The 54809-nt window shown below is 71.7% G+C and carries 58 protein-coding genes, 2 pseudogenes and 1 riboswitch (1 of these 61 running past the window's edge); of the genes and pseudogenes, 34 read left to right on the top strand and 26 right to left on the bottom strand.

Going from position 1 to position 54809, the window contains the following annotated elements:
• Positions 1-90 precede the first annotated feature (90 nt).
• Positions 91-789: a CBS domain-containing protein gene (locus ABTW87_RS26535; protein ID WP_350653774.1), complete on the bottom strand. Its 699-nt coding sequence runs from the start codon at positions 787-789 to the stop codon at positions 91-93.
• A gap of 213 nt (positions 790-1002) precedes the next feature.
• Here ABTW87_RS26535 and ABTW87_RS26540 point away from each other — a divergent pair, with 213 nt between their 5' ends.
• Positions 1003-1578, top strand: coding sequence for a hypothetical protein (locus tag ABTW87_RS26540; RefSeq protein WP_350653776.1), 576 nt, complete (start codon positions 1003-1005; stop codon positions 1576-1578).
• A gap of 160 nt (positions 1579-1738) precedes the next feature.
• Positions 1739-2116 carry an FKBP-type peptidyl-prolyl cis-trans isomerase gene (locus ABTW87_RS26545; RefSeq protein ID WP_350653777.1) on the top strand — a complete coding sequence of 126 codons (378 nt, stop codon included), beginning with the start codon at positions 1739-1741 and terminating at the stop codon, positions 2114-2116.
• Between the two features lie 162 nt (positions 2117-2278).
• Here the strand turns inward: ABTW87_RS26545 and ABTW87_RS26550 are convergent, their stop codons facing one another.
• Entirely contained in the window at positions 2279-2641 is a 363-nt protein-coding gene (locus ABTW87_RS26550; protein WP_350653779.1) for an STAS domain-containing protein, read from the bottom strand.
• Between the two features lie 139 nt (positions 2642-2780).
• Here ABTW87_RS26550 and ABTW87_RS26555 point away from each other — a divergent pair, with 139 nt between their 5' ends.
• On the top strand, positions 2781-3800 hold the full coding sequence (locus tag ABTW87_RS26555) for an SMP-30/gluconolactonase/LRE family protein (protein WP_350653781.1): 1020 nt from the start codon (positions 2781-2783) through the stop codon (positions 3798-3800).
• Positions 3801-3899: 99 nt separating this feature from the next.
• Here ABTW87_RS26555 and ABTW87_RS26560 read toward each other — a convergent pair whose 3' ends face one another.
• A complete protein-coding gene (locus ABTW87_RS26560) occupies positions 3900-5165 on the bottom strand; it encodes a L,D-transpeptidase (protein ID WP_350653783.1) in 1266 nt (421 codons plus the stop codon).
• 489 nt (positions 5166-5654) lie between these two features.
• On the opposite strand from ABTW87_RS26560, the gene ABTW87_RS26565 reads away from it, so the two are divergent.
• Together ABTW87_RS26565 and ABTW87_RS26570 are read left to right on the top strand one after the other, a co-directional pair.
• On the top strand, positions 5655-6626 hold the full coding sequence (locus tag ABTW87_RS26565) for a sugar phosphate isomerase/epimerase family protein (protein ID WP_350653785.1): 972 nt from the start codon (positions 5655-5657) through the stop codon (positions 6624-6626).
• A gap of 25 nt (positions 6627-6651) precedes the next feature.
• Positions 6652-8748, top strand: a complete 2097-nt coding sequence (locus ABTW87_RS26570) for a PQQ-dependent sugar dehydrogenase (protein WP_350653787.1) — start codon at positions 6652-6654, stop codon at positions 8746-8748.
• Between the two features lie 52 nt (positions 8749-8800).
• Here the strand turns inward: ABTW87_RS26570 and ABTW87_RS26575 are convergent, their stop codons facing one another.
• The 4 genes from ABTW87_RS26575 to pdhA form a co-directional block, all read right to left on the bottom strand.
• Positions 8801-10489 carry a right-handed parallel beta-helix repeat-containing protein gene (locus tag ABTW87_RS26575; RefSeq protein ID WP_350653789.1) on the bottom strand — a complete coding sequence of 563 codons (1689 nt, stop codon included), beginning with the start codon at positions 10487-10489 and terminating at the stop codon, positions 8801-8803.
• Between the two features lie 111 nt (positions 10490-10600).
• The gene (locus tag ABTW87_RS26580) at positions 10601-11938 is read right to left on the bottom strand and encodes a dihydrolipoamide acetyltransferase family protein (protein WP_350653791.1); all 1338 of its coding nucleotides are present in this window, start codon (positions 11936-11938) and stop codon (positions 10601-10603) included.
• Complete coding sequence (locus ABTW87_RS26585; protein WP_350653793.1) at positions 11923-12927, bottom strand: alpha-ketoacid dehydrogenase subunit beta; 1005 nt, start codon at positions 12925-12927, stop codon at positions 11923-11925. Before ABTW87_RS26585 ends, ABTW87_RS26580 begins: the two co-directional genes overlap by 16 nt.
• Positions 12927-14084 carry a pyruvate dehydrogenase (acetyl-transferring) E1 component subunit alpha gene (gene pdhA, locus ABTW87_RS26590; protein ID WP_350653795.1) on the bottom strand — a complete coding sequence of 386 codons (1158 nt, stop codon included), beginning with the start codon at positions 14082-14084 and terminating at the stop codon, positions 12927-12929. The genes ABTW87_RS26585 and pdhA overlap by 1 nt, the downstream gene beginning before the upstream one ends.
• Positions 14085-14188: 104 nt before the next feature.
• Here pdhA and ABTW87_RS26595 point away from each other — a divergent pair, with 104 nt between their 5' ends.
• The 6 genes from ABTW87_RS26595 to ABTW87_RS26620 all read left to right on the top strand — a co-directional run bounded on the left by ABTW87_RS26595 (position 14189) and on the right by ABTW87_RS26620 (position 18377).
• On the top strand, positions 14189-14695 hold the full coding sequence (locus ABTW87_RS26595; RefSeq protein ID WP_502891649.1) for an Lrp/AsnC family transcriptional regulator: 507 nt from the start codon (positions 14189-14191) through the stop codon (positions 14693-14695).
• A gap of 149 nt (positions 14696-14844) precedes the next feature.
• Positions 14845-16431: a pectate lyase family protein gene (locus ABTW87_RS26600; RefSeq protein ID WP_350653797.1), complete on the top strand. Its 1587-nt coding sequence runs from the start codon at positions 14845-14847 to the stop codon at positions 16429-16431.
• Between the two features lie 180 nt (positions 16432-16611).
• Entirely contained in the window at positions 16612-17004 is a 393-nt protein-coding gene (locus ABTW87_RS26605) for an MmcQ/YjbR family DNA-binding protein (RefSeq protein WP_350653799.1), read from the top strand.
• 88 nt (positions 17005-17092) lie between these two features.
• Positions 17093-17554 (top strand): SRPBCC family protein, encoded by a 462-nt coding sequence (locus tag ABTW87_RS26610; RefSeq protein ID WP_350653801.1) that lies wholly within the window; start codon positions 17093-17095, stop codon positions 17552-17554.
• Positions 17551-17901 (top strand): ArsR/SmtB family transcription factor, encoded by a 351-nt coding sequence (locus ABTW87_RS26615; RefSeq protein WP_350653802.1) that lies wholly within the window; start codon positions 17551-17553, stop codon positions 17899-17901. The genes ABTW87_RS26610 and ABTW87_RS26615 overlap by 4 nt, the downstream gene beginning before the upstream one ends.
• Positions 17902-17933: 32 nt before the next feature.
• Complete coding sequence (locus tag ABTW87_RS26620; RefSeq protein ID WP_350653804.1) at positions 17934-18377, top strand: SRPBCC family protein; 444 nt, start codon at positions 17934-17936, stop codon at positions 18375-18377.
• 19 nt (positions 18378-18396) lie between these two features.
• Here the strand turns inward: ABTW87_RS26620 and ABTW87_RS26625 are convergent, their stop codons facing one another.
• Both ABTW87_RS26625 and ABTW87_RS26630 read right to left on the bottom strand, forming a co-directional pair.
• Positions 18397-19371, bottom strand: a complete 975-nt coding sequence (locus tag ABTW87_RS26625; RefSeq protein ID WP_350653806.1) for a DNA polymerase domain-containing protein — start codon at positions 19369-19371, stop codon at positions 18397-18399.
• Positions 19372-19465: 94 nt separating this feature from the next.
• The gene (locus ABTW87_RS26630) at positions 19466-19690 is read right to left on the bottom strand and encodes a hypothetical protein (RefSeq protein ID WP_350653808.1); all 225 of its coding nucleotides are present in this window, start codon (positions 19688-19690) and stop codon (positions 19466-19468) included.
• Positions 19691-19933: 243 nt separating this feature from the next.
• Between ABTW87_RS26630 and ABTW87_RS26635 the strand changes: the two are divergent.
• Positions 19934-20688, top strand: a pseudogene (locus ABTW87_RS26635) (IS256 family transposase); the annotation flags it as partial.
• A 51-nt stretch (positions 20689-20739) separates the two neighbouring features.
• Positions 20740-21351, top strand: a complete 612-nt coding sequence (locus ABTW87_RS30295; protein ID WP_502891651.1) for a TetR/AcrR family transcriptional regulator — start codon at positions 20740-20742, stop codon at positions 21349-21351.
• 53 nt (positions 21352-21404) lie between these two features.
• Here ABTW87_RS30295 and ABTW87_RS26640 read toward each other — a convergent pair whose 3' ends face one another.
• From ABTW87_RS26640 to ABTW87_RS26650, 3 genes are all read right to left on the bottom strand, one after another.
• Positions 21405-21977 carry a TetR/AcrR family transcriptional regulator gene (locus ABTW87_RS26640; RefSeq protein WP_350653810.1) on the bottom strand — a complete coding sequence of 191 codons (573 nt, stop codon included), beginning with the start codon at positions 21975-21977 and terminating at the stop codon, positions 21405-21407.
• A gap of 181 nt (positions 21978-22158) precedes the next feature.
• The gene (locus ABTW87_RS26645; protein ID WP_350653812.1) at positions 22159-23148 is read right to left on the bottom strand and encodes an LLM class oxidoreductase; all 990 of its coding nucleotides are present in this window, start codon (positions 23146-23148) and stop codon (positions 22159-22161) included.
• Positions 23149-23765: 617 nt separating this feature from the next.
• A complete protein-coding gene (locus ABTW87_RS26650) occupies positions 23766-24704 on the bottom strand; it encodes an NADP-dependent oxidoreductase (RefSeq protein ID WP_350653813.1) in 939 nt (312 codons plus the stop codon).
• 81 nt (positions 24705-24785) lie between these two features.
• Between ABTW87_RS26650 and ABTW87_RS26655 the strand changes: the two genes are divergently transcribed.
• A complete protein-coding gene (locus ABTW87_RS26655; protein WP_350653814.1) occupies positions 24786-25187 on the top strand; it encodes a winged helix-turn-helix transcriptional regulator in 402 nt (133 codons plus the stop codon).
• Positions 25188-25241: 54 nt separating this feature from the next.
• Here ABTW87_RS26655 and ABTW87_RS26660 read toward each other — a convergent pair whose 3' ends face one another.
• Complete coding sequence (locus tag ABTW87_RS26660; RefSeq protein WP_350653816.1) at positions 25242-25658, bottom strand: MerR family transcriptional regulator; 417 nt, start codon at positions 25656-25658, stop codon at positions 25242-25244.
• 24 nt (positions 25659-25682) lie between these two features.
• Here ABTW87_RS26660 and ABTW87_RS26665 point away from each other — a divergent pair, with 24 nt between their 5' ends.
• Both ABTW87_RS26665 and ABTW87_RS26670 read left to right on the top strand, forming a co-directional pair.
• A complete protein-coding gene (locus ABTW87_RS26665; protein ID WP_350653818.1) occupies positions 25683-26555 on the top strand; it encodes a VOC family protein in 873 nt (290 codons plus the stop codon).
• A gap of 97 nt (positions 26556-26652) precedes the next feature.
• Positions 26653-27573 carry a TIGR03619 family F420-dependent LLM class oxidoreductase gene (locus tag ABTW87_RS26670; protein WP_350653820.1) on the top strand — a complete coding sequence of 307 codons (921 nt, stop codon included), beginning with the start codon at positions 26653-26655 and terminating at the stop codon, positions 27571-27573.
• 57 nt (positions 27574-27630) lie between these two features.
• On the opposite strand, the gene ABTW87_RS26675 is transcribed toward ABTW87_RS26670, so the two are convergent.
• Positions 27631-28518 carry a LysR family transcriptional regulator gene (locus ABTW87_RS26675; RefSeq protein ID WP_350653822.1) on the bottom strand — a complete coding sequence of 296 codons (888 nt, stop codon included), beginning with the start codon at positions 28516-28518 and terminating at the stop codon, positions 27631-27633.
• An 89-nt stretch (positions 28519-28607) separates the two neighbouring features.
• Between ABTW87_RS26675 and ABTW87_RS26680 the strand changes: the two genes are divergently transcribed.
• Entirely contained in the window at positions 28608-29129 is a 522-nt protein-coding gene (locus ABTW87_RS26680; protein ID WP_350653824.1) for a nuclear transport factor 2 family protein, read from the top strand.
• 272 nt (positions 29130-29401) lie between these two features.
• Here ABTW87_RS26680 and ABTW87_RS26685 read toward each other — a convergent pair whose 3' ends face one another.
• Positions 29402-29716 carry an ArsR/SmtB family transcription factor gene (locus tag ABTW87_RS26685; protein WP_350653826.1) on the bottom strand — a complete coding sequence of 105 codons (315 nt, stop codon included), beginning with the start codon at positions 29714-29716 and terminating at the stop codon, positions 29402-29404.
• 139 nt (positions 29717-29855) lie between these two features.
• On the opposite strand from ABTW87_RS26685, the gene ABTW87_RS26690 reads away from it, so the two are divergent.
• The 3 genes and pseudogenes from ABTW87_RS26690 (at position 29856) to ABTW87_RS26700 (ending at position 32542) form a co-directional block, all read left to right on the top strand.
• Entirely contained in the window at positions 29856-30881 is a 1026-nt protein-coding gene (locus ABTW87_RS26690; protein WP_350653828.1) for a quinone oxidoreductase family protein, read from the top strand.
• Positions 30878-31384 carry a RidA family protein gene (locus tag ABTW87_RS26695; RefSeq protein ID WP_350653829.1) on the top strand — a complete coding sequence of 169 codons (507 nt, stop codon included), beginning with the start codon at positions 30878-30880 and terminating at the stop codon, positions 31382-31384. Before ABTW87_RS26690 ends, ABTW87_RS26695 begins: the two co-directional genes overlap by 4 nt.
• 379 nt (positions 31385-31763) lie before the next feature.
• Positions 31764-32542: pseudogene (locus ABTW87_RS26700) on the top strand (SDR family oxidoreductase).
• A 118-nt stretch (positions 32543-32660) separates the two neighbouring features.
• Here the strand turns inward: ABTW87_RS26700 and ABTW87_RS26705 are convergent.
• The gene (locus ABTW87_RS26705; RefSeq protein ID WP_350653830.1) at positions 32661-33326 is read right to left on the bottom strand and encodes a winged helix-turn-helix transcriptional regulator; all 666 of its coding nucleotides are present in this window, start codon (positions 33324-33326) and stop codon (positions 32661-32663) included.
• Between the two features lie 79 nt (positions 33327-33405).
• On the opposite strand from ABTW87_RS26705, the gene ABTW87_RS26710 reads away from it, so the two are divergent.
• The 3 genes from ABTW87_RS26710 (at position 33406) to ABTW87_RS26720 (ending at position 35402) form a co-directional block, all read left to right on the top strand.
• Positions 33406-33879, top strand: coding sequence for a DUF3237 domain-containing protein (locus ABTW87_RS26710; RefSeq protein WP_350653832.1), 474 nt, complete (start codon positions 33406-33408; stop codon positions 33877-33879).
• 246 nt (positions 33880-34125) lie between these two features.
• On the top strand, positions 34126-34686 hold the full coding sequence (locus ABTW87_RS26715) for a DinB family protein (RefSeq protein ID WP_350653833.1): 561 nt from the start codon (positions 34126-34128) through the stop codon (positions 34684-34686).
• The gene (locus ABTW87_RS26720; RefSeq protein ID WP_350653834.1) at positions 34683-35402 is read left to right on the top strand and encodes an alpha/beta fold hydrolase; all 720 of its coding nucleotides are present in this window, start codon (positions 34683-34685) and stop codon (positions 35400-35402) included. Before ABTW87_RS26715 ends, ABTW87_RS26720 begins: the two co-directional genes overlap by 4 nt.
• Before the next feature lie 136 nt (positions 35403-35538).
• On the opposite strand, the gene ABTW87_RS26725 is transcribed toward ABTW87_RS26720, so the two are convergent.
• Entirely contained in the window at positions 35539-35670 is a 132-nt protein-coding gene (locus ABTW87_RS26725) for a hypothetical protein (RefSeq protein WP_350653835.1), read from the bottom strand.
• A gap of 30 nt (positions 35671-35700) precedes the next feature.
• On the opposite strand from ABTW87_RS26725, the gene ABTW87_RS26730 reads away from it, so the two are divergent.
• The 7 genes from ABTW87_RS26730 to ABTW87_RS26760 all read left to right on the top strand — a co-directional run bounded on the left by ABTW87_RS26730 (position 35701) and on the right by ABTW87_RS26760 (position 41093).
• The gene (locus ABTW87_RS26730) at positions 35701-36618 is read left to right on the top strand and encodes a CPBP family intramembrane glutamic endopeptidase (RefSeq protein ID WP_350653836.1); all 918 of its coding nucleotides are present in this window, start codon (positions 35701-35703) and stop codon (positions 36616-36618) included.
• Entirely contained in the window at positions 36615-37229 is a 615-nt protein-coding gene (locus tag ABTW87_RS26735; protein WP_350653837.1) for an NAD(P)-dependent oxidoreductase, read from the top strand. The genes ABTW87_RS26730 and ABTW87_RS26735 overlap by 4 nt, the downstream gene beginning before the upstream one ends.
• Positions 37177-37575 (top strand): NAD-dependent epimerase/dehydratase family protein, encoded by a 399-nt coding sequence (locus tag ABTW87_RS26740; protein WP_350653838.1) that lies wholly within the window; start codon positions 37177-37179, stop codon positions 37573-37575. The genes ABTW87_RS26735 and ABTW87_RS26740 overlap by 53 nt, the downstream gene beginning before the upstream one ends.
• 182 nt (positions 37576-37757) lie before the next feature.
• Positions 37758-38420: an FMN-dependent NADH-azoreductase gene (locus tag ABTW87_RS26745; protein ID WP_350653868.1), complete on the top strand. Its 663-nt coding sequence runs from the start codon at positions 37758-37760 to the stop codon at positions 38418-38420.
• Positions 38417-38737, top strand: a complete 321-nt coding sequence (locus ABTW87_RS26750; RefSeq protein WP_350653839.1) for a DMT family transporter — start codon at positions 38417-38419, stop codon at positions 38735-38737. Before ABTW87_RS26745 ends, ABTW87_RS26750 begins: the two co-directional genes overlap by 4 nt.
• A gap of 254 nt (positions 38738-38991) precedes the next feature.
• Positions 38992-40476, top strand: coding sequence for a S8 family peptidase (locus tag ABTW87_RS26755; RefSeq protein WP_350653840.1), 1485 nt, complete (start codon positions 38992-38994; stop codon positions 40474-40476).
• Between the two features lie 116 nt (positions 40477-40592).
• Entirely contained in the window at positions 40593-41093 is a 501-nt protein-coding gene (locus ABTW87_RS26760; protein WP_350653841.1) for a hemerythrin domain-containing protein, read from the top strand.
• A gap of 52 nt (positions 41094-41145) precedes the next feature.
• Here ABTW87_RS26760 and ABTW87_RS26765 read toward each other — a convergent pair whose 3' ends face one another.
• Positions 41146-42177 (bottom strand): metallophosphoesterase family protein, encoded by a 1032-nt coding sequence (locus ABTW87_RS26765; RefSeq protein WP_502891650.1) that lies wholly within the window; start codon positions 42175-42177, stop codon positions 41146-41148.
• Positions 42174-42266: riboswitch (ZMP/ZTP riboswitch) on the top strand. Its footprint overlaps the gene before it by 4 nt.
• 18 nt (positions 42267-42284) lie before the next feature.
• On the opposite strand from ABTW87_RS26765, the gene ABTW87_RS26770 reads away from it, so the two are divergent.
• Both ABTW87_RS26770 and ABTW87_RS26775 read left to right on the top strand, forming a co-directional pair.
• The gene (locus ABTW87_RS26770; RefSeq protein WP_350653844.1) at positions 42285-43721 is read left to right on the top strand and encodes a glycine hydroxymethyltransferase; all 1437 of its coding nucleotides are present in this window, start codon (positions 42285-42287) and stop codon (positions 43719-43721) included.
• A gap of 151 nt (positions 43722-43872) precedes the next feature.
• Positions 43873-44601 (top strand): class I SAM-dependent methyltransferase, encoded by a 729-nt coding sequence (locus tag ABTW87_RS26775; protein ID WP_350653870.1) that lies wholly within the window; start codon positions 43873-43875, stop codon positions 44599-44601.
• Positions 44602-44610: 9 nt separating this feature from the next.
• Here the strand turns inward: ABTW87_RS26775 and ABTW87_RS26780 are convergent, their stop codons facing one another.
• On the bottom strand, positions 44611-45333 hold the full coding sequence (locus tag ABTW87_RS26780; protein ID WP_350653846.1) for a MerR family DNA-binding transcriptional regulator: 723 nt from the start codon (positions 45331-45333) through the stop codon (positions 44611-44613).
• 181 nt (positions 45334-45514) lie between these two features.
• Here ABTW87_RS26780 and ABTW87_RS26785 point away from each other — a divergent pair, with 181 nt between their 5' ends.
• Positions 45515-47788 carry an ATP-binding cassette domain-containing protein gene (locus ABTW87_RS26785; protein WP_350653847.1) on the top strand — a complete coding sequence of 758 codons (2274 nt, stop codon included), beginning with the start codon at positions 45515-45517 and terminating at the stop codon, positions 47786-47788.
• 90 nt (positions 47789-47878) lie between these two features.
• Here the strand turns inward: ABTW87_RS26785 and ABTW87_RS26790 are convergent, their stop codons facing one another.
• From ABTW87_RS26790 to ABTW87_RS26800, 3 genes are all read right to left on the bottom strand, one after another.
• Positions 47879-48298 (bottom strand): protein-tyrosine phosphatase family protein, encoded by a 420-nt coding sequence (locus ABTW87_RS26790; RefSeq protein WP_350653848.1) that lies wholly within the window; start codon positions 48296-48298, stop codon positions 47879-47881.
• Positions 48299-48478: 180 nt separating this feature from the next.
• Positions 48479-49072 carry a hypothetical protein gene (locus ABTW87_RS26795; protein WP_350653850.1) on the bottom strand — a complete coding sequence of 198 codons (594 nt, stop codon included), beginning with the start codon at positions 49070-49072 and terminating at the stop codon, positions 48479-48481.
• Between the two features lie 549 nt (positions 49073-49621).
• Positions 49622-50422 (bottom strand): DedA family protein, encoded by an 801-nt coding sequence (locus ABTW87_RS26800; protein WP_350653851.1) that lies wholly within the window; start codon positions 50420-50422, stop codon positions 49622-49624.
• Between the two features lie 97 nt (positions 50423-50519).
• Here ABTW87_RS26800 and ABTW87_RS26805 point away from each other — a divergent pair, with 97 nt between their 5' ends.
• On the top strand, positions 50520-51212 hold the full coding sequence (locus ABTW87_RS26805; protein ID WP_350653853.1) for a carbon-nitrogen hydrolase family protein: 693 nt from the start codon (positions 50520-50522) through the stop codon (positions 51210-51212).
• A 21-nt stretch (positions 51213-51233) separates the two neighbouring features.
• On the opposite strand, the gene ABTW87_RS26810 is transcribed toward ABTW87_RS26805, so the two are convergent.
• From ABTW87_RS26810 to ABTW87_RS26825, 4 genes are all read right to left on the bottom strand, one after another.
• Complete coding sequence (locus ABTW87_RS26810; protein WP_350653854.1) at positions 51234-52652, bottom strand: serine/threonine-protein kinase; 1419 nt, start codon at positions 52650-52652, stop codon at positions 51234-51236.
• A gap of 124 nt (positions 52653-52776) precedes the next feature.
• Positions 52777-52980, bottom strand: coding sequence for a hypothetical protein (locus ABTW87_RS26815; RefSeq protein ID WP_350653855.1), 204 nt, complete (start codon positions 52978-52980; stop codon positions 52777-52779).
• Positions 52981-52982: 2 nt separating this feature from the next.
• Positions 52983-54029 carry a LacI family DNA-binding transcriptional regulator gene (locus ABTW87_RS26820; protein ID WP_350653856.1) on the bottom strand — a complete coding sequence of 349 codons (1047 nt, stop codon included), beginning with the start codon at positions 54027-54029 and terminating at the stop codon, positions 52983-52985.
• A 100-nt stretch (positions 54030-54129) separates the two neighbouring features.
• Positions 54130-54809: the 3' portion of a Sco1979 family transcriptional regulator gene (locus ABTW87_RS26825; RefSeq protein ID WP_350653858.1), read on the bottom strand. The gene runs 208 nt beyond the window's last position; 680 of the gene's 888 nt are visible here — the last part of the coding sequence; its start codon lies beyond the right edge, outside the window; its stop codon occupies positions 54130-54132.

A 54809-nucleotide genomic window follows, 5' to 3' on the forward strand; every position in this document is an offset into this window, starting at 1 on the left:
CCCTAGGATTCTCAAGATCCAGGCGACGAGAGTGCTCACCGGCCGGCGGCTACCGGAGCCGAGTGTCCTACAACAACTCGGTACGACCCATTAGGCGACCGGGGTGACCTGCCCGGCGCCCAGCTCGACCAGGCCGGTGTCGTCGACGTCGTACGCGATCGTGCTCACCACCCGCACGACGCCGGTGACCTGACCGGCGAGCCGGGCCGCCAGGTCGGCGGCGCTGCGCCGGTCCACGCGTCCGTCCATCGTCACCTCGCCGTCGCGAACCTGGACGGTCACCAGGCCGTCCCGTACGGCGAGCACCCGGCGCAGCACCTCCTGCACCACGTCCTCGCGGATCTCGGCGTCGGTGCGAAGGTGCACCCGGAGCAGGTCGCCGCGCGTGACGATGCCGATCAGGCGGCCGAGGTCGTCGAGCACCGGCAGCCGCTTCACCGACTCCTGGTCCATCAGCCGGGCCGCGGCGGGGATGGTCGCCGTCGGCCAGGTCGTGACCGCCGGGGCGGTCATCAGGTCCCGCGCCACCAGCGCGTCCGCCTTCTCCCGCGCGGAACGGTGCCGCCGCCCCTCGAAGATCCGCCGCTGGTCCGGGTGACCGGCCCGCTCGATCTTGTGCAACAGGTCCGCCTCGGAGACGACGCCGAGCACCCGACGGAACCCGTCGATCACCGGTACGGCGCTGATGCCACGCCGGACGAGCACGTCGACGATCTCCCGGTACGGGGTCTCCTCGCCCACCGTCGCGACGTCCCGGGTCATCACGTCGCCTACCTGCCAAGTCCTCATCACGACCTCCTCGCCGTTTCCACCTCGGACGGTATGGCGGCGACGGGTGGCGCGGTCAGGGTCGCGGGACCGCATCCGCACGGCCGAGCGGACCGACCGGAAGGGGTCCAAGGTCCCGGTCCGGGAGGGCCCGGTCGCCTCTGACGGGCCGACGGCGCCCCGGCGTCCAATGGAGGTGCCACCGGGAAGCGCGGTGCGAGCAGAGGAAGGGACGTGGAGACGATGACCGCGACGACCAAGCGGAACACCGCCAAGACCATCAACCCGGCGGACGCGAACCGGCCGCAGGCCGAGACCCGCCGGGAACGGGCAGCCCGCTACGTGCTGGCCGGCACCCGCCTGGCGCTCGGCTGGGTCTTCCTGTGGGCCTTCCTCGACAAGCTGTTCGGGCTGGGCCTGGCGACCGAGGCCAAGAACGCCTGGATCAACGGTGGCAGCCCGACCAAGGGCTTCCTGGCCTTCGGCGCGGCCGGACCGTTCAAGGGCTTCTACAACGGCATCGCCGGCGCGGTCTGGGCCGACTGGCTGTTCATGATCGGCCTGGCGGCCATCGGCACCGCCCTCCTGCTCGGCATCGGCGTGCGCGTCGCCGCCGTCACCGGCGGGCTGCTCCTGGTCCTCATGTGGACGGCCGTCCTGCCTCCCGAGAACAACCCGTTCATGGACGACCACCTCGTCTACGCCGCGGTGCTGGCGGTCATCGCCCTGCTGAACGCCGGCGACACATGGGGCCTCGGCAGGACCTGGGCCAGGGTCCCCCTCGTCCAGCGCTTCCCCTGGCTGCGCTGACCGATCCCGCAACACCCCCGACGGCGGGCGCCACCACCGGTGGCGCCCGCTTCGTCCGCGCCACGCCCGGCCCGGGTCTCCCTGCGCGCATCGGCCGATCACGATCCGGCAGGATCACGGTACGAAGCACGTCACGACGGTCACGGCAGGAGACTCCCGGATGAACCAGGCAGGCAAGCCCGAGGTGGGCCCGATCGAGGGCGCGCCGCCGGCCGACCTCGTCGTCGAGGACATCAGCGTCGGCGACGGACCCGAGGCACGGGCCGGACAGGTGGCCCGCGTGCACTACGTGGGCGTCGCGCACTCCACCGGGCGCGAGTTCGACGCGTCCTGGAACCGGGGCGAGCCCTTCGAGTTCCCGCTCGGCGGCGGCCGGGTCATCGCCGGCTGGGACCAGGGCGTGGTCGGCATGAAGGTCGGTGGCCGGCGTCGCCTGACCATCCCGCCGCACCTCGGCTACGGCGAGCGGGGCGCCGGCGGCGTGATCAAGCCGGGCGAGACCCTGGTCTTCGTCGTCGACCTGCTCGCCGTCCGCTGACGGTGTAAGGAAGGGCCCCCTGTTAACGCCTGCGGTAGAGGAAGGGCCCCCCGTTAACGCCTGCGGTAGAGGAAGGGTCCCCTGTTAACACCGCGGGCCGCAGCCACGTCGACCGGCCGCGGAAGCGAGGCTTCCGCGGCCGGTCGACGAAGAAGTGATCGGTCAGGCTGCGACGAGGGCGGGGCCGGCGGCCGGGTCGGGCACGTCGTCGACGACCCGGACCACCCGACACAGGCCGGTCACCCGCAGGACCCGGGCCACCACCGGATCGGGGCCCACCAGCACCAGCTCGCCGCCACCGGCGCGGAACCGAAGGTGCGCGGCGGCCAGCGCGCGGACCCCGGCGGCGGAGAGGACGCGGACGCCGGACAGGTCGAGCCGGAGCACCGACCGGGCCGGCGCGGCCCACAGGGCCGACCGCAGCGCGCCGACGGTGGCGATGTCGACCTCGCCGGTCGCTCGCACGTCCACCACCCGGTCGCCCACGCGGACCTCGACGTGGAACCGCTCGTCCCGCTGTCCCATGGCCACGAATCTAGCCGGCACCACCGACAGTTCCCTCGTGCCGCGGTACGGGATCCGGGTACGACCAGGGTCGCACCCGGAGGCGTCGGGGATCCCCCTTCCGGGCGACACCCCCGCATCGGCGGGTGAGAATGGGCGGATGAGCGTACCCCGCCCCCGCGCACCGTGGCTCATCCGTCCCGTCCGCGAGCCGGCCACGGTGCCACCGCCGCTCGACGGGCCGTGGGCGCCCACCGACCGCCGGCTCGACGCCGTCGACCTGCTGCCACTGCCCGCCGGCCGGTCCGGACCGGAGGACGTGGTGATCGATCCGGCGGGCCGGGTGGTCAGCGGATCGGAGGACGGCGCCATCTGGTGGTGGCCGGTCGACGCGCCCGCGGGAACCCGGCCGGAGCTGCTGGCCGAGACCGGCGGCCGCCCGCTGGGGGTGGAGATCGACCCGCGTGACGGCAGCCTGGTGGTCTGCGACGCGTACCGGGGGCTGCTGCGGGTGACCGGGGACGGGACGGTCCGGGAGCTGGGCGGTGCCGGGCCCCGGCCGCACCTGGCCGACAACGCGACGATCGCCCGGGACGGCACGGTGTACTTCACCGATTCGTCCAGCCGGTTCCCGGTGTCGCACTGGAAACGCGACCTGCTGGAGCACCGTCCGAACGGACGGGTGCTCGCGTACGACCCGGGCAGTGGGCGCACCGAGGTGGTCTGCGCGGGGCTGTACTTCCCGAACGGTGTGGCGCTCACCCCGGACGAGTCCGCGCTGATGCTGGTCGAGACGGCGACGCACCGGCTGGTCCGGGTCGGCCTGCCGGACGGCGCGGTCACCGTCCTGGCGGACCTGCCCGCGTACCCGGACAACGTGGCCGCGGTGGGTGACGGGACGTACTGGATCGCGTTGCCCAGCCCGCGTGTGCCGGTCGCCGAGCGGCTGCTGCCGCACCCCAGGCTGCGGCAGCTCGTCGCCGTGCTGCCGGCGGCGGTGCAACCGAAGCCGCTGCGCTACGGCCTGGTGGCGCTCGTGGACGGTGAGGGCCGGGTGTTGCGGACGCTGCACGGTCCGGACGGGAGGTACGACATGGTCACCGGGGTCCGCCAGCACGGCGAGCACCTGTGGCTGGGCAGCCTGACCGGCGCCGGGGTGGCCCGGGTGCCGCTGCGTTGATCAGCTCGGCCCCGGTGCCGAGCCCGGACGGAGGCCGGAGCGCGACGCGCGGGAGGGCCCGGATCAACCTCGGATCCGGGCCCCCGCGTACCTGACCGGTCAGCCGCCGCGGACGGACGGCGCCGGCACGGGTGAGCCGCCGGCCACGGCGCCCGGGTGCGGCGCCTGGGTTGGGCTCGGACCGAGGCCGGCCGGCACGGGCAGGGCGCTGCCCTTGACGTACCGGTCCCAGCTGACGTTCCACGCGGTCCAGCCGTTGCCCTCGTTCAGCTCCACCTCGGTGCCCTTGACCGTCACCAGGTCACCGACCTGGGTGACGTTCATCAGCCAGTCCGCCGCCATCGCGGAGACGTTGGTGCAGCCGTGGGAGACGTTCCGGTTCCCCTGGTCCCCCTCCGACCATGGCGCGCCGTGGATGAACTCCCCGCCCCAGGTGAGGCGCTGCGCGTCCTCGACGTCGACGACGTACGGGTCGGCCGAACCCCGGGTGTCGAACGTCGTGAACTGGTGCTTCTCCATGATCACCATCTTGCCGCTGGAGGTCGGCGTGCTCGGCTTGCCGAGGCTCACCGGGATCCTGCGGAGGAGCTTGCCGTCGCGGTGGACGGACATCTGCTTGGTGGCGTTGTCGATCTCCAGGGACACCTGCCGGCCGATCTTGGACGTCGCCCGCCGGTCACTGTCGCCCACGTACTCCTTGCCGATCGGCAGGCCCTTCAGCCCGGCCCGGACGCTGATCGTGGTGCCTGGCCGCCAGAATTCGGGCGCCCGGTAGTAGACCTGGCTGCCGTCGGACACCCACGACCACACCCCCGGCTGCGGCGGGTTCGTCTTCACGAACAATCGCCGCTGCACCGCCGCCCTGGCTTCTTTCGGAATGGGCGGGTCGAACGCGACGGTTACCGGCATCGCGGTTCCGTACGTCCGTTTGTCGGCGAAATACAACGTGCTGGTGATCTGCGGTCGGGTGGATTCGGGCATCGTCGTGAACGTCGTCTTCCGGGTGGTCGTGGCACCCGAGTCGCCGGTTGCGGTCACCTCGGCGGTGTACGTCCGTTTCGGCTTCAGTGGAGTCGCCGGCACCCACCCGGAGCCGTCCTCCCGCGGTTCCGCCTCGACCTTCGTGCCCTTGTCGTCGGTGATCCGGACCGAGGTCACCTTGCCGCCCTTGACGGCGGTGCCCACCTCGGCGCTGATCGGGACGTCCCGGGTCCGGTCGGACGGTGTGACGGTCAGTTCCGGCGGGGCGGCCCGCCCCTCGGCCCGCCGTTCGCCCGGTTTGCCGTCGGCGGTGCATCCGACGAGCGCCAACGGTGCGGCCGCGACGGTCACCGCGAGCAGCGTCATTCGCCGCCTGAAATCCATGAGCGTCCCCCCGTTTATTGCTTTCCCTCCGCCACATTCTCTCGGCCGCACGCCGTCGGGAACGCATTTTCGGAGAATCGCCCGGCGCAATTATCGCCCGCGTTTTCCGGTCCGGCGCGCCCTGCGCCGGCCGTTACCGACCGTGCCTGATCGCCGTCGACCGTCCGCCTTCGGCCCGCCCGGCCCGTTCGCCCGAGCCTCGTTCGGCCGCCGCCCGGAACATCTTTTGCTTCGGTCATCGAAAGTTTCGATCCCGATAACAGACCTTTGCGTCGGACCAGCCGTAAGGGTACGGTGGCCAACTAGATACAAAGTTGTCCATCGGTCGATATCGGACCTGCCAGCGGTGACGGGCGCCCCGGTGCGCGCCCGCGCCGGCGTCGTGACCGCCATCGCCGGGCGACCGCCCGGCCGGTCCGTCGTGCCCGCGCGGGGCCGGTGCGGCCGCCGACGGCCGGACTTCTCGGTCCGGCAGGGAGGACCACCACCGTGGACCAGCACCACCACCAGCCCGGGCGGGACCCGCTGACCCGTCGGGGCGTCCTGCGCGCGGCCACCGCGTCCGCCGCCGCGCTCGGGACCGCCGGAATGATCGCCTCGCCGGCCGCCGCGGCGGCGGCCCCCGGCCCACACGGGGCCACCGACGCCCCCGGGCACGCCCGACCGGGTCGCCGGCGCGTGCCGCTCGACCGGATCAGCATCCAGCTCTACACCCTCCGCGACCAGCTCGCCGTCGACCTGCCCGGCACCCTCGCGGAACTCCGGCGGATCGGCTACCGCCGGGTCGAGCACGCCGGCTTCGTCGGCCGCACCGCGGCGCAGTTCCGCGCGGCCCTGGACGACGCCGGCCTGCGCGCGACGTCCGGGCACGCCGGCATCCCGCAGCCGTTCGACGCGGACGCCTGGGAGCGTACGCTCGCCGACGCGGTCACGGTCGGCTGCCGGTACCTCGTCCACCCCTGGTTCGGGCTGGACGAGCAGGGCCAGCCGATCCGGGACCCCGAGCGGTACCGGGCGCTCGCCCGGGACCTCGACCGGGCCGGCCGCCTGGCCGGCCGGGCCGGTATCGACTTCGGCTACCACAACCACCAGCTGGAGTTCGTCCCGCTGACCGACGGCCGGACCGGGTTCGACATCCTCGCCACCGGCACCGACCCGCGCAACGTCCACTTCGAACTCGACCTGTTCTGGACCTGGCGCGGCGCCCACGACCCGGTCGACGTGATCCGCGCGCACCGCCGCCGGATCCGGCAGGTCCACGTCAAGGACATGGACGTCAACGCCAGCTTCGCCGACCTCGGCGACGGGTTGATCGACTTCGGTCGTGTCTTCGCGCAGGCACCCGGCATCGAGGAGTACATCGTCGAGCGCGACGACGCCGGCACCCCGCCGCGGTCTCCCGCGGACGCGCTCACCACCGCCCGCGTCGGCTACGACCACCTCGCCTCGCTGCGCTACTGACCACCACCTCTCGGGGGACGAGCACATGACGAGAAGGACCGCGTACCTGTCCGCCCTGCTGCTGGTCGGCGCCGGCCTCACCGCGCCGGCCAGCCCGGCCACCGCCGCGCCCGCCACCGCGCCGCCGCCGGACAGCAGCTTCCAGAAGGTCACCCTCAACGACTTCCCCGGCGAGCCGATGAGCCTCGCCGTCCTGCCCGACCTACGGGTGCTGCACACCGCCCGCACCGGTGAGGTCCGCATCCACGACCCGCGTACGGGTTTGAACACCCTCGCCGCCGACGTGCCGGTCTACGAGCACGACGAGGAGGGGTTGCAGGGCATCGCGATCGATCCGGGCTTCAGCCGCAACCGGTGGGTCTACCTGTACTACTCACCGCGCCTGGACACCCCGACCGACGACCCGGCCACGCCGGACGTCAACGAGGGCGACGCCCCGCTGGTCGGCACCGAAGCCGACTGGGCGCCGTTCCGGGGCGTCCTGCGGCTGTCCCGGTTCAAGCTGACCGGCGCGACCCTGGACCTGCGGACCGAGCAGCGCATCATCGACGTCCCGACCGACCGGGGCATCTGCTGCCACGTCGGCGGGCAGATCGACTTCGACAGCAGGGGCAACCTCTACCTGTCCACCGGCGACGACACCAACCCCTTCTTCTCCGACGGCTACACGCCCATCGACGAGCGGGCCGACCGGCACCCGGCGTTCGACGCGCAGCGCACCTCGGCGAACACCAACGACCTGCGCGGCAAGCTGCTGCGCATCCGGGTCGGCCCGAACGGCGGCTACCGCGTCCCGCCGGGCAACCTGTTCCGGCCGGGCACCCCGAAGACCCGACCCGAGATCTACGCGATGGGGCTGCGCAACCCCTTCCGGTTCGCCGTCGACCGGCGCACCGACGACGTCTACCTGGCCGACTACTCGCCGGACGCCTCGTCGGCCGACCCCGACCGCGGCCCGGCCGGGCACGGCCGCTGGATGCGAGTCGACCGGCCGGCGAACTACGGCTGGCCGTACTGCGTCACGCCGGACCTGGCGTACCGGGACCACGACTTCGCCACCGGGCGGTCCGGTCCCGAGTTCGACTGCCGGCGGCCGGTGAACGACTCGCCGCGCAACACCGGTCTGCGCAACCTCCCGCCGGTCGCCGCGCCGCAGGTCTGGTACCCGTCCGCCGCCTCCGGCGAGTTCCCCGAGCTGGGCACCGGCGGCATCGGTCCGATGGCCGGTCCGGCGTACGACCACGACCGGCGCAGCGCCTCCCGGACGAAGTGGCCGGCGTACTACGACGGGGTGCCGCTGTTCTACGAGTGGACCCGGGACTACATCAAGGAGTTCCGCCTCGACCGCCGCGGCGACGTACGCGACATCCGGCCGGTCGTTCCGTCCCTGGTCGTGGACAACCCGATGGACCTGGAGTTCGGGCCCGACGGCGCGCTCTACGTGCTGGAGTACGGCGACGGCTACTTCGCCGAGAACCCCGACGCCCAGCTGGCCCGGATCGACTTCGTCCGGGGCAACCGGACCCCGGTTCCGAAGATCAGCGCGACGCCCACCGCCGGGCAGGCGCCGCTGACCGTGCAGTTCTCCAGCGCGGGGACGGTGGATCCGGACGGCGACCGGCTGCGGTACGCGTGGGACTTCGACGCCGACGGGACGGTCGACTCGACGGAGGCGAACCCGGGCCACACCTACACCGCGAACGGCTCGTACCAGCCCACCGTGAAGGTCACCGACCGCACCGGGCGGTCCGCCGCGGCGACCCTGCCGCTGCTGATCGGCCCCCGCCCGCCGATCGTCGAGTTCGCCAGCCCGGTGGCGGGCCAGCCGTTCGAGTTCGGCCAGACCGTCGCCTTCGAGGTGAAGGTCACCGACGACCTGCCGGTGGACTGTTCCCGGGTCACGGTCACCTACATCCTCGGGCACGACCAGCACGGTCACCCGCTGTCGTCGGCCTCCGGGTGCACCGGCACGATCACCACGTTCGTCGACGGCGGGCACAGCGGGGCGGACAACCTGACCGCGGTGTTCGTCGCGGAGTACACCGACGCGCCGACCGAGCCGGGCGTACCGCCGCAGACCGGGACCGCGACGGTGGTCCTGGCACCGACGCCGGCGAGCTGACCCGGACCGGCGGCGGCCCGCGCGGACCGGGGGCCGCCGCCGGTGTCCGGGGTCAGTCCCAGTCGGAACCGTCGTCGTTGCCCGTCCAGCGGCCGCCGATCGGCGGCGTGTCCAGCCGCATCCCGCCGAGCTCGTTCCCGACGAGGTCGTTGTCCTGCACCCGGCACCCGGCGGCGCTGCCGGCCTCGGTGATCCAGATTCCGTACGTCTGGGTCTGCGGGTCCTGGCTGTCCCAGATCCGGTTGCCCCGGATGGTCAGCGAGTCCACCGCCGCGTTGATGGTCAGCCCGGCCCGCACGGGCGGCGCGTCCGGCAGCTCGTAAGCGCTTCCCGGCGGCGGGGTGTCGGCGCTCCAACTGGTCTCCGAGCCGGGGCGGATGGGCGCCAGCCGCAGCTCCGCCCCGTTGTTCTCCACGACCACCGCGTACCGGCGGCCGACCCGCAGCACCTTGCCCCGGTGCGCGTCGTCCCGCCAGGCCGCCTGCCGGTCGATCATGCTGCGCTCGCTGTAGCGGACGAAGTCCCCGCCCCCGGTGGCGGCCGGTGCGCACTGCCGGCCGTTGTTGCGGATCCGGTTGTTGAGCACGACCGCCTCGCGCATCGGCCGGTCGATGCGGATGCCGTCGGCGCTGTTGCCGTAGAAGTCGTTGCTCTCGATGATGATCTCCTCGGCGACGCCCGCCTCGGATGTGCTCTCGCCGAGGGACCGGTGGTGGTAGCCGTAGCGGCCGTTGCCGCTGACCCGGTTGCCGCGGATCGTGTACGGGCCGGGGGTGTTGCCGATGCTGATCCCGTCGCGCAGGTTGCCGTCGATGACGCAGTCGGTGACCAGGCCGCCCTTGCCGGCCGTGTTGGTGGTGCCCTTGGCCGAGACGTGGAAGCCCGCGTCCAGGTTGCCGGTCATCGTGCACGCCGTGACGATCAAACCGTTCATTCCCCAGTCGGAGATCCCGAAGCGGTTGCCCTGGGCGTGACAGCCGATGATCCGTACGCCGAGGGGGCGCGGCTGGTCCGGGTCCTGCAGCTCCACGAAGATGCCGTTGGTGGCGTTGCCGACCGCGCTGCTGTTGGTGATGTTGAAGCGTTCGACGGAGTCCCGCCAGCCACCGACCCCGACACCGATGCCGGCCCCGCCCATCTGGGTGCCGTCGTCCTCCCGGCCACAGCCGGCCACCAGCACCGTGTCGATCAGACAGTCCTGGAGGAAGTCGCAGCCCAGACCGGTGGCCGCGGTGTGGTGGATGTAGAGGTCGCGGAAGATGCCCCGGGTGATGAACTGCAGGCCGATTCCCTTGGCGAGCGGGTTGTAGTCGGCCATCGCCACCCCGGAGCCGTCGATCTCGAAGCCGGAGAACTCGACGTGCGCCAGGTGGTGCGTCGGGCTGGCGCCGTGCAGCTGCGCCGTGAAGTACGCCAGCGGCACCGGCTCGGCCCGGTTTCCGTCGTTGCTGAGGACGAACCGGGTCGCGCCCGCGCCGGCGCCGACAAGCGAGACTCCGGAGCGCCAGACGGTCCCGGCGTCCCGGATGGAGTACACCCCGGGCGGGCAGTAGATGAGCCGGGCCCGGCCGTCGGCGGCGTACGCGGCGCCGAGCCGGTCCACGAGCGCCGCGAGGGCGGGCTGGTCGTTGGTTTTCCCGTCGCCGGTCAGGCCGTGTTCCCGAGCGTCGCAGAACAGGGGTGAGCCGGCCACCGCGTGCCGGCGCACCCCGATCGAGGTGAGCACGTCCGGATACCCCACCCGAGCCTCCTCCGCGGTGCCGGTCCCGGTGCGGCGTTCCCGGCCGTCGGCGCGCGAAACACCGGCGCCCCTGGCGGCCGAGCGGCCGCCAGGGGCGCACCCCGCGTCCGTTCAGAGGTTGGCGATCAGCACCGCCGGGCGCTCGACGCAGTCCGCGACGTGCCGCAGGAAACCGCCGGCCACCCCGCCGTCACAGACCCGGTGGTCGAAGGTGAGGCTGAGCTGCGTCACCTTCCGCACCGCGAGCTGCCCGTCGACGACCCACGGCTTGTCCACGATCCGCCCGACCCCGAGCAGCGCCGCCTCCGGGTGGTTGATGATCGGGGTGGAGCCGTCCACGCCGAAGACGCCGTAGTTGTTGAGCGTGAACGTGCCGCCGGTGAGCCGGGCCGGTGGCAGGGTGCCGGCCCGCGCCGCCGCGGTGGTCTCGGCCAGCGCGGCGGCCAGTTCGGCGGTGGTGAGCCGCTGCGCGTCCCGCAGCACCGGCACCACGAGGCCCCGCTCGGTCTGGGCGGCGATGCCCAGGTGCACCCCGGCCGACTGGACGATCCGCTGCGCCTCGCTGTCCACCCGGGCGTTGAGCTGCGGGAACCGTCGCAGCCCGGACAGGCAGACGCGGGCCAGCAGGGCCAGGATGCTCACCGGAGCGTCCGGCGTGGCGGCGTTGATCGCCGCGCGGGTCTCCAGCAGGGCGGTCGCGTCGACGTCCACCCAGATGGTGACCTCGGGGATCTCCCGGCGGCTGCGGGACAGCTTGTCGGCGATCGCCTTGCGGATGCCGGTCAGCGGCACCACCACGTCGCCGTCGCCGAGCCCGACGTGCGGGTCCGGGACGTCCGGCACGGCGGCGAGCCGGGCCGGCGCGGCCGGGGTGGCGGCCGACTCGACGTCGGCGCGGCGGATCACCCCGCCCGGGCCGGTGCCGCGGACCGTCGCCAGATCGACGCCCCGCTCCTTCGCCAGCCGCCGCACGATCGGCGAGATGACCAGGACCGGGTGCCGGCCGACGGACGCCGGCGCGGCGGCGACGGGCGCCGGTCCGGTCGCCGCGTCCACCGTCGCCGGGCGTGGCCGGCGGCGGCGCCGGCCGGCGCCGCCGTGCCCGGTGCCGTACCCGATGAGCACGTTCCCGGAGCCGGCCCGCTCCTCCTCGCGGTAGGTGGCGTGCCCCGGCGGCTCGGCGGGCACGGCGGCGTCCAGCGGCGCGATCGTGATCAGGGGCTGGCCGACCGGCCGCACCTCACCGGCCGCGCCGTGCAGGGCCACGACCCGGCCGGCGTACGGGCACGGCACGTCGACGACCGCCTTGGCGGTCTCCACCTCGACGACGGTCTGGTCCACCGTCACGGTGTCGCCGACGGCGACCCGCCACTCGACGATCTCCGCCTCCGTCAGCCCTTCCCCCAGGTCGGGCAGGAGGAAGACGCGCTCGCTCATGCCGCCGCCCACCGCTCGTCCGGCTGGTCGTCCCACTGGAGCCGGGCGACCGCGTCGAGCACGCGGTCCACCGACGGCAGGTGGGTGTGCTCCAGCATCGGCGCCGGGTACGGGATGTCCAGGCCGGACACCCGCAGCACCGGGGCGTGCAGCGCGTGGAAGCAGCGCTCCTGCACGCGGGCGGCGATCTCGGCGCCGACCCCGGCGAAGCCCTGCGCCTCCTGGATCACCACGCAGCGGCCGGTCTTCCGCACCGACGCCGCCACGGTGCCGTCGTCGAACGGCACGATCGTCCGCACGTCGACGACCTCCAGCTCCCAGCCCTCCTCGCGGGCGGCCTCGGCGGCCTCCAGCGCGACCGGCACCGCCGGCCCGTAGGCCACGAGCGTGGCGTCGGTGCCGGTGCGGCGGACGACGGCACGGCCGAACGGCTCGGTCCGCGCCGGCAGCTCCGCCTCGGCGCTGGCGAAGTAGAGCTTCTTCGGCTCCATGAACACGACCGGGTCCGGGTCCTCGATCGCCTCGCGCAGCAGCGAGTACGCGTCGGCGACGGTCGCCGGGGTGACCACCTTCAGGCCGGGGGTGTGCGCGTAGTACGCCTCGGAGGAGTCGCAGTGGTGTTCGACGCCACCGATGCCGCCGGCGTACGGGACGCGGATGACGATCGGCACGGCGAGCGCGCCCCGCGTGCGGTTGCGCAGCTTCGCCACGTGCGAGGCGATCTGCTCGAACGCCGGGTACGCGAACGCGTCGAACTGCATCTCCACGACCGGGCGGAGGCCGGACATGGCCAGGCCGACCGCGAACCCGACGATGCCGGCCTCGGCCAGCGGGGTGTCGAAGCAGCGCTTGTCGCCGAAGCGGGCCTGGAGCCCGTCGGTGATCCGGAAGACGCCGCCGAGCTGTCCGACGTCCTCGCCGAAGACGACCACCCGCTCGTCGTCGAGCAGCGCGTCGGCGAGCGCGGCGTTGAGCGCCTTCGCCATGGTCATGGTGGCCATCAGGCGTCCCCCTCCTGGTCGGCGGCCAGTTCGGCGCGGACCTGCTCGCGCTGCTCGACCAGCTGCGGGGTCGGCTCCGCGTACACGTGCTCGAAGAGGCTCAGCGGCTCGACGGTGGGCTTGTCGTGCATCCGGACCCGCAGGTCCGCCGCGTACGCCTCGGCCTCCTCCGCCACCGCGGCCACGGTCGCGTCGTCGAGCGCGCCCCGGGCCCGCAGGTACGTCCCCAGCCGGGCGACCGGGTCCCGGTCCCGCCAGGCCTCCACCTCGTCGGCGTCCCGGTAGCGGGTGGCGTCGTCGGCGTTGGTGTGCGGCTCCATCCGGTAGGTGTGCGCCTCGACCAGGAACGGACCGTGGCCGGCGCGGGCGTGTTCCACCGCCCGGGTGAGCACGGCCAGGACGGCGACCGGGTCGTTGCCGTCGACCTGCTCGCTGGGCACGCCGTAGCCGACGCCCTTGTACGCGAGGCTCGGCGCGGCGGTCTGCCGGGACAGCGGGACGCTGATCGCGTACCGGTTGTTCTGCACGAAGTAGACGACCGGCGCTTTGAACACGGCGGCGAAGTTGACCCCCTCGTGGAAGTCGCCCTCGCTTGTCGCACCGTCGCCGATGAACGCCAGCGCAACCGTGTCGCGCCCCTGGTACGCCTCCCCGTACGCCAGGCCGGCGGCGTGCACGCACTGGGTGGCGAGCGGGGTGCACTGCGGGGCGGTGCGCCGGGCGGCGGAATCGTAGCCGCAGTGCCAGTCGCCGCGCAGCAGGGTCAGCACCTCGACCGGGTCGATGCCCCGGGCGGTCAGCGCCATCGACTCGCGGTAGGTGGGGAAGACCCAGTCGTCGTCGCGCAGGGCGAGGATTGCCCCGACCTGGCAGGCCTCCTGGCCTCGGGAGGACGGGTACACGGCCAGCCGGCCCTGCTTGGTCAGGGCGGTGGCCTGGACGTCGAAGCGGCGGCCGATCACCATCCGGCGGTACATCTCGGCGAGGGCCTCGACGGGCGGCTCGGGGTAGTCGGCGGGGGCCGGCAGCGGGGTGCCGTCGGGGGCGAGCAGGCGTACCGGCTCGCCGGCCGGCAGCAGCGCGCGGGCCGGTTCCGGCGTGGTGGCCGGCCGGGGCGCGCGCTGGGACGCCCGGCGGACCTGGGGTGTGGTCGTCACGGCGGTACCTCCTGGACATCTGGTGCGCCTATGCTCCTGCTGTCGGATGATTGACTCAAGATTCACCGTGAACGCGGGACGGTTGGCGAACGAGGGGCGGTTCGATGAGCCAGGAGTCCGGTCCGGGGATGGCCGGGGAGGCCGGAACGGGACGATCGGCCCGCGTCCTGGACGAGGTGGACCGGCGCATCCTGGCCGAGCTGGTGCGCGACGGGCGCACCTCGGTGCGGACGCTGGCCGAGCGCATCCACATCTCCCGCACCAACGCGTACGCCCGGGTGGAGCGGCTGGTGCGCGAGGGTGTGATCACCGGCTTCCGGGCACAGGTGGCGCCGGAGGCGGCCGGCCTGGGAACGTCGGCGTACGTCGCCATCACCATCGAGCAGAACACCTGGCGCGAGGTGTCCGCCGAGCTGGCCCGGGTGCGCTACATCGAGCACGCCGCCCTGCTCGGCGGCGACCACGACGTGCTCGCCCTGGTCCGCGCGCCGGACAACGCCACCCTGCGCGACGTGGTGCTGAGCCGGGTGCAGAGCATTCCCGGGGTGCTGTCGACCCGCACCTGGCTGGTCTTCCACGAGTTCGACGGCGATCTCAGCCCCTGGGAGTGACGCGGGCTGCAACAAACCTGCACATCGCAGTCCTTGCCTTCGGGGAAACCGCTTTCCTAGCATTGCGTTTCATCGATGTTTCGTTCGGGTGCCGGGGCGAAGACCACGTGGACGCAGCATCCCGCGTTCGAGGACGAAGGTGAGACGAGATGAGACGACAAGGCACGCTGCGACTCCAGGCAGCGCTGGCCGCGGGCGCCCTCGGCGCCGCGATCCTGGTGGCCCTGCCGCTACCCCAGGCGTCGGCGGCGACCGGCACCGCCACCGGCTACGCGAGCAGCAACGGCGGGACCACCGGCGGCGCCGGCGGGCAGACCGTCCGGGCCACCACCGGAACCGCTGTCCACGCGGCACTGTGCGGCCGGGCCAGCAGCAGCACCCCGATCATCATCCAGGTCGAGGGGACCATCAACCACGGCAACACCAGCAAGGTGTCGGGCGGGAGCTGCAACACCGCCGACGGCGTCATCGAGCTCAAGCAGATCAGCAACGTCACGATCGTCGGCGTCGGCAGCGGGGCCGTCTTCGACCAGGTCGGCATCCACATCCGCGAGGCCCGCAACATCATCATCCAGAACGTGACCGTCCGGAACGTGAAGAAGTCGGGCTCCCCCACGTCCAACGGCGGTGACGCCATCGGCATGGAGAGCGACGTCCGCAACGTCTGGGTCGACCACGTCACCCTGGAGGCCTCGGGTGGCGAGTCGGAGGGGTACGACGGCCTCTTCGACATGAAGAACAACACCCAGTACGTGACCCTGTCCTACAGCATCCTGCGCAACTCCGGCCGCGGTGGCCTCGTCGGGTCCAGCGAGAGCGACCTCTCCAACGGGTTCATCACCTACCACCACAACCTGTACGAGAACATCGACTCCCGCACCCCCCTGCTGCGCGGCGGGATCGCGCACATCTTCAACAACCACTACGTACGGCTGAACGAGTCCGGCATCAACTCGCGGGCCGGCGCCCGGGCCAAGGTGGAGAACAACTACTTCGCCAACTCCAAGGACGTGCTCGGCACCTTCTACACCGACGAACGCGGCTACTGGCAGGTCGCCGGCAACATCTTCAACAGCGTGACCTGGTCCTCCCCGGGCAGCGACAACTACCCGGCCGGGCCCAACGTCCAGTCCACCACCAGCGTCAGCGTCCCGTACTCGTACCGCCTCGACGGGGCGAGCTGCGTGCCGGACATCGTCCGGCAGACGGCCGGGGCCAACACGGGCCTGCGGGTGTCCGACGGAAACTGCTCGCCGCAGTCACCGACACCGGGGCCGACCAGCCCCGCGCCCACCACGCCCGCGCCGACCACGCCCGCGCCCACCACTCCCCCGCCGACCAGTCCCACGCCGACGCCGAGCCAGCCCAGCGGCACGAACCTCAGCATCGGGGCCGGCTCCGACGGCTCCAGCAAGGCCAGCGGGACGAGCTACGGCAACGTGCGGGACGGCAACATGAGCACGTACTGGTCGCCGACCGGCTCGACCGGCTCGATCTCGATCAAGTGGGACTCCGCCACCACGGTCGCCCGGATCAACATCCGAGAAGCGTCCGGCGCCGTGGGCAACATCGGATCCTGGCGGGTCGTCAACCACGACACCGGAGCGGTCCTGCGGACCGGCAGTGGCGCCGGCGTCATCACCTTCCCGGCGACCTCGCTCCGCAAGATCACCTTCGAGATCACCAGCGCGAGCGGCACGCCGCGGGTCGCGGAGTACGAGACGTACGCCTCGTAGCGGCGGGCCCGGGATCGGCACCCGGGATCGGCCCGCGACCGCTGCTCAGCCGAGGGGTGGGACCGTCGGAAGCGACGGGCCCACCCCTCGACGCCCGGGGCCTGCCCGATGTCCCCGGTACCCGGGACGCCGTTGCCGGCCCTAAGCTGGGGACCACCCGATCCGGGAGGTCGCGAGGCCATGGACGACGCCGGCCCACTCGAGCGGATCCGCTCGTTCTGCACCGCTTTTCCAGCGGTGACGGAACGACTCAGCCACGGCGCGCCGACCTGGTTCATCCGCGGCCGGACCTCCTTCGTCATGCTCTGGGCGGACGGGCACCATCAGGACCAGTTCCCCCACCTGTGGTGTGCCGCACCGCCCGGCGCGCAGCAGGAGCTGCTGGCGGCCGACCCGAGGGTCTACTTCCGTCCCCCGTACGTGGGACATCGCGGGTGGCTCGGGATGCGGCTGGACCAGGGCGCGGAGTGGGCCGAGGTCGCGGAGGTCTGCGAGGACGCGTACCGGGCGGTGGCGCCGAAGCGGCTCCTCGCCGAACTGGACGGTCGCCGGCCGGGCGGACCGGCGGGCTGACCTCCGGCACCCGAAACGCAACCAATGGTTGCGTCATGGCCACTCCCCGGGTAACGTCATGCGCAACCAAAGGTTGCAGAAGGCTGCCGTGGAGTTCGGAACCATCCAACGCGAGATCTACGTCGAGGCGTCCCCCGAGGTCGTCTACGAGGTGGTGAGCAGCCCCGAGCACGTCCGGCAGTGGTGGCCGGACGACGCCCGGTACGACCCGACCCCCGGTTCGACGGGAGAGATCGTCTTCGGCGTCCGCGACGCCGGTGGAACCGTGTTGTCGTTCAACGTCATCGACGCGCGGCCACCACGGACGTTCTCGTTCCGGTGGACGCACCCGGCCGACGAGGTCGCCGCGGCGGGCAACTCGCTGCTGGTCACCTTCGACCTGACCCCGTCCGGCGACGGCACGCTGCTCAGGATGACCGAGACCGGCTTCCGCGAGCTGGGCTGGGAACTCGCGGTCCTGGAGCAGCAGTACCAGGAGCACGTCGCCGGCTGGGACTTCTACCTCCAGCGACTGACGCGGTACCTCTCCACGCTGCGGGTGCGGCCATGAGCACCGCGGTTGCCGAGAAGATCGACGACGACCTCTGGGCGGCGATCGGCGACCCGACCCGGCGCCGGATGCTCGATCTGCTGCTCATGGAGGGCGACGGCACCGCGACCACGCTGAGTCAGCGGATGCCGGTCACCCGTCAGGCGGTGGCCAAGCACCTCGGCGTCCTCGACCGGGTCGGTCTGGTCCGGGCGACGCCGGCCGGCCGGGAGAAACGGTACCGGGTGGACGACGCCCAGCTCGCCCGCGCGGTGGCCCAGCTGTCCTCGGTCGGGTCGGCATGGGACGCCCGACTGCGGCGGATCAAGCGGATCGCCGAGGCGATCCAACGCACACAACCGGATTGACGACACAAGACCGACGAGATCGGAGATTCGAGATGGTGGACATTCTGCACCGGATCGGGGTCGAGACCCCGACGCCGGAGAAGGTGTACGACGCGCTGACGACCGTCGATGGCCTGGCCGGATGGTGGACCGACGACACCACGGGCAGTGGTGACGTCGGCGGCATCCTCCAGTTCCGCTTCCTGCCCGGTGGCTTCGACATGGAGGTCGTCGAACTACGGCCCTCCGAGCGGGTGGTGTGGCGGGTGGTCGACGGGCCCGAGGAGTGGATCGGCACCACTGTCGACTGGAACCTGCGCCAGGACGGCGACTACACGATCGTGCTGTTCACCCACCGGGGCTGGAAGGAACCGGTGGAGTTCATGCACCACTGCAGCACCAAGTGGGGCTCGTACCTGATGAGCCTCAAGTCGCTCGTGGAGACCGGTGCGGGCGCACCGTCGCCGCGGGACGTGCGGATCAGCGACTGGCACTAGTCGGTGTCGCCCCGCCGGGTCAGCGCTCCGGCGGGGCTTCCAGCCCTTCCCGATCGGCCAGCTCCAGCAGTGGCTCCAGCGAGTACGCCCGCTCGTCGAGGCCGGCGTGCGGGTCGCCGCACTCGGCGAAGCGGGTCGGCATGGTGGTGACGTCGAAGTCCTCCGGCCGGGCGTCGGCCAGCTCGAACCAGTGCAGCGGCGCGGACACCAGCGCGGCCGGAGTCGGTCGGATCGAGTACGCCGACGTCATCGTGTGGTCGCGGGCCATCTGGTTGTAGTCCACGAAGACCGGCCGGTCCCGCTGCTCGCGCCACCACGTCGTGGTGACCAGGTCCGGGCGGCGGCGCTGCATCTCCCGACCCAGCGCCAGCACCGCGCGCCGGCAGTCACCGAAGCTCCACCGCGGTTCGATGGTGAGGTAGACGTGCAGCCCCCGGCCTCCGGTGGTCTTCGGGTAACCGACCAGCCCCAGCTCGTCGAGGAACGCGCGTACCTCCTGCGCCACCGGCACCACCTGGTCGAACCCGACGCCGGGCAGCGGATCCAGGTCGATGCGCAGCTGGTCGGGCCGCTCGACGTCGCTCTTGGACACCGGCCACGGGTGGAAGCGCAAGGTCCCGAGGTTGACCGCCCAGGCCACCACGGCCAGCTCGCTCGGCGCGACCTCGTCGGCGGTGCGGCCGCTGGGAAAGGTGATGTGGGCGGTCTGCACCCAGTCGGGTGCACCGGCCGGGAGCCGTTTCTGGTAGAAGGCGTCGCCCCGGTTGTCCTGCCGGGTCGCGATCTTCGCGCCCTCGAAGACGCCGCGCGGCCAGCGCTCCAGCATGGTCGGCCGGTCCCGCAGGGCGCGCAGGATGCCGTCGCCGACGGCCAGGAAGTACTGCACCACGTCGAGCTTGGTCAGTCCCCGCTCCGGAAAGTACGGCTTGTCCGGGCTGGAAACCCGCACGACGCGCTCCCCGACCCGGATCTCCTCCGCCGCCGTCGTCGCCACGCCTCACACCGTAGCCGCCGGCGGGCCGCCGGGCAGGGACACGCCGCCGGCCGGACGGCTCCGGTGAGCGGTCCGGCCGGCGACTCGCCGACGGTCAGCGCCCCTCTTGCTGCATGCGCGCCATCAGCATCTGCTTGCCCTGCTCGCCCGCCTTGCGGTTGTTCTCCTGGATCTTCTTGAACCAGGTGGCGAGTTCGCTGTCTCCGCGCGCCTCGGCGTCGGAGATGTACGTCTCCATCCGGTAGATGTTCTCCAGGGACATCTGTATCGCGTGGATGAGGTCGTAGTTCTTGTCCTTCAGGGCGCTCTTCTGCTCCATGGTCATGGTCGCCACGGCGTACCTCCCCTGTCCGTGTCCGGTCGGGCCGCGCTTACCCGGTCGCCCCTCCTTTACGCGCGTCGGTCACGCGACGAGATGGCGCACGCCAGTGCATGCCGGAGCGGCTGGTTGCGCCCACGGAAGTGGTGTACGACTTGCCCGTGATGGGCGTGTTGCGTAGATAGGAGACGGCCACCGCGTGATGCTTCGAGACAACCAGGTCATATAGAAGGAGAGGAACCGATAGCCGCATCTGAGAGTGCGAACCCCGTTGACCTGCTGTGCGAGCAGATCGAGGGCGCGTCGCCGGACGTGTTGCAGGCGCTGATCAAGACGTTCACGCCGGCGTTGATGTCCGCCGAGGCCGACGCGATATGCGGCGCCGCATACGGGCAGCGCAGCGACGAGCGGGTCAACTCCCGCAACAGCTACCCGCAACGGAGTGGGACACACCCGCGCCGGGACGATTGACCTGGCGACCCCGAAGCTGCGCACCGGTTCGTACTTCCCGGACTGGCTGCTGACGCACCTCCGGCGAGCCGAGCAGGCACTCGTCTCGGTGGTGGCGACGTCCTATCTGCTCGGCGTGTCGACTCGGCGGGTGGAGAAGCTGGTCGAGCAACTCGGGATCCGGCAGCTGTCGAAGCCGCAGGTCTCGGAGATGACCGCCCACCTGGACGCCCAGGTCGAGGCGTTCCGCAACCGGCCCTTGGACTCAGGGCATTACACCGTTCCTGTGAACCGACGCGCTGACGATGAAAGTCCGCGAGCACGGCCGCACCGTCAACGTCCACGCGCTGATCGCCGTCGGAGTCAACGCCGACGGCCAACGCGAAGTCCTCGGCCTGGACGTCGCCTCCGACGAAGACGGCGCCGGCTGGCTGGCGTTCCTGCGCAGCCTGACCGCCCGCGGCCTCACAGGGGTCCGCCTGGTCATCTCCGACGCTCACGCCGGCTTGGTGCAGGCCATTGGGGCGGCCCTTCCCGGAGCGTCGTGGCACTGCCCTGCGGAGTGCGGCGTCCGCACGAGCGTCCTATCATCGTGGTCCATGACGATCGAGGACGGCAGGCTGGCTCGGGGACGGCGCACCAGGAGCCGTCTACTCGACCAGGCCGCAGCCACCGCGAGCGTCAACGGGCTCAACGCTCTCTCGCTGGCTCAACTCGCCGCCGACGTGGGGATGAGCAAGAGCGGTGTGGCCGCCCTGTACGGCACCAAGCAGGCGCTCCAGCTCGCAACCGTTGAGCATGCACGGCAGGTGTACATCCGAGCGGTGATCGAGCCGGCGTGGGCGAGCCCGGCCGGTGCCGAACGCCTGGCCGCGCTCCTCACCGCCTGGCTGAGGTACGTACGCGGCGGCGTCTTTCCCGGTGGATGTTTCCTCCAGCGCTGCGTCGCAGAACAGGCCGGCCGTCCAGGGCCGCTCCAGGCGGCGGTCGCGGACCTACGCGGTGAGTGGCTCGAGGCTCTCGCCACCGAACTCCGGGCCGCGTCGGACACGCTCGCCGCAGACGCCGAGCAGGTGGCGTTCGAGCTGGACGCCCTGTTGGCCGCCGGTGTCCGTGGTCATCTGCTCGGTGACGGGCGCGCGCTACAGCAGACAGAGACGGCATTCACGGCGCGCGTTCGCGTCTTCTCCGGACTGGTCGGCGAGGGATAGCGGGCGACACGACGGCGATCCCTCCATGAGAACGGCCGCCGGCAGGTGCGGCATCACGAGCCCAGGAGCCGGTGCGCGAGCGACGCCAGCGAAGCGCTGATGCGCTCGCGCGACAGGCCCCGTTCGGCACGCTGAAAGCGGTACAGGTCCGGCGCGAGTGGCGCGAGCAGCATGTCGGCCAGGACCTTCGGATCGGCGACGCCGGCAGCAACCAGCAGCGCGTGGACGTGTGCCCGCCAGAACCCGTACGCTCCGGTCGTGTACCGCACCTGCCCGATCTCGGCTGCCAGCGCCAAATGGACGTGCCGTTCCAGCAGAGTCGTCATCGCGTCATAGAAGGCTGCCATCCGTTCGGCCGGAGGTGCACCGGGGCCCAACGGCGGAGCGCCGTGCAGCAGTTCTTCCTGCAGGGCGCGCTCGTGGCGGTCGAGTAGCGCCAGTGCGATCGACGCGCGATCGGGATAGCGCCGATACAGTGTCGCCCGTCCCACCCCGGCCGCTCGGGCGATGTCGTCCATCGTCACGTTGTCCGCACCCCGCGTCGCGAACAGCTCCTCCGCTGCGCTCAACACCAGTGCACGATTACGGGCGGCGTCGGCACGTTCCCGGGTTCCGTCAGCAGCCACAAACCTCACCGTACCGGCACCCAACCGACGTCCTGCGGTGGTTGCTCGGCCGTGAGGCCCGCGTGGAAACCAACGCGCGGGCCTCACGGCCGGCACATGCTCGATCGGCGAGCACCCGCCGATCACGAAGCGGCAGACCGCGCGCCCCCGATACCTTGCGCCCGGCGGTCTCGCCCCTCGCTCAGGTACCGGACGGCTGCTGGCTCGTAGCAGGAGAGAGATGCGGCAGGACCGCCTCGGCCAGCTCCCGCAACACGTCGTCGACCGGACGGCGACCGTACTTGAGATTGATGATTACGTGGTTCACGCCGATCTCGCGAAGGGCGGCCAGATGTTCGATCAGGTAGTGATGCCCGGTGCGGTAGCCGAGATGGATCGCCACAGGCGCAGCCCCCGGCTGGTCAACCAGGTCGACATAGAGTGACTGGGCGAACGGTTTGCGGTTCGAGCCGACCTCCTCCAGCGCCTCCTCCCAGGACCGCAGGACGTGGTACTGCTGACGGAGCGGGCGCGGGTACATCAGCCAACCGTCGCCGTGCTCGGCGATCCACTGGACAGTCTGTCGGCTGTTTCCGGTGATCAGCACCGGGATCCGTCGCCCCGCAGGCTTGGGAAGCAGGCCTGCGTCACGCATCACCCCGAACGGAGAATCCAGAGCCGGAAAGTCATCGGCCCACAGCCGGCGGACGGCCCCCACCCCGGCACGGAAGAGGTCCCCGCTGAGCTGCCGGTCCAGGCCGTACGCGGGAAATTCGACTCCCCGGTCACCAGTGGCTGCGCCGAGAATGAGCCGTCCGTCGCAGAGCAGATCCAATGACGCTGCCGCCTTGGCGATGTCGATCGGATTGCGCAACGGAAACACCGTCGAACCGGTGGCCAGAGCGATCTGCGATGTGTTACCGGCGATATGGGTGAGCCACACCCACGGGTCGAACATCTGCCCGGCGTCACCGAATCCCGGGTCGAGCAGCGGTACGTCGCGGGCCCAGAGTGCGGCGAAGCCGACCCGCTCGGCGAGCTGCGCGAGGGCCACCTGCTCGCCGACATCCATCCGCGGGATCGGTCCGTCGTACGACTCGAGGGGGAACATGAGCCCCAATGTCAGGTCGTCGGGCCGGAAGGTGCGGGCGAATCCGGGACGAGTGGCGAGCCCTTCGTCGACGAAGGTCATCTCACCTCCAGACTGGATCGTGCGCTTGTACGATGTTTGTCAAACTACTGTCCCGGTCGGCACCCCGCAATCCCTGGTGACGAGCGCCACCGGATAACCGCGCAGACCCGGAGCAGGCCGGGCGACAGTCCACCTATGGGTCGAACGTCAATGTGCCCACCGCGGAAACCTTGGCCTTGCTGTGGGCGTCCTGATCGGCCCTGCCGACCCGAGGCAGCTCATCCGACGTAACACGGTGCCGTCCACCGGTTGCTGCGCCACAGTCACCTCCAGCGGATCTGCGACACCCGCACGGTCCGTGGCCGAATCCGGATGAGAGCTCTGGCCACTAGCTGCCGCCGACGACCTTCCCGCCAAGCCCGGACCGAGACGTGGGTTGGCCGACCAGTTCGACGAGAACTTCGTCGCGACAATCGGCAGGACCCTGCGTCCAGGCTCTACATACCTGCCGCTAGGTCCCTGGCTCACCTGTGGCACGGCAGGCGGCGGAGAGGTGTCGAGGATCGGCCGGATGGCTGCGGTGGTGGAGGGTGGTCGCCGATTCCGAGGTGGGGGGCGCGCTGATAGACGTGGACTATAGGCGAAGACGGTGTTACGCCGTCGTCGTAGCGCTGCGGTCACGGCACCAGGACCAGCCGGCCGCGTACCCCACCGGCGGCAAACGTCTCGTGTGCCTCGGCGACGCGATCGAGTGGCATGGTCCGCGCGGTCGGTGGCGTCAACTGGCCGGCGTCGACGAGGGCGACGAGGTCGGCCAGCCGAGTGCCGTCGGCCCACGACTCGGCCACGACGACCCGCGTGGAGCGGAGAGGAGGCGGCGCAAACGGGCGCACCAGTGTCACGAAGGTGCCCCCCGCACGGAGCGCCTCATGAGCAGCGATGCCGATGACCGCGGCGTCGATCGCGGCATCCACTCCGCCGGGCACGATCCGCCGTACGTCGGCACCGAGGACGGTCAGCCCTTCACGGGAGATGAACTCGTCGGCGCCGTACCCCCGAACCGCCTCTTCGTCCTTGGCGCCGGCCACGGCCACGGTGCGCACGCCGCGTCGCGCGGCCAACTGGACGACGAGCGCGCCGATGCCGCCGGCCGCACCGGTCACCAGGAGGGTGTCGCCGCGGCACACCCCCGACAGGTCCAGCGACTCGAGCGCGGTAAGGCCGACCAGGGGCAGCGCGGCCGCCTCGACGAGCGGGATCGACCTCGGCGCCGCCGCGACCGCCGCTGCGTCGAGCACCACCCACTGGGCCTGCGCGCCGGGCGCCGACAGCACATCGCGCAGCCCGATGACCGCATCGCCTTCCACGAACGTGGAAACATCGGCGCCCACCTCGTCCACCACGCCGGCGACGTCCCAACCGAGCCCTGTCGACGGCAACGGCGGCAGGAGCCCGGCAGCGGTCAACGCGCCACTCCGGGTGGACAGGTCGATGCGATTGACGGCGGCGCCGACGACCCGGATACGCACCTGGGCGCGCTCCGGTCGCGGCTCGGGAACCTCTGCAACCTCGAGGACATCGGGGCCCCCGAAGTGACGAACGATCACAGCCTTCATGGCAGCGACCCTAGGCACGCTAACGTCGGCTCAGTAAGGACGCACTTCAAGGTGCGTTGGCCACCGAGGGGAGAGGCACCGATGACCACACTGACCGCTTCAGAGCGGCGGGCGGAGGCACGCCGCCGGTACAACGCCAACCTCGCCGAGTGCCCCGGCCATGAGCTTCTAGCCACACTCAGCGACAAGTGGCTGACCCTCGTGGTCAGTGCGCTGGCTGACGGACCGCTACGCTACGCCGAGCTCTCTCGCGTCGTCGCCGGTGCCACCGAGAAGATGCTCACTCAGACACTTCGGACGCTGGAGCGCGACGGCCTGATCACCCGCACGGTGACTCCCTCGGTGCCGGTCCGGGTCGACTACGCACTCACCGACCTCGGGAGAGAACTCCTGCCCCTGCAGCGGGCCATCAAGGAGTGGGCCGAGACCCACATCGAACGGGTGCATCAGGCCCGCGCCGCGTACGACCGTCTCGACCGCTGATCGAAGGGCTGTGTGGGGCGGCGGCTGGCTCTTTCTTCGGCGCACCGCTCGACGTCAAGTTGCCGGTGTCCGTCGGCGCAAGCGGACCGGCCGCCGGCCTCGTCGACGTACCGCCAGGTTGCCGCCATCGCCCCCGCCGAAGTCGCCGATGACGGCGTCGAGCGCGGCGACCGTACGCCCGAGCCGCTCGATCTGGTCGAGGATCCGCTGGCGCTCTTCGTGCAGGCGCAGCGCCAGGTAGGGGGTGCGGACCGCGGCGTCGGTGATGCAGGGCAGCAGCTCCGCCATGGTCCGGCTGGTGAGTCCGGCGTCGAGGAGGCGCCGGATCAGCGCCACCCGCTCGACTGCCTCCTCGTCGAAAATCCGCTGGCCACCGTGGCTGCGGGTGGCACCGAGGAGGTTCTGCTTCTCGTAGTACCGGATCGAGCGCACACTGGCCCCGGTCCGCGCCGCCAGTTCCCCGATCCGCACGGCTCTCACCCTTCTGGCCGGCCTGTGACCGGCACCACCCTTGCCCCTGACATCAGTGTCAGCTCCTATGGTGCCGCCATGAACGGGCTTCCTGTACACCAACTCCGCGTCGTCCTGACCGTGGCAGACTTCGACGACGCGGTGACCTACTACCGCGACATATTGGGCCTGCCGGAGTCGGGTGCCGTCTCCGGGCCCGACGGCGCGCGGGTCGTCATTCTCGACGCCGGCCGCTCCACGCTGGAGCTGGCCGACGAGGCCCAGGCACGGTTCATCGACGAGGTGGAGACCGCCGCTGTCCCCAGCGGACCGGTACGGCTGGCCTTCGAGGTCGCCGACACCGCCGCCACGACCGGTCGGCTCACCCGGGCAGGGGCACACCTCGTCGCACCGCCGGTGCGGACGCCGTGGAACTCCCTCAACTCCCGTCTGGCCGGCCCCGCATGTGTCCAGGTGACGCTCTTCCAGGACCTCGCCGCTCCCGACGACGGTGCGGACCTGATCGGTGCGACGATCGCCTCCCTCGGCGGCGAGCCGGGCATGCTGGCGCGCACCGTCGGCCTTGCGCGGCGCCGCGGCGCGGCCGGGCATCCGCCGTTCGCTGCCGTCGTCGTCCGGGACGGTGTGGTGATCGGCGCAGGGGTCAATACCGTGCTTTCCGACATGGATCCTGCGGCGCACGGCGAGGTCGCAGCGGTCCGCGACGCCGCTCGGCGCACCGGTTCGGTCGGCCTGACCGGGGGGTGGTCTACTCGAGTTGCGAGCCGTGCGCACTTTGCCGCACGGTGGCCGCGGCGGCTGGGATCCGCGAGATCGTCTTCGCTGCGAGCAAGGAGAGCGTCCCTACCGAGATCGATCCGGAACCCGAGACGACCGCGCGGCTCATCGACGCGGTGACCGCGGTGCTGCCCGGCATCGCCCGGCGCGGTGAGACCACACTGACCGAAGCCGAGCTGTCCGAACCGTTCCGGGCGTACATCCCGGGGTCGGCAGGATGATCCGCATCGGCCTCAACGTGCCCAACTTCGGCCCGGAGACCGATCCCGGCACGCTCCTGGCGTGGGCGCGCTTCGCCGAGGACAACGATTTCGCCACCCTCGTGGTCTCCGACCACGTCGCGCCCACGCCGCAGGTGACGGAGACCTATCCGGCGCCGTTCTACGACCCCTTCGTACTGCTGGCCTGGCTGGCGGGACAGACCACGCAGCTCCGTCTTGGCACGTCGGTGGCCGTGCTGCCGTACCGGCACCCGCTGCTCACCGCCCGGATGAGCGCCATGGTGCAGCAGATGAGCCGGGGCCGGTTCGTGCTGGGCGTCGGTTCTGGATGGGCCGACACGGAGTTCGCCGCGCTCGGGCTGGACGCGACCGCCCGCGGTCGGACCACCGACGCGTACCTCGAGATCATTACTCGGGCGTGGACACAGGAGACGGTCAGCGCCGACGGCGACGGGCTGCGGTTCTCCGACGTCGCAACCGGTCCACAGCCAGCGAGCGGAAGGGTGCCGATCTGGGTCGGTGGTGCAAGCCGGCCGGCTCTCCGGCGGACTGTCCGGCACGGCACCGGCTGGCATCCGATCAACCCCGACCTGGACTGGCTGCGCCGGGTCGGTCTACCGGCGCTGGCCGACGCCTCCGCCGCCGCCGGTCGGCCTGCTCCCCAGCTCGTCCCTCGGATCAAGGCGCGGCTGACGGCTGAACCCGCCCCGGCGGGCCGCCCCCTCGGCGTGGGCACGCTCGATCAGGTGGTCGACGACGTGGTCGCGCTGGCGGGAACCGGGGCCGCCGAGGTCATTCTCGACCCCAATCCGGACACCCCGCGACCACGCAACTTCGCCGTCGAGCAGGACCACCTGCTCCAGATCAAGGACGCCTACCACCAGCGGGTAGGGCTTGTCTCGCCGGATGCCACCTGACCGTCGCCGCAGGCTCGAGGTACTGCGCCGGGGATGTCGAGATTGCCGGCACCAGGTTCACCCGTGACGGACGAGGTCCAGTGCCGCTTCGTTGAAGGCCAGGACGCGGGCGGACGCGGCGCCTCTTCCCCACACGAGACCCCACTGGACGGGTGTCGCGCCGGCGACCACGACGTAGGTGACGTCGGGTCGGGCGTAGTAGCGGCGTACGTGGGCACCGACGGGGAGCATGCCGCGACCGGAGCCGACGAGCGTCAACAGTTCCTGAAACGTCGCGGTCGCTGGTTCGTTGACCGGAGGTGCGGCCGATTCGGTCGTCGGCGTCCGGGCATCAGACCGCTCTGCGGCCGCCGGTGGCGGTGCCAGCAGCGGTAGCGTCGCCAGGTCTTCGACCGGAATGCTGTCCCGGGCCGCGAGCGGGTGCTGCGCCGGCACGGCCAGCATGCGTGCCTCGCTGATCAGCGCACCTCCCGCGACCACATCAGGCACGCCGATCGGGTAGGCGGCCAGCACCACGTCGACCACGCCGTCGCGTAACCACGCCCCGACCTCGCCGAGCTGGACCTCCCGGATTCGCACGTCGCAATCGGGGTGCCGCGCCCGGAACAGCTCGGCGATCTCAAGCACGAGTTGGCCACCGGCAGCGCCGACAAAGCCCACCCGTAGCGTCCCGGCCGTGCCTCGGCCAGCCGCGACCGCCCGCTGCAGCGCCGCGGCGATCTGCACCCAGGCGGGCTTGACGTCGTCGTACAGTTCACGTCCGACCCTGGTGAGCTCCACGCGACGGCTGGTGCGATTGAACAGGGGCACGCCGACCCGCCGCTCCAGTCTGCGGATTGTCTGACTGACTCGGGTCGTCGACACGAGGAGCCGCTGCGCGGCGCGACCGAAGTGCAGTTCCTCGGCGACCGCGATGAACGCGTCGAGTTCCTGTCGTTCCAGCACCCATCGCCCTTCCGATCGTGAAGCCCGGCTTCACGATCGTTGCAGACACTCATGTTGATCCGGCATTCCGACCGGTCCAGGCTTGCGGCATGTACGTCACTCGAAGCCATGCTCTCGCCGCCCCGCCGGTCGGGCCGGCCGCCATCGACCGGGAATTGCGTGACCACCTTGAGATCGTGGACGCGCTGTACCGCTTCGGGCTGGGCCAGGACCTGGCCGACCGAACGCTGGTCGCGTCCTCCTTCGCGGCCGACGCGGAGCTCGACTTCCGGCCTGCCGCTGCCCGCTGGGGCGGGCGGCCCCCGCTCATGGTCAGCCGGGACACCATCGTCGACACCATTCTCGGTGGCTTTGCCGGTCGGGTTGTCACCACCCACCAGGTCACCAACCCGAGGTCCGACGTCGCCGGGGACGGCGCCACCCTGACCGCACTGGTAGAGGCCCAGCACGTGCTCGTCGCGGACCGCGGGACGCACGCGCTGCTCAAGAACCGCTACGACGTGGCGCTGATGCGCGATGGTGCGCGCTGGGTGATGCGCCGGGTCCGGATCGACAACGTCTGGTACACCGGCACCCCGGCGGCAATCTTCGGCTCGCCGGATGGCGTGTGAGGAAGCAACTCAAGGTCGACGCGGTCGCACTGTACCGGTCTCGGCCAGGGGCGACGCCGGCGCAGATCGCTGACGATCTCGGGCTTGCTCGATAGACGTTGCGCAGCGCGGTCCGCGCTGATGATCAGCGTCGACCTGCAGCGGCCGGGCACCCCGGATCAGCGTGTGGGCCTGCGGGCCGGGCAACCCCGGCGGACGACGCGGTGAAACCACGAAACTCCTGGGTGCGGCACGGGTTGCCACCACCCCTAGCCACGAACCGACCGCCGCCGCTATGCGTTGACCAGATCGAGCAGGCCGGGGAAGCGGGCGTCGAGATCCGCACGCCGCAGCCGGTTCATACGCCGGTTGCCCTGCTCCCGTTGTTCGATGATCCCGGCCTCGCGCAGGACACGGAAGTGGTAGGTCATCGTGGCCTTGGTGACTGGCAGGACAAAGGCGGAGCAGGGCAACGGCTCGGTCGCGGTAACAAGATCGCGGACGACCGCCAGCCGAATCTCATCGCTGAGAGCCGCGAGCACGGCGGTGAGTCGCAGCTCGTCGCGGCTCGGCTGCGGAAGTTGCCGCCGGGGCGCTGCACCTGTCACGTGCTTCGTCCTCCTGTGATGAGTGACCGACGCCATTGTACGAGGGATCTCGCACAACTGCTAAGTTGTATGACATCCTTCGTACATGCGCGCAGGGGACGCGCGGCACCGGCCCTTCGGCCAGGACAGGAGTGCAGTCATGAAAGTGGTCGCCATGCGCGATTTCGGTGGTCCCGAGGTGTTGGAGTACGCGGAGGCACCCACACCCGAGCCAGGGCCCGGTGAGGTTCTGCTCAGGATCCTCGCCAGTGGCACCAACCGGTTGGAGCACTACATCCGGGAGGGCAGTGTCACACGCGACCTGCCGCTGCCCCACGTGCTCGGATCCGACGCCGCCGCCGAGGTCGTCGAGCTGGGCGCCGAGGTCGAGGGCTTCACCACGGGGGATCGGGTGATTCCGCTCCCGGGCTTTCCGCTGGAGCCGCGCGATCGTGACTTCACGCCGATGGCCGCCGCACCGAGCTACGCCATCGGCGGAACGGCGCAGTGGGGCACCTACGCGGAATACCTCTGCGTGCCGGCCGAGTACGTCGTACCGGACCCGACCGATCTGCCGCCCGAGCAGGTGGCGACTCTTCCCATGGCGCTGATCACCGGCGTCCGGGCCGTCCGCACCGTCGGCGGAGTCCGATCCGGTCACCGCGTTCTCGTCCAGGCCGGATCGTCGGCGACCGGGGCGATGAACATCATGGTGGCCAAGGCCCTGGGCGCCACCGTGGCAGCCACGGTCGACGGTGCGGAGAAGGTTCCGACGGCTGAGGCAGCGGGTGCCGATCTCGTCGTCGACGTGACGGCCACCGACATCGTCGAGGCGGTCCTCGACTGGACCGACGGGCGGGGCGCCGACGTAGCCATCGACAACCTCGGCGGCAACGTTCTCGGGCAGAGTCTCGACGCCGTGCGACCCCAGGGCACCGTGGTGGCCATGGGCTTCGTGGCCGGCGTCGAGGCCAGCTTCCACGTGCGAGAGTTCTTCTTCGCGCACAAGCGGATCCTGGGCACCTTGATGGGCGGGCCGGAAGACCTCGCCTGGGGCCTGGAACTGGTCGCCGCCGGACTCGTCCGGCCACTGCTCGATCGCACCCTCCCGCTCGCGGATGCCCGCCAAGCGCACGCGCTCATGGCCGCCAACGCCACTCGCGGCACCGTGGTGCTCGTCCCGTGACCGGCCCGGCAGTCGGTGACGGGCTGACAGCCGCAGCCGTGCACGCGGCTGCGGCTGCCAGACAGATCGCCCTTCCCCGGCCTCCAGTGCCGCTCGGCGCGTACGCCGCCGCCGTGCGCCGTGGCGACGTCGTGGCGCTGTCCGGCCAACTGCCGCTGGCCGACGGCACACTGACGCACACCGGAAGGGTCGGCGTCGAACTCACGGTCGCTGAAGGCGTGGCGGCCGCCCGACAGGCTGCACTGAACGTGGTCGCCCAGATCGCGGCCGTTCTCGCGGACGGCGGAACGCTCGTCGGTCTGTCACGCGTCGACGGCTACGTCGCCGGTGGCGACGATTTCACCGAACAGCCGACCGTGCTCGACGGTGCATCGGCATTGTTCGTCGACCTGCTCGGTGACGAGTTCGGGCAGCACGCGCGAACGGCGGTCGGCGTGTGTCGACTGCCGATGGACGCAGCGGTCGAACTCGGCGTGACGTTCCTGTTGGGCAAGGACCGGTAAGGGATTGCCAGTGGGGAGGCGGCGCCGCTCTCGCCGTTCGATGTCGAGACGCGATCATCAGGCGACCACGACGGTCCGCCTCCCCATGCCCGGCCGGCCGACCTGCGGCCCGTCACCGCTGCCGGGCATCCAATGCAGGCCGCCCGCCAGCGAAGGTCCCTTTCCCCGGGAAGACGTGTCACACCTGACCGCGCCGTCTCGTCTCTCGACGTGGTGCCGACGTCGGCACCACGTCGACCGTCTGGTTAATAAGATCGGGCCGCCGCCGGCCCCGCGACCGAGGAGCTCACATGAGCCGGGCCCACCCGCCCAGAGACCTTGACCCCCGATCCGCCCGTGCGCGGTCGTCCCGCGCACCGCGCTACCACCAGGACTGGTTGTGAGCTCCGCCGGCAATCGCCGCGGCCCGGTCGGTTCCGGTGCCGCGCGGCGCGTAACGATCGTCACCGGCGGGTCTCGTGGTATCGGGGCCGCCACCTGCCGGGCGCTCGCAGACGACGGCCACGACATCGTCGTCGGCTATCGCGCCGACACCGCCTCCGCCGCCTCGATCGTCAAGGCGGTTCGCGACGCCGGCCAGGCAGCGATGGCGGTCGCGGTCGATACTGCCGACGCGGCCTCCGTACGGACGTTGTTCGAGACCGCGACGGACACCCTCGGGCCGGTGACGGGCCTGGTCAACAACGCGGGCGTCACCAGTCGGATCGGCCGCCTCGTCGACCTGGACGAGTCGGACCTTCGCCGCGTCGTGGACGTGAACCTCGTAGGCGCCATTCTCTGCCTGCGCGAGGCGGCCCGCCGGATCGCCGCGGGCGGAGCGGTGGTGAATGTGTCTTCCGCTGCGTCGACACTCGGCAGCCCGAACGAGTACGTTCACTACGCCGCCACCAAGGCGGCCATCGATGCCCTGACCGTCGGCCTGTCCAAGGAACTCGGGCCAGCCGGCATTCGGGTCAACGCCGTTTCCCCGGGCATCATCGCCACCGACTTCCATGCCGAACAAGGCGGGGACCCCGGCCGGGCCGCCAGGCTCGGACCGGCCACCCCGCTCGGCCGGGCCGGGAGCCCAGCGAGGTCGCGCGCGCCATCGCCTGGCTCATGAGCGACCATGCGTCCTACGTGACGGGAGCCAACCTCCGTGTGGCGGGCGGACGCTGACCCGTCGGCGTGATCCGCACCGCCATGCGCAGCCCGGGTTGTGGTGCCGGTGGAACTGGGCGAAGTGGCGCACGTACCGACGGCAATGCGCGGGAGTGGGGCGGGTCGTCCAGGACGGTCAGCCGTCGTTGCGGCCGGTGGCGGCCCGGTCGAACCCGAAAGCGGCGGCGAATTCTGCCAGGGCCTGCGGAGTGCCGGTAAGGACGATGCGGCCGTCAGCGACGGCGGCCGCCGCGGTCCCCGGCTCCCGTACCGTCGCGGCGAGCGCGTCGGCGCCGGCGTGCACCACGACGTCGGCCAGCTCGACCGGGTCCGCGGGAATCCGCAGTTCGCCGTCGTCGATGCGGGCGTGCAGGGTGCCGTCCGGCGTGTCGAACCGGATCGTCAGCCGAGTGCCAGCTGCCCGATCGGGCCGAAACGACGCCGACAGCGGCAGGGCGAGCCAGTGGCTGCGGAAGGCTTCTCCGGTGCGGTCGCCAAGAAGACCCACCCCCCACCGGGCCAGTTCGGTCACGGTTGGCGCGAGTCCGGCCCCGAGGGCAGTCAGCCGGTAGACGGCCGTCGCCGCGGGCAGGGGAAGCGTCTCTCGGGCGACGACGCCGTGCCGCTCCAGGCCACGCAGCCGCGTGGCGAGCATGTCGGTGGCGATGCCCGGCAGGTCTCGGAGCAGGTCGGTGTAGCGCTTCGGGCCGGATAGCAGTTCGCGCACGATCAGGAGCGACCACCGCTCACCGATCACGTCGAGCGACTTCGCCACCGCGCAGTAGTGCTGGTACGGGCGCATACCCCACCTTAGGCCGACAGACTTTTATTCTCCAAGTTGTTGCTTGACTTTCCCAAGTGCTGAGGTCGAGGCTGAACTCATGACGACCGCTGCGTCGGCCACCTCATTGGCCGTAGACCACCTCTGTGATTTCGATGTCGCCCTGGCGGCACCCCAGATGCTCACCTCACCGCTCGGCGTACGGCTGATCTCGATCATCGAAGGCGGCACCGTGGAGGGCCCACGGCTGCGCGGCACGTTCCTCCCAGGGGGCGGGGACTGGATGCTCGCCGGGACCGACCGGGTCGGGCGCCTCGACGTCCGGGCCACCATCCGCACCCACGACGACGCGCTCGTCCATCTCACCGTCGCCGGCCGGTTCCGGCTCGACGACGAGGCCATGAGCCGGCTGTACGCGGGCGAGACCGTCCGCGAGGCGGAGATGTACGGCCGCACGACGCCGCTCTTCGACACGGGCGCGGAGGCGTACGCCTGGCTGAACTCGACGGTGACCGTCGCCTTCAACGAAGTCTCCCTGAGTCGGGTGCGCTACCGGGTGTACGCACTCCGCTGACTCGCCGACGGCTCGTCGCGTCGCCGCGTGGCGGCACACCTCTCGCGAGACGGTCGAGGGCTCGCGAGAGGCGCGAGCATGAGCGACGGCCCTGACATAGGGCGGACGCTCCGTAATAGATGGCGGACCGCCACCGCGCCGGGCCGAGGGCTCATCATGGTTGACAAAGTGAACGAACGGTCGTACAAATTTCATGTGAGCTATGTGGACACCATCGAGCCCCGTCTGACGCCCTACCGACCGGTTATGCCCGCCACGGCCGCCGACGCGCTCATCGAACTCCTTCATGATCTGCGGGAGGAGACGGTCGCCAGGCTGGAGCTGATCTCCGCTGCCGAATTGGCGTGGCAGCCCCATCCGGACGCCAACAGCCCGGCCGTGACCGTATGGCACGTGGCCCGGTGGCTGGACGTCCTGGCCACGCGCGCCTTTCCTGCCCGGTCCGCCGAACACGAGCTGTGGCGAACCGCCGGGTGGCAGGAGGCCACCGGCTACGATCCCGTCGGCCTCGGCTACCGAGGGCTAGGTACGCTCACCGGCTACACCCCGGCCCAGATGCGCGCCGTGCCGGTGCTGCCGGCCGCAGACCTGACCGCCTACCTCACCCAGTCGGCCGAGCACCTGGCGGCCACGATCCGGGTGCTGTCCGGGCGGATCCACGACAGCCGGAGCGGCCAGCCGTCGCCCTACCAGATCCTGTCCGGCACGTTACAGGGGTCGTTCGGCCACCTCGGTGAGATCGATGCGCTGGTCGCCCTGCGGGCCCGCCTCTCCGCGCCGGCCCCGGTGGAAGGAACGGCGCCGTGAGCACCTTCGTGCTCGTGCACGGCGCCTGGCACGGCGCCTGGGCCTGGGACCGGCTGCGTCCGCACCTCGCCGCCGCCGGTCACCGGGTGGTCACCCCGACCCTGCCCGGTGCCGCGGGCGAGCCGGGCGTGGGGCTCCATCACCAGGCCAACCATCTGCACGCCATGCTCGTCGCGCAATCGGAGCCGGTCGTGCTCGTCGGGCACAGCTACGGAGGCCTGGTGGTCCGGGAGGCGGCGGCGCGAGCCCCGCACACGATCCGACACCTCCTCCTGATCGACGCCTGGCTGGGCGCCGACGGGCAGTCACTGTTCGACCTGGCGCCACCCGCCTTCCGGGACTTCTGCGCCTCCACCGCCACCGGGACCGGGCTGCAGCGGCTGGTCCCGCCGCCCCCGCCCGGGCTGTTCGGTGTCTTCGATCCCATGGACTCCGCCTGGCTCAAGGTGCGACTGCGCCCCCAGCCCTGGGCCACCTTCAGCGAGCCGACACGGCTCGCGGCCGGCATCGCCGGCGTGCCGGGATCGGCGATCCTCTGCGATTCACCGGCATACCCGTTCGCCGAACTGGCGGCTGCTGCCGGCTATCCGACGCGTCGGATCGACACGGGGCACGACGCGATGCTGACGGCACCCGGCGAGCTGGCGAGCGCCATGCAGGAGCTCCTCCGGGACGAGCGGCCCGGGGCAACCGACGCCAGGGCGCCGACGGCGTGACGTACCGGAGCCCCAGATGCAGTAGGGCGACCAGGGGTTTCGACACCAGCAGGACGGTGCCACCACGCCAACTCGATCACCCTGGTTGCGTATACCCCCGCGCGTACCGGATCACGGCGAGATGACGCGCCCATAGCTAGGAGCCGGGCAGGGCCGGCACGCCGCTCTTGCTCGTGCCGACGTCAGCGGCGAGCCAGGCCAGCGAGAGGTCGGCGGGACCGCGAGACTCGTCGCCGCCTGGTCGATCACGCGGCTCCAGGTGGGTCATCCGCGGCCGCCGCCCGAAGGGAGGAGACCGATGGGTAGCCGAAGCCTCGGCGGCCGGAGAGTCGTCGGATTCGTCGCGTTGATCTTCCTGATGAGCGCAGCCTTCTACACGTTCGGGCCGTCCATCGGCAGCCTCGCCCCCGTCACGCGCGCCGACCTCCCGGCGAGCGCACTGATGGTGGTGTGTCCGGGTCTCGCGGCGGTGGTGCTCATTCGGCGGCGGCACGGCGTGGCGGGCGTACGGCTCTGGGTGTCGGCTGCGTGCACGCCGCCGAGAGTTCGGCAATTCGGTTGGTACGCAACGGCGGTCTTCCTGATGCCGCTGGTGCTGCTCGTGCCGTACCTGGGCGTGCAGTGGACCGGTACGCCGCTGCCAGGCTTCTCTGCCGGCTGGTCGGCGGTGCCGGTGCTGGCCGCCCTGTACCTGGCGAGTTCGCTCGCCGAGGAACTCGGCTGGTCGGCCTACCTCACGGCGCCGCTGCGCGAGCGCTTCGGCGCGTTGGGCGCGGGCGCCGCCATCGGGGTGATCTGGGCAGCCTGGCACGTCGTGCCGTACCTGCAGGCGGGGCACAACGCCAGCTGGATTCTCTGGCAGTGCCTGTTCACCGTGGGACTCCGAATCGTCCTCACCTGGCTGTGGGCCAACACCGGGGGCGGCCTGCTCGCGCCGGTGCTCGGGCATGCCTCGTACAACGTTGCATGGACGCTCTCCCCCGACGCCGGATCCCAATACGACCCGGCGGTCGCCGGACCGCTCGTTCTCGCGGTGGCGGTCCTGATCGCGCTTCTGTGGGGTCCGGCGACGCTGGCGGAGCGCCCTCGGCAACGCATGCGTCGCGCCCGCCGGCCTGCCGCCCGAATCACACCTCGCTCGACAACTGCGGGCCGTCGTCGCCCGTCATACAACGCCAGCCGAGAGGCGGGCACGGATTCCCAGGAGGGGACATGAGAGTCTTCGTCGCAGGTGCCACCGGCGTGATCGGTCGGCAGCTCGTGCCAATGCTCACCTCGGCCGGCCATGAGGTGGTCGGGCTCGCTCGATCGGACCGGCGGGTGTTCGCGGTACGACGGCTGGGGGCACAGGTCGTGGTGGCGGACGCCCTCGACCGTGACGCGGTCAGGTCGGCCGTCCGCGACGCGGCACCTGACGCGCTCGTCAACCTGCTCACCGCGGTCCCGGACCAGATCAACCCACGACGGTTGGCGCGGGACTTCGCACTGACCAACCAGCTCCGCACCGAGGGCACCCGCAACCTGATGGACGCGGCCGAGCGCTCCGGGGTGAAGCGCGTCGTGGCCGAAGGGCTGGCCTACGCGTACGACCCGGATCGTGACGGGCTCGCCAACGAGGACAGCCCGCTCTGGCAGCGGCCGCCCCGGTCATTCGCCCCCGTACTGGCCGCGCTACGAGACCTGGAGCAGCTGACCACTCAGGCGGGCGGGCTCGTGCTGCGAATCGGGGCACCTGTACGGCCCCGGCTCCATCTACGCCAACGACGGATCCTTCGTGCGCCAAGTCCGCGCCGGCAAGGTGCCGCTGGTCGGAGGCGGCACCGCTAGGTTCTCCTTCACCCATGCCCATGACGCCGCCACCGCGATCGTGGCCGCCCTGGACCGGACCACCGACGGAGTCCTCAACATCGTCGACGACGATCCAGCCCCGGTGAACGATTGGCTGCCGGCCCTGGCGGACATCCTGGTGGTCCGCAGGCCCAGGACGGCCCCCGCAGTGCTCGCCCGACTCGCCGTCGGCGACTGGGGTGTCGCCTTCATGACGAGGCTGCGCGGCGCCGACAACGCCCGCGCCCGGCGCATTCTCGACTGGCGGCCGTCCCGGCCATCCTGGCGGCAGGGCTTCGTGGCCGAGCTGCGCGGCGAGAGCGACCCAGCCATCCGCCCTCAATGACCGGACTTCGGAGGTGCGCGGCGTCCTCCCGATGGTCAGCCGCGGCCGTCCGAGATCCTCCGTCATCTCTGCCTCAAGGCCGGGTTTCAGGAACCTCTCGGTTGGGCCCGTACCGCGGCGTGTCGGGACAGCACCGACCTGACAGGGCCGTCGGGCAGCGGTAGACTCCGTAAGTGGACACGATGTCCGCTTACGGGATTGGATCCATCATGCGTCTGCTGCACCTCGACTCTGCCGCCCGCCGCCAAGGCTTCTCCCGAAGGCTCAGCGCCCGTTACGCCGACGCCTGGCGCGCCGCCCACCCGGACGGTCACTACACATACCGCGACCTGGTCGCCGATCCGGTGCCATTCATCGACGAGGCGTGGACGCAGATCTGCGATACCGTCCTCGCCGAGGGCCTCACCGACCCGCGGCGACTGTCCGAAGCGGTACGCACCCCCGCACAGCGCCGGGCCTGGGATGTCGTTGAACCGCTGCTCGTCGAACTGGTCGATGCCGACGAGCTGCTGCTGGGTGTTCCGATGTACAACTACTCGGTACCGGCGAGCCTCAAGGCGTGGATCGACCAGGTCACCTTCCCTCGCGCCCGGCTCACCGCACGCGTCGTGGTCGCCGCCGCCCGCGGCGGCTCCTACCTCCCCGGCGCGCCCCGCGCCCCTTTCGACCACCACGAGCGCTACCTACGCGACTTCCTCGCCGGCCACTTCGGAATCAACGACGTCACATTCCTCACCGTGGAGATGGTCAACGCGCTCGTCGATCCGTCGCTCGCCGACTTCCGCGAATTCCACGAAGCCTCCCTCGCTACGGCGTGGGAGGCCGCGGAGAGGGAGGTCCAGTGAGCTGGCTCCTGCTCGTGCTCGCCGGGCTGGTGGAGATCGTTTGGTCGCAGAGCATCAGGCCCACCCAGAACTTCACCCGTCCAGGGCCCACCGCGGTGTGCGTCGCACTCGGCGTCACCGCCGTCTACCTGCTGTCCCGTGCGATGGAAACACTGCCCGTCGGCACCGCGTACGCCGTCTTCACCGGCATCGGCGCGGTCGGCGCGATCGCCCTTGGGGTGGTCGTCCATCACGATCCACTCTCACCGCTGCGCATGCTCGCCCTGACGCTGATCGTGTCGGGGGTCGTTCTCGCCAGACTCGCCACGCGGGTATGACCCACCGCGCCACCAGCGTCCTGGGGGCGCCTGGTTTGCGGTACGGCCAGAGCTGTGGTCCTCGCCCGTGAGCTGCTCGACGAGATCCCGCACACGCTCGCGACGGTCTGACACCTTTGTCCGCCACCACCAGGTGTGTGTAACGCCACACCTCCGCCCGGCGCTGTGTGCGATGACGGGCATCCTGCCCGTCGCCCACCGGTCGCTTCCCACCAGGAAGCGCACCGGCCGCACAACAGCCCCTGGGAGTCTGTGTGAAGAAATTCCGTCGCAAGACACTGGCCGCCGCGTCGGCCGTGTCCCTCGGTGTCGGACTCGCCGTCACCGCGGGCACGGCTCCCGCCGCGTCGGCCGCCGGACCGGACACCACGTACCTGGTGCTCGCTCCGAACGGTGCGAAGACCGACAAGGCGGTGGCCCGCGTGGCCGCCGCCAAGGGCACGGTCGTGGCCGCGTACGACCAGATCGGTGTCCTGGTCGTCCGCTCCACCAACCCGGGCTTCGCCGCCGACGTGGCGGGCAGCGGGGTCGACTCGGTTGCCGCGACGACCGGTCTCGGCGCCGCCATCGACCAGGGCGTCACCGTCGAGGCCGACGCCGCCGCCGTGGCCGCCGCCACCGGTGACCCCACCGGTGAGCCGCTCTACGGCCTGCAGTGGGACATGCCGATGATCGACGTGCCCGAGGCGCACGCCGTGACCACCGGCAGCTCCGACGTCGTGGTGGGCGTGCTGGACAGCGGCATCTCCAGCAGCCACCCCGACCTGGCCAGCCAGATCGCCAAGGACAAGAGCGCCTCCTGCCTCGGCGGCGTCGCCAACACGTCCGAGGCGGCCTGGAACCCGACCACGTCCGACCACGGCACCCACGTGGCCGGCACGATCGCCGCCGCGATCAACGGCGTCGGCGTCACCGGTGTCGCCCCGGGCGTCAAGGTGGCCGCCGTCAAGGTCGTCAACGACGGCGGCTGGATCTTCCCGGAGGCCGCGGTCTGCGGGTTCATGTGGGCCGCCGAGCACGGCATGCAGGTGACCAACAACAGCTACTACATCGACCCGTGGGAGCTGAACTGCCGCAACGACGAGCGGCAGCGTCCGGTGTGGAAGGCGGTGCAGCGGGCCATCCGCTACTCGCAGTCCAAGGGCGTGCTGCACGTCGCGTCGGCGGGTAACTCCAACTGGGATCTGCAGCACAAGAACACCGACGACGGCAGCCCGAACGACGGCAGCGCCCCGGTCGAGGATCGCGAGAACCTCAACAGCGCCTGCCTCGTCCTGCCGGGTGAGGCACCGGGCGTGGTGACCGTCTCGGCGACCGGCCCGACCGGGGAGAAGAGCTACTTCTCCTCGTACGGCCTGGGTGTCGTGGACGTGACCGCGCCGGGCGGCGACGCCCGGTTCCGGACCGGTGGTGCGAGCTCGATCGCGGCGGACGCCATCCTGTCCACCACGTTCAACGTCTCCACCCGGACCAACGGCTGGGGTTACAAGCAGGGCACCTCGATGTCGTCGCCGCACGCGGCCGGCGTCGCGGCCCTGGCCGCCTCGGCGCACCCGGGCATCAGCCCCGGTGCGCTGGCCTCCCTGCTCGAGCGGGGCGCGGTCGCGCAGCCCTGCCCGGAGGGGGTCTACAACCCCACGCCGGCGTTCGGCGACACCTACGAGGCGACCTGCTCCGGCGGGACGCGCAACTCGTTCTACGGCGCCGGCATGGTCAACGCGTACAACGTGGTGCGGTAACCGCACGCACGACCCGTGGTGGGGCCCGGCGGACGTCCGCCGGGCCCCACCCGTTTCTCCTGCCCACCCCCGGGTACCGAAGGGAGCCTCAGCCCGAACCCCGAGGAGGTCAGCCGGTGTCCACCGATGCCATCGTCCTGCTGAAAGAGGACCACAAGGAGATGCGCCGCCTGTTCAAGGAGTTCCAGGCCAGCGAGGACGCGCCGGCGAGCCGGCGCGGGAAGCTGGTCAAGCAGATCCTCGAGGCGCTGACCGTGCACACCTACCTCGAGAACGAGGTCATGTATCCGGAGGTCCGCGAGCGCCTGCCGGAGCTGGAGGACCACATCCTGGAGTCGTACGAGGAGCACCACGTCGCCGACGTGCTCTGCTTCGAGCTGTTCACGATGCAGCCGGACGACGAGCACTACAACGCCAAGACGACGGTGCTGATCGAGAACGTGCTGCACCACGTCGAGGAGGAGGAGCAGGAGTGGTTCCCGAAGGTGCGCGAGAAGATGGGCCGTAACGAGCTGCAGGAGCTCGGCCAGCGGATGATCGACATGCGGCCGAAGGCGCCCCGCTCGCCGGCCGCGCCGAAGGCGCTGAAGAAGTCGCTGGACGCGGTGCGCGCCTGACCACGTCTCGCCGTCTTCCGGGGCCCGGCCGTCGGCCGGGCCCCGGCGCGTCTCACCAGGCCGTGGGCGGCACGCCGTCCGGCGCCGGCAGGATCCGCCGCAGCTGCCCCGGGGGTACGCGCCGCCGCCGCCACTCCCGCGGATAGCCCACCGACACCTCCTCGAAGCGCACCCCGTCGTACCAGGTGGTGCGGGGTATATGAAGGTGGCCGTAGACCACTGCGGCGGCGTCGAAGCGGCGGTGCCAGTCGGCGGTGGCCTCGGTGCCGCACCACTGCGCGAAGATCGGGTAGCGCAGGACGTCGGTCGGTTCGCGTACCAGCGGCCAGTGGTTCATCAGCACGGTCGGCAGCGCCGGGTCCCGCCCGGCCAGCCGCTCCGCGGTCTCGGCGATCCGCGCCGCGCACCATGCCGACCGGCTCTCGTACGGGTCGGGGTGCAGCAGGTACTCGTCGGTGCACACGATCCCGGTCCGGTACGCCTCAGCCAGCGCCGCCTCCGGCGTGTCGAAGCCGTCCGGCCGCCAGCTGTGGTCGTACAGCAGGAACAGCGGCGCCACGGTGACCGGACCGCCGGGTCCCGCCCACACCGGGTACGGGTCCTCCGGCGTGACGACCCCGATCTCACGGCACAGCTCGACCAGGTGCGCGTAGCGGGCGACGCCCCGCAGGGTCACCGGATCGGCACGGGTGGTCCACAGCTCGTGGTTCCCGGGTGACCAGACGACCTTCGCGAACCGGCCGGCCAGCAGCCGCAGCGCCCACTCGACCTGGGCGACGGTGTCCCCCACGTCGCCGGCGACGAGCAGCCAGTCCTCCGGCGACTCCGGGTGCAGCCCCTCGACCACCGCCCGGTTGTCGGCGTGGCGCACGTGCAGATCGCTTATCGCAAGAAGACTCCCCGAACCTCCCACCCCCGAGATCCTAGCCCCACCCCTCCCCCTGTCGATCTTGCACTTTCGGCCCCGGCGAAAGGGGTGTTCGACGCATAACGAGGGCCGAAAGTGCAAGATCGACGGGGGTGAGGGGCGGGGGTGGGTTGGGCGGCGCCGACCTCCGGCGGGCGTACCCGGTAGGATCCCCATCGGGCCGTGACTGGCGCGGGTAGGGATGGAGAAACCATCGGGGAGCGGCCCCGTCACGAGGACGCATGCCGAGCGCCTGGGCCTTCCGCACGTCACCAGGAGGTCGCATGTCGCGCAACGCCGAGTCCACCGCCTACCGCAGCGCGCTCGAAGTGATCGGTGCCGTCGAGCCGCGCGTGGCCGACGCCATCCGCGCCGAGCTGACCGACCAGCGCGAGTCGCTCAAGCTCATCGCCAGCGAGAACTACGCCTCCCCGGCCACCCTGCTGGCCATGGGCAACTGGTTCAGCGACAAGTACGCCGAGGGCACGATCGGCCGCCGCTTCTACGCCGGTTGCCAGAACGTCGACACCGTCGAGGCGCTCGCCGCCGAGCACGCCCGGGAGCTGTTCGGGGCGGCGCACGCGTACGTGCAGCCGCACTCCGGCATCGACGCCAACCTGGTCGCCTTCTGGGCGGTCCTCGCCGACCGGGTGGAGTCGCCGGCCCTCAAGCGCGCGCAGGCCCGGCACGTCAACGACCTCACCGAGGCCGACTGGTTCGCGCTGCGCCGGGAGCTGGGCAACCAGCGGATGCTCGGCATGTCGCTGGACGCCGGCGGCCACCTGACCCACGGGTTCCGGCCGAACATCTCCGGCAAGATGTTCGACCAGCGCAGCTACGGCACCGACCCGGAGACCGGGCTGGTCGACTACGACAAGGTCGCCGAGGCGGCGCGCGAGTTCAAGCCGCTGATCCTGGTGGCCGGCTACTCGGCGTACCCCCGGAAGGTGAACTTCCGGATCATGCGCGAGATCGCCGACTCGGTCGGGGCGACCTTCATGGTCGACATGGCGCACTTCGCCGGCCTGGTCGCCGGCAAGGTCTTCACCGGCGACTTCGACCCGGTCCCGCACGCGCACATCGTCACCACCACCACGCACAAGTCGCTGCGCGGGCCGCGCGGCGGGCTGGTGCTCTGCGGCCCGGAACTGGCCGAGCAGGTCGACCGTGGCTGCCCGATGGTGCTCGGCGGCCCGCTGCCGCACGTGATGGCCGCCAAGGCGGTCGCGCTCGCCGAGGCCCGCCGGCCGGACTTCGCCGACTACGCCCAGCGGATCGTCACCAACGCGCAGGCCCTCGCCGACGGGCTGCTGCGGCGCGGCGCGAAGCTGGTCACCGGCGGCACCGACAACCACCTCGTGCTGATCGACGTGACCGGGTACGGCCTCACCGGCCGGCAGGCCGAGCAGGCGCTGCTCGACTCCGGCATCGTCACCAACCGCAACTCCGTCCCGCAGGACCCGAACGGCGCCTGGTACACCTCCGGCATCCGGATCGGCACGCCGGCGCTGACCACCCGGGGCCTCGGCACCGCCGAGATGGACGCCACCGCCGAGCTGATCCACACCGTGCTGAGCCAGACGACGCCGGGCGCGAACAACGACGGCACCCCGTCCAAGGCGAAGTACGCGCTGGACCCGGCCATCGCCGAGCGGGTCGGCAAGCAGGCCGGTGAACTGCTCGCCGGCTTCCCGCTCTACCCCGCCGTCGACCTGGGCTGACCGCGTCGCGTTGACGGCCGGGCGGCATTCCGCCCGGCCGTCAACGTTTCGGGGGGTACGTCACAAGGTGTTGCCCGGGGGTTCACGGTCCGACTAGAACCTCAGCAACGAACGCCGGAGACCTTCCGGCGACGGTGGCGAGGTGATGGACGTGGCGCTGGTCTCCTTCGACGACGCCGAGGCGGCGGCCTTCGCCGCCACTCGGGAGCTGCCCCCGGCCAGCCTGGACCGCTGGCGTCACGCCGTGCAGCAGCACCTGCGGCCCCGGGCCACCACGACGCTGCTGGACCTGGGCTGCGGCACCGGCACCTGGGCGAAGGCCTTCACCGGCTGGTTCGGCATCCGGGTGGTGGGCGTGGAACCGGCCCCGGCCATGCGGGCGCACGCCGCGCACCGGCCACTGCTCGCCGGGGAGGCCGGCGCCCTGCCGCTGCGGGACTCCAGCATGGACGCCGCCTGGCTGTCGACCGTTCTGCACCACGTCCCCGACCTCGACGCGGCGGCGCGCGAGCTGCGCCGGGTGCTGCGACCCGGCGCGCCGGTGCTGATCCGCTCGCCGTTCCCCGGGCGGCACCAGCGGATCGGCCTGTTCCGGTGGTTCCCGGAGGCGATCCAGGTCCTCGAGACGTACCCCGACCTGGCCCGGGTCCGCGCCGCGTTCGCCGAGGCCGGTTTCCCGGTCAGCAGTGTCGAGGCGGTGGCGCAGACCACCGCCGCGTCCCTCGCCGACTTCGCGCGGCGCGTGGACCGCCGGGCCCACACGCCGCTGCGGCTGATCAGCGACGCGGCGTACGAGGCGGGACTGGCCCGGTTGCGCGACGCCGCGCCGCACACCCCCGGGCCGGTGGTCGACCACCTGGACCTGCTCGTGCTGCGCTGACCGCCGCGGTCAGACCGGGCCGGCCTCGCCCCGCTCGCTCAGATAGGCGTACAGCGCCGCGCCCGCCCGCAGCCGCCGCAGGCTGCGCCGGTGCAGATCCTGCTCGCGCCGGCCCAGCTCGGCGCGGACGCGGGCGGCGCTGCCGGTGGTGCGTAGCTCGTCCAGCACCGCGGTGACGATGTCGAAGGGGTACGCCCCGCGGCGCAGCAGCGCGACCACCTGCGCGGCGCGTAGCTCGGCCGCGTCGTACACCCGGTAGCCGGTGGCACGGTCGCGGACCGGGCGGACCAGGCCGCGCTCCTCCCACAGCCGCAGCTGGGAGGTGCGGACGCCGACCAGCCGCGCGACCGCGCCGATCCGCACGCCGCCGCGCGGTGCGGGCACGGCCAGCGCGGCGACCACCGTCTCGAACGCGCCGAGCACCCGCTGGATCTCGGCGCGTTCGCGGTCCAGCTCGGCGTGACCGCCGTCGAGCGCCGCCAGCGCCGCCGGCAGGTCACCACTGTGGACCGCCGCCATGATCTCCCGGGTACGCGCCCAGCCGTGCCCCTCGGCCACCCGCCGCGCCACGGCCAGCGCCCGGACGTGCGCCGCGGTGAAGATCCGGTAGCCGGCCGGGGTGCGCTCGACCGCCGGAAGGATCCCGGCGTCGACGTAGTTGCGGACCTGCTGGGTGGAGATGCCGGCGGTCGCGGCGACGTCCACTGCCCGGTACCGACGCGCCACTGCCACGGCACCGACCCTACCGCTTACCCCCCTGTTTGAGACATTGCCGGCCTTCTCCGGCGTGGCGGTGCTGTTGATCGCGGCTGAAGTCTCCACGGGGACTTCAATGAGACGATTGAAGGCGGCCAGGCCATCCACGCACGCCCGGCAGGGCTTGACCCTGCCCACGATTCCGTGAAGGGTTCGCATGCAGCAGCCAGACCGGTCCGCCGCCGACAGCCACGACATGATCGAGGTCCGCGGTGCGCGGGAGAACAACCTCGCCGCCGTCTCGGTCGACGTCCCCAAGCGCCGGCTGACCGTCTTCACCGGGGTCTCCGGCTCCGGCAAGTCCTCGCTCGTCTTCGGCACCATCGCCGCCGAGTCGCAGCGGCTGATCAACGAGACCTACAGCGCGTTCCTCCAGTCGTTCATGCCGAGCCAGTCCCGGCCGGACGTGGACTCCCTGCGCAACCTCACGCCGGCCATCGTCGTCGACCAGGAGCGGATGGGGGTGAACTCCCGCTCCACCGTGGGCACCGCCACCGACGCGTACGCGATGCTGCGCATCGTCTTCAGCCGGCTCGGCCAGCCGTACGTCGGCGGGGCGGGTGCGTTCAGCTTCAACCTGGCCGAGGGCATGTGCCCGGCCTGCGAAGGGCTCGGCCGGGTCTCCGACCTCGACGTACACGAGCTGGTCGACGTGGAGAAGTCACTCAACGACGGCGCCATCACGGTACCGAACTTCGCCGTCGACTCCTGGTACTGGCAGACCATCGTCGGCTCGGGCCTCTTCGACCCGGACCTGAAGCTGCAGGACTACACCCCGCAACAGTGGGAGGACCTCCTCCACAAGCCCGCCACGAAGATCAGGATGGGCAGCAACAACTGGACGTACGAGGGCCTGGTCGTCAAGGTACGCCGGCTCTTCCTCGCCAAGGACCGGGAGGCGATGCAGCCGCACGTCCGGGCGTTCGTGGACCGGGCGGTCACCTTCACCACCTGCGCCGCCTGCGGCGGCACCCGGCTGAACGCCGCCGCGCTCTCCTCCCGCATCGCAGGGCGCAACATCGCCGAGTGCGCGGCCATGCAGATCAACGACCTGGCCCAGTTCGTCCGCGGTGTCGACGATCCGGCGGTCGCGCCGCTCGTGGCCAACCTGCGCGACCTGCTCGACTCCCTCGTCGAGATCGGCCTCGGCTACCTGAGCCTGGATCGCGAGTCCGCCACCCTGTCCGGGGGCGAGGCGCAGCGGGTGAAGATGGTCCGGCATCTCGGCTCCCCGCTCTCCGACGTCACGTACGTCTTCGACGAGCCCACCGTCGGCCTGCACCCACACGACATCGCGCGAATGAACGACCTGCTGCTGCGGCTGCGCGACAAGGGAAACACCGTCCTCGTCGTCGAGCACAAGCCGGAGACCATCGCCATCGCCGACCACGTCGTCGACCTCGGGCCCGGGGCCGGCACGGCCGGCGGCCGGATCTGCTACACCGGGGACGTGGCCGGCCTGCGCCGCTCCGACACCCTCACCGGCCGGCACCTCGACCACCGGATCCGGCTGCGCGAGCGGGTACGCCGGCCCACCGGACACCTGTCGATCCGCGACGCCGACCTGCACAACCTGCGGAACGTGAGCGTCGACGTCCCGCTGGGGGTGCTGACCGTCGTCACCGGCGTCGCCGGCTCCGGCAAGAGCTCGCTCATCCACGGCTCGCTGCGCCGCCGCGACGGCGTCGTCATCGTCGACCAGTCCCCCATCCGGGGCTCGCGGCGCAGCAACCCGGCCACCTACACCGGCCTGCTCGACCCGATCCGTACCGCTTTCGCGAGAGCCAACGGCGTGAAGGCGGCCCTGTTCAGCGCCAACTCGGAGGGCGCCTGCCCGACCTGCAGAGGCATCGGCCTCGTCTACACCGACCTGGCGATGATGGCCGGCGTCGCCTCGGTCTGCGAGCGGTGCGAGGGCCGGCGGTTCACCGACGAGGTGCTCACCTACCGGCTGCGCGGGAAGAACATCAGCGAGGTCCTCGCTATGCCGGTCAGCGAGGCGCGGGAGTTCTTCCCCAGCGGCCCGGCGCGGGTCGTGCTCGACCGGCTCGCCGACGTCGGGCTGAGCTACGTCACCCTGGGCCAGCCGCTCACCACCCTCTCCGGCGGCGAACGCCAGCGGCTCAAGCTCGCCATCCACATGGCCGAGCGGACCAGCACGTACGTCCTCGACGAGCCGACCACCGGCCTGCACCTCGCCGACGTCGACACGTTGCTCGCCCTGCTCGACCGGCTGGTCGACGCCGGCAACACGGTGATCGTCATCGAGCACCACCAGGCGGTCATGGCGCACGCCGACTGGATCATCGACCTCGGTCCCGGCGCCGGCCACGACGGCGGCCGGATCGTGTTCACCGGCACTCCCGCCGATCTGGTCGATCACAGCGACACGCTGACCGCCCGCCACCTGCGGGAGTACGTCGGACGCTGAGCGGGTGGCCGGCCGCCCGCCGCGAAGGCCGGCGGCCGGCTCACCGCTTGAATGGCCGGGTACCGACTCGGGGCGAGCCGGCTCCGGCGCTCAGCGGAGGTGACGGAGCCAGCGACGCTGCCACGGCGTCTCGACGGCGCGCGGGCGGTAGTGCCTGCGCACCCAGGTGACCGCGTCCTCGGGCGGCAGGCCATCGAGGATGGCCAGCGCGGCCAGAGCCGTTCCGGTGCGTCCGGTACCGCCCTTGCAGGCCACCTCGACGCGCTCACCGGCGCGGGCGCGGCGCAGCGCCTCCCGCAGGGCGTCGATCGCGTCGGCCCGGTCGACCGGTACCCAGAAGTCCGGCCAGCGGATCCGCCGGTGCGGCCAGGCCGGGACCGGCCCGGGCGCCAGCAGCAGTGCGAAATCGGCGGGCGGGACCTCGTCTCCGACACGCCGCCCGCGCACGGCCGCTCCACTGGGCAACAGGACCACACCCGGCTGCGCCGCCCACGTCTCCCGCTCGGCCACCCGCTCATCCTGCCACCCGCGCGATCAACTCCGGCGATCATGGAGTTGTGGTGGCCGGTTCACCCCGATCCGGGGCTTTCATCAGGCACCACAACGTCATGATCGACCCGGTGGGGGTGGGGACGCTGCTGGCCGGCACCCGGGTTCGGGTGCCGGCCAGCGTGGTCGTGCGGTGTGGGGTCAGCTGTTCCAGTGCTCGGCGACGAGGTCGGCGGCCTGCTGCTCCCACTGGGCGTAGTGGTCCGGGTAGGCCGAGACCTGCACGGTCTGCGCGGCCACGGTCAGCGGCATGTCCTGCCACCCGTCGACCTGCTTGAGACCCTTCAGAAACGCCATCGTCGAGTACTCCGGGTCGGTGATCTGCTCGACCGTGCCCCAACCCGAGGACGGGCGCTGCTGGAACAGGCCCTGCGAGTCGTGGTCGTTGCGCTCACCCAGGTGACCCAGGTTCTCCAGCTTCGACTCCTGCAACGCGGTACCGATCGCGACCACGGCGGCCCGCTCGTCCATGCCGGCCTTCTTCGTCGCCGCGATGATCGCCTTGACGTTGGCGACCTGCTCATCGGACAGGTCGATCCGCGACTGCGCACCCTGCACACCATGCGGGATCAGCTTGCCGGTGTCGGGCTTGTCGGCCTGCACCGCCACAGCGGCGGCCGGGCTGCTCGCCATCGCGGCGGTGGTGGTGTCGTGGTTCAGCGGGCCGGCGGCCATGCCACCGGCGAACGCCAGACCAGCAACACCCAGAACGCTCTTACGGAAGATCGTGTTCATGACGGAAGCTCCATTCGGGGGATTGGCACCACGCCAGGGGGCGGCAGTGGTGCAAGCACCATCCGAGGCGCTCACAAGACTTGGGGGAAGAACCCGGCCGGGGCGGGGGGACGCCCTACACGGTGCCGGGTCCAGATGTAACGACCGACCGGCCGACATCATTCCGGCCACCACCACCGCGGCCGAAGCCCGCGCGGTCCTGCTCGATCGTCCACGAGATGTAACGACCCCGAGCCCCGCATCATTCCGCCAACCGGATGACCCCGACCACACCCCCAAACCCGACAACCGACACCGGACGTCGCGGTAGATCACGCTGTATCGCACGTGCAGTGGCCTCCCGCGCACCAGCAGGCCACTACAACTGCGTCGCAGCGTGATCTTGCAGGTCGGAGCGCCCCGGCGTAGCTCGCTACGACCGCACGGACGTGCCGGACCACGCGAAAATGGACATGGCCGCTGAGTCGTCAGCCACTCAAGCGCTGAAGTCGGACTTACCGAACGCCGACCACCGCGAGCGACATCGGGCGGTCGGATCACGCCAGGGCATCAGTCCTCGTCGGCCCCCCTCGACCAGGTACTCCGGTAGACCGTGCCCCGTCCGTCCGGGTCCGGCACGCCCTCAGGCCGCGGCACCGACGACGGGAACTCGTCCTCCGGCCCGTTGGGCAGGACTCCCCCGGCCGTACGCGACCGGCGCACCCGGGTGGCGACGAACCAGACGAGACCGACCGCGCAGGCGGCGATGACGATCTTCTGGAGGACGCCGGCGTAACCCTCGACCAGATGCCAGTTGTCGCCGAGCAGGTACCCGGCCAGGATGAACGTGGTGTTCCAGATCAGGCTGCCCAGCGTGGTGTAGACGACGAAGGTCAGGAGGGGCATCCGTTCCACCCCGGCCGGGATGGAGATCATGCTGCGGAAGATCGGGATCATCCGCCCGAAGAACACGGCCTTGACGCCGTGCCGGAGGAACCACTCCTCGGTCTTGTCGACGTCGCTCAGCTTCACCAGCGGCAGCCGGGCGGCGATGGCCCGCATCCGCTCCCGTCCGAGCGCGGCCCCGATGTAGTACAGCGCCAGCGCGCCCACCAGCGACCCGAGCGTGGTCCAGAAGATGGCGCTGGCCACGCTCATCCGGCCCTGCCCGGCGACGAACCCGGCGAGCGGCAGGATCACCTCGCTGGGGATCGGCGGGAACAGGTTCTCCAGGGCGACGGCGAGGCCGGCACCGGGCCCGCCGAGCTTCTCCACCAGTCCGACGACGTGCCCGACCAGGCCGTCCTGGGGTGGTTCGGCCTGTTCGGTCGTCGTGCCGGCGGCGAGCAGGGCGTGCGCGGGTCCAAGCATGGGCTACACGCTACGAACTGATCCTGGGAACAGATCATGCGGGCGGCGCCTCAGGGCGGACCGGGACTATGCTCTGGCCGTCCGGGAGGTGAGCCCCATGCGTACGCCCCTGCGCATCGCCGCGGCCCAACCCGCCTGCGAGCCGTACGACGTCGCCGTCAACGCGGCCCGGCACGCCGCGGTGGTCCGCGCGGCGGACGCCCGCGTGGTGGTCTTTCCGGAGCTGTCACTGACCGGCTACCACCTGGACGCGCCCGTCCTCGATCCGGCCGATCCGGCGTTGATCCCGCTGGTCGACGCGTGTGCGGTGACCGGCACGCTGGCCCTGGCCGGCGCCCCGGTTAACGGCGACCACATCGCGACGGTCGCGGTCGACGGGCACGGGGCGCGGGTGGCGTACCGCAAGATGTGGCTTGGCGGCGGCGAGCCGCGGCGCTTCTCGCCGGGCGACGTGCCGACGGTGCTCGAGGTGGACGGCTGGCGGCTCGGACTGGCGATCTGCAAGGACACCGGAGTCACGGAGCACGCCCGGTGCACGGTCGGCGACGGCATCGACGTGTACGCCGCGGCAGTGCTTGAGGACGCCCGGGCCGCGGCCGTCACCGACGGGCGGGCACTGCGGATCGCCACGGCGCACCGGGTGCACGTCGCGGTCGCCAGTTTCGCCGGTTCGACGGGCGAGGGTTACGCCGACGCGGCCGGTGGGTCCGCGATCTGGTCGCCGGACGGAATCGTGCTCGCACGGGCCGGCACCGCGACCGGCGACATCGCGCGCACCGTCCTGCGCTGAGCCGGCGCCACGACCGCCGGATCAGCCGGCGGTCGCGCCGTCGAGGAGAGCGTCGAGCCGGGTCGCCACGGACCGGTCGAGCCTGCCGTCCTCGACCGCGTCGGCGAGGCGCTCGCGCAGCTTCTCGACCCGCTTGGCGCGGTCCTGCGGCCGGCGGTTCAGGTCGGCCAGGTCCCGGCCCAGTTGTTCGGCGGTCTTGCGGTCGGCCTCGCCGGTGGCGACGGCGAGGGCGAGCACGGCGGCGAACTCGGCGGCCAGGTCCCGCAGGCCCACCTGGGCGGGCCGGCTGGTGGCGGGGGCGGCCGTGCTCGGGCGAGGCGCCGCCGACGTGGGCGTCTCGACGGGCACCACCGGGCCGGCCGGGCCGGCGTTCGGCGATCGGGTTCCCGGCTCACCGAGGCTCAGGACGGTGACCGTGCCGAGGAGCACCGCGAGACCGACGGCGACGAGGGCGGCGACGGGTCGCCGCCGAGCCGGCGGGCGTGCGCGCGGGGGCGGCGGCAGGACCGGCCGGCCGCCCCCGGGGCGGTGGTCGACCAGAGTCGGTGGGTGGGCGGGCACCGGCGCGCGGTGGGACGGCAGGACCGCGGTGGGCGGGTCGGTGGGCCGGACCGCGCGGAGGTGAGCGGCGACCTGCGCGGCGGTGGGGCGGCGCGCCGGGTCCGCGACGAGGCAGGCCAGGATGAGGCGTGCCACGTCGGCCGGCAGGCCGGGGACGTCCGGCGGCGGCACCGGCACGCCCCGGGCGTGCACGCTGACGGCGTCCTGCCAGCTGTCGACCGGTAGCGGGCCCCGGCCGGTGACGGTGCGGTAGAGCAGGGCGCCGAGGGCGTACACGTCGCTGGCCGGGTTCGGCCGGCCGGGTCGCATCCGTTCCGGGGCGAAGTAGGCGGGGGTGCCCAGGAGCAGCTCACCGGTCTGCCCGGCCAGTGGGTGATCCGGTCCGGCCAGCGCGGCGATGCCGAAGTCGAGCACCTTGGCGCCGGTGACGGTGAGCATGACGTTGCCGGGTTTGACGTCGCGGTGCACCACGCCGATGTGGTGGGCGGCGGCGAGCGCCCCGGCGACCTGGCCGGCCATCCGTACGGCGTCGGGCCAGGGCAGCGGGCCGGCGGCGAGGCGCTCGGCGAGGTTGCGTCCCTCGACCAGCTCCATCACCAGGTACGGCACGACCACGCCCCCGTCGAGGGTCGCCTCGCCGTAGTCGTACACCTGGGTGACGTGGGGGTGGTTGAGCCGGGCGGCGGCGCGGGCCTCGCGCTGGATGGTGGCGCGCAGCTGCGGGTCGGCGGCCAGGTTCGCGACGAGCGCCTTCACCGCGACGGCGCGGTGCAGCACCTGGTCGTCGGCGCGCCACACCTCGGACATCCCGCCGCGACCGATGCGCTCGCGCAGGACGTACCGGTCGTGCAGCCGGAGGCTGGGCATGAACGCGGACATCAGCTCCAGTCTGCCTGGCCGACCAAGCGCGTCACCAGCCGGTGACGCCCGGTAGTTGCCGGGGTGGGCGATTCGTGCCCGAAGTCGCCGTGACTTTCCTCCGAACGGGCCGGGCGGGCGCGGCTCAGGTGCAGCGGGGCGGGACGGGCACCGGGGCGGGCTGGATGCGGTCGGCGAGCCGCCGCAGGGCGGTGGCGGCGGTACGCCGGCCGCGTGCGAGGCGCGGGGCGCGTACCCGCTCGGGCCGGACGGGCGCGTCAGGCCGGGCGGAGGTGACGTGCCGGGTCACGGCGTCGACGGCGAGCAGGAGACCGGCGGGCTGTTCCATGGTCAACTCCCTACGGGACGGGTGGACGATCGGACGACGAGCGCGGTCGGCAGCAGCACCTGCCGGGCCGCGGGATCGGCGGGCGGATCGAGGAGCAGCCGGGCGGCGAGCCGGCCCTTCTCCTCGGCGGGCTGGCGCACGGTCGTGAGACCGGCGGCGGCCGCCTCGGCGACGTCGTCGAAGCCGGTCACCGACACCGGCGGCCCGCCCGCCAGCGCGTCGAGGGCGCCCAGGGCGAGCACGTCCGAGCAGGCCAGCACGGCGGTCGGGGACGGGTCGGCGGCGCGCAGGGGCGCGACGGCGGCGGCGCCGGAGGCGCGGTCGTTGCCGGTGGAGTTGAGCACCGTCAGCTCCGGCCACGCGAGGCCGACCTCGGCGAACGCGTCGGCGAAGCCGGCCAGCCGGCCCCGGGTGGTGGAGTGCGGAACCTCGTCGACGTGGGCGAGCCGCAACTCTCCGCTGGGCGCACCGGGCAGCACCGAGTCGCCGAGCAGGGCCACCCGCCGGTGGCCGAGGGCGGCCACGTGCCGGGCGATCTCCCGCGCGGCGGCGCGCTCGTCGATGCCGACGTAGGGCTCGTCGGGGCCGGCGTCCGGGCGGGGCGCGGTGGTCACGTACGGCAGGTTGCGGGCCCGGATGGCGTCCAGCGCCCAGCTCTCGTGGCCGGCGCAGTAGACGCAGAAGCCGTCCACCGCGGCGTTCTCGATCGCCTGCCGGGCGCCGGCCGCGTCGCCGGACAGCGGCACGAGCAGCAGGCTCGTGCCGTGCCCCTCGGCGGCGGTGGCGACGCCGGCGAGGAAGCGGACGGCGAACGGGTCGGTGAAGGCGTACGACAGTTGGGAGGTGAACAGGACGCCGATCGCGCCCACGTAGCCCCGCCGCAGTGAGCGGGCGGTCGGGTTGGGGCCGGGATAGCCCATCTCGCGCGCGGTGCTCAGGATCCGCTCGCGCAGCGCCGCGGACAGCTGGTCGGGCCGGCAGTACGCATTGGACACCGTGCTGCGGGACACTCCCACCGCCTCGGCGACGGCCTGCAGGGTCGGCTTCACGGGACACCTTCTGGATCGATTCAGTCTGGATCGATCCAGAGACTACCCGCACGGGTCGTCACACGTCAATGCGGACGTGCCGGTGCGGGCGGACGGCCCGTTACCCGGCGGGCAGGTCGTCCAGGATGCGGCCGAGCAGCTCGGGCGTGCGCTCGGGCGGCTCCGCCTCCACGCAGAGCCGCTCCATCGCCACCGCGTAGTGGTCCAGGTCCTCGCGCTTGTCGAGGTAGAGCGCGCTGGTGAGCTGTTCGATGTAGACGATGTCGGGCAGGTCCGCGTCGCCGAAGCGCAGGATGGAGAAGGCGCCGCCGGCGGCGGCGTGCCCACCGGCCGCGAACGGCATGACCTGGAGTCGCACGTTCGGTGACTTCGTCGCCTCGATCAACGCCGCGAGCTGCTCGCGCATGACCCGCGGACCGCCGATCGGCCGGCGCAGCGCCGCCTCGTCGACGACGGCCCACAACTGCGGCGGATCGTCCCGGCGCAGCAGCCGCTGCCGCTGCATGCGCAGCGCGACCCGGCGGTCGACCTCCGCCGCCGCGGCCCGGGCGTGGCCGAGGAGCACGACGGCCCGCGCGTACTCCCGGGTCTGGAGCAGGCCGGGCACGAACTGCACCTCGTACGTGCGGATCAGGGCGGCGGCCGCCTCCAGCCCCAGGTACGCCTGGAACCAGGACGGCAGCACGTCGCCGTACCGGTGCCACCAGCCGGGGCTGTTCGCGTCCCGGGCGAGCTTGAGCAGGACCTCCCGCTCCTGCTCGTCGGTCACCCCGTAGAGCG

Source organism: Micromonospora sp. NPDC126480 (assembly GCF_040302465.1).
In the GTDB taxonomy this organism is placed as follows: domain Bacteria; phylum Actinomycetota; class Actinomycetes; order Mycobacteriales; family Micromonosporaceae; genus Micromonospora.

Excerpts from the sequence above, each read along its gene's own strand:
- ABTW87_RS26620 (WP_350653804.1), top strand. The coding sequence starts at position 17,934 with ATGGTGGACATTCTGCACCGGATCGGGGTCGAGACCCCGACGCCGGAG.
- ABTW87_RS26735 (WP_350653837.1), top strand. The coding sequence starts at position 36,615 with ATGAGAGTCTTCGTCGCAGGTGCCACCGGCGTGATCGGTCGGCAGCTC.
- ABTW87_RS26655 (WP_350653814.1), top strand. The coding sequence starts at position 24,786 with ATGACCACACTGACCGCTTCAGAGCGGCGGGCGGAGGCACGCCGCCGG.
- ABTW87_RS26705 (WP_350653830.1), bottom strand. The coding sequence starts at position 33,326 with ATGCGCCCGTACCAGCACTACTGCGCGGTGGCGAAGTCGCTCGACGTG.
- ABTW87_RS26725 (WP_350653835.1), bottom strand. The coding sequence starts at position 35,670 with ATGACCCACCTGGAGCCGCGTGATCGACCAGGCGGCGACGAGTCTCGC.
- ABTW87_RS26710 (WP_350653832.1), top strand. The coding sequence starts at position 33,406 with ATGACGACCGCTGCGTCGGCCACCTCATTGGCCGTAGACCACCTCTGT.
- ABTW87_RS26690 (WP_350653828.1), top strand. The coding sequence starts at position 29,856 with ATGAAAGTGGTCGCCATGCGCGATTTCGGTGGTCCCGAGGTGTTGGAG.
- ABTW87_RS26745 (WP_350653868.1), top strand. The coding sequence starts at position 37,758 with ATGTCCGCTTACGGGATTGGATCCATCATGCGTCTGCTGCACCTCGAC.
- ABTW87_RS26560 (WP_350653783.1), bottom strand. The coding sequence starts at position 5,165 with ATGGATTTCAGGCGGCGAATGACGCTGCTCGCGGTGACCGTCGCGGCC.
- ABTW87_RS26800 (WP_350653851.1), bottom strand. The coding sequence starts at position 50,422 with ATGCTTGGACCCGCGCACGCCCTGCTCGCCGCCGGCACGACGACCGAA.
- ABTW87_RS26785 (WP_350653847.1), top strand. The coding sequence starts at position 45,515 with ATGCAGCAGCCAGACCGGTCCGCCGCCGACAGCCACGACATGATCGAG.
- ABTW87_RS30295 (WP_502891651.1), top strand. The coding sequence starts at position 20,740 with ATGACGATCGAGGACGGCAGGCTGGCTCGGGGACGGCGCACCAGGAGC.
- ABTW87_RS26550 (WP_350653779.1), bottom strand. The coding sequence starts at position 2,641 with ATGGGACAGCGGGACGAGCGGTTCCACGTCGAGGTCCGCGTGGGCGAC.
- ABTW87_RS26730 (WP_350653836.1), top strand. The coding sequence starts at position 35,701 with ATGGGTAGCCGAAGCCTCGGCGGCCGGAGAGTCGTCGGATTCGTCGCG.
- ABTW87_RS26535 (WP_350653774.1), bottom strand. The coding sequence starts at position 789 with ATGAGGACTTGGCAGGTAGGCGACGTGATGACCCGGGACGTCGCGACG.
- ABTW87_RS26770 (WP_350653844.1), top strand. The coding sequence starts at position 42,285 with ATGTCGCGCAACGCCGAGTCCACCGCCTACCGCAGCGCGCTCGAAGTG.
- ABTW87_RS26585 (WP_350653793.1), bottom strand. The coding sequence starts at position 12,927 with ATGGCCACCATGACCATGGCGAAGGCGCTCAACGCCGCGCTCGCCGAC.
- ABTW87_RS26595 (WP_502891649.1), top strand. The coding sequence starts at position 14,189 with ATGAGCCAGGAGTCCGGTCCGGGGATGGCCGGGGAGGCCGGAACGGGA.
- ABTW87_RS26670 (WP_350653820.1), top strand. The coding sequence starts at position 26,653 with ATGATCCGCATCGGCCTCAACGTGCCCAACTTCGGCCCGGAGACCGAT.
- ABTW87_RS26680 (WP_350653824.1), top strand. The coding sequence starts at position 28,608 with ATGTACGTCACTCGAAGCCATGCTCTCGCCGCCCCGCCGGTCGGGCCG.
- ABTW87_RS26650 (WP_350653813.1), bottom strand. The coding sequence starts at position 24,704 with ATGAAGGCTGTGATCGTTCGTCACTTCGGGGGCCCCGATGTCCTCGAG.
- ABTW87_RS26545 (WP_350653777.1), top strand. The coding sequence starts at position 1,739 with ATGAACCAGGCAGGCAAGCCCGAGGTGGGCCCGATCGAGGGCGCGCCG.
- ABTW87_RS26600 (WP_350653797.1), top strand. The coding sequence starts at position 14,845 with ATGAGACGACAAGGCACGCTGCGACTCCAGGCAGCGCTGGCCGCGGGC.
- ABTW87_RS26805 (WP_350653853.1), top strand. The coding sequence starts at position 50,520 with ATGCGTACGCCCCTGCGCATCGCCGCGGCCCAACCCGCCTGCGAGCCG.
- ABTW87_RS26615 (WP_350653802.1), top strand. The coding sequence starts at position 17,551 with ATGAGCACCGCGGTTGCCGAGAAGATCGACGACGACCTCTGGGCGGCG.
- ABTW87_RS26645 (WP_350653812.1), bottom strand. The coding sequence starts at position 23,148 with ATGACCTTCGTCGACGAAGGGCTCGCCACTCGTCCCGGATTCGCCCGC.
- ABTW87_RS26605 (WP_350653799.1), top strand. The coding sequence starts at position 16,612 with ATGGACGACGCCGGCCCACTCGAGCGGATCCGCTCGTTCTGCACCGCT.
- ABTW87_RS26630 (WP_350653808.1), bottom strand. The coding sequence starts at position 19,690 with ATGGAGCAGAAGAGCGCCCTGAAGGACAAGAACTACGACCTCATCCAC.
- ABTW87_RS26810 (WP_350653854.1), bottom strand. The coding sequence starts at position 52,652 with ATGTCCGCGTTCATGCCCAGCCTCCGGCTGCACGACCGGTACGTCCTG.
- ABTW87_RS26715 (WP_350653833.1), top strand. The coding sequence starts at position 34,126 with ATGCCCGCCACGGCCGCCGACGCGCTCATCGAACTCCTTCATGATCTG.
- ABTW87_RS26795 (WP_350653850.1), bottom strand. The coding sequence starts at position 49,072 with ATGAACACGATCTTCCGTAAGAGCGTTCTGGGTGTTGCTGGTCTGGCG.
- ABTW87_RS26555 (WP_350653781.1), top strand. The coding sequence starts at position 2,781 with ATGAGCGTACCCCGCCCCCGCGCACCGTGGCTCATCCGTCCCGTCCGC.
- ABTW87_RS26765 (WP_502891650.1), bottom strand. The coding sequence starts at position 42,177 with ATGGGGATCCTACCGGGTACGCCCGCCGGAGGTCGGCGCCGCCCAACC.
- ABTW87_RS26815 (WP_350653855.1), bottom strand. The coding sequence starts at position 52,980 with ATGGAACAGCCCGCCGGTCTCCTGCTCGCCGTCGACGCCGTGACCCGG.
- ABTW87_RS26570 (WP_350653787.1), top strand. The coding sequence starts at position 6,652 with ATGACGAGAAGGACCGCGTACCTGTCCGCCCTGCTGCTGGTCGGCGCC.